Genomic DNA, 55375 nt, shown 5'->3' with positions numbered 1-55375 from the left:
AGCCCGGCCGCCACCAGCGGCGTCTTCTGCGTGCTCTGCGGCACCGCCTCGTCATTGGTCAAAGTCGTCATGACACATGACGATCCCAGCGACGCGGTAATGTGTCAACATGGTTTTCACCCATGACACCGACGTAGGCCTCCAGGCAGCCGCGGCACTGGCGAACACCCTCGCCCTCTCCCCCGGCTCGGTCGACGAGCTGGAGACCGTGGCGGCCCTCGACGAGTTCTTCGTGACGTACGACTACACCGGGCGGCACGACGGCGACCGCGCCGAGCTCGACGAGGTCCGGGCCCTCCGCGTCCGGCTCCGTGAGCTGCTCACCGCGGAGCGCGACGAGGCCGTGCGGCTGACCAACGAGATGCTCGCCGAGCACCGCGCGACTCCTCAGCTGGTCCGCCACACGAACTACGACTGGCACATCCACGCCACCGAGCCCGACGCGCCGCTGGCCACGCGGATCGCCGTCGAGACGGCGATGGCCATGGTCGACGTCATCCGCGCCGGCGAGCTGTCCCGCCTCTCGATCTGCGCCGACGACAACTGTGCCGGCGTGGTCGTCGACCTCTCCCGCAACCGCTCCAAGCGCTACTGCTCACCGACCTGCACCAACCGCAACGCCGTCGCCGCCTATCGGGAGCGTCAGGCGAGCACGAAGTAGCGGAGCGCGACGTAGACCCAGGCGACGGCGAGGGTCACGATGGTGACCACGATGCCGTACCTGGTGAACTTCCAGAAGCTGATGGGGTGGCCGGCCTTGGCGGCGAGGCCGAGCACCACCACGTTGGCGCCGGCGGCGACGGCGGTCGTGTTGCCACCCAGGTCGGCACCGAAGACGAGGGCCCACCACAGCGGGCTGTCGGCGCCCGAGGACGGCGTCGCGGCGACCATCTCCTCCACGATCGGCACCATCGCCGCCGTGTAGGGGATGTTGTCGACGAACCCGCCCACGATCGCCGAGCCGATCATCAGCCCGGTCACCCCGGCGAGCTCGTTGTCGCCCATCAGCTCGGCGGCGTACGTCCCGAGGGATCCGATCACACCGACCTCGACCAGCCCGCCGACCAGCACGAACAGCGCCATGAAGAAGGCCAGGGTCGACCACTCGACCTCCTCCAGGAACGCCTCCGTCTGCGTCTGGGAGACGACGACCATCGCGCCGGCACCGAGCATGGCGACCAGCGAAGGGTCCAGGTGGAGCTCGGTGTGCAGCCCGAAGGCGAGCATCACCAGGGCGAGGACGGCCAGGCAGCGGTAGAGCAGCCCGCGGTCCGGGATCGCGGAGGCGGGCGGCTCGATCAGGCCGTCCAGGTCGACGCGGCCACGGAAGTCACGCCGGAAGAGCACCCGGACCAGGCCGATCAGCACGACCAGCAGGATCAGGCACAGCGGCAGGGAGTGGATCAGGAAGTCGTCGAAGGTCAGGTTGGCCCGGCTGGCCACGATGATGTTGGGCGGGTCGGCGATCAGGGTCGAGGTGCCGCCGACGTTGGCGGCCAGGATGAGCGAGATCAAGTAGGGCATCGGACGCAGGCCCAGCCGCTCGCAGACCGACAGTGTCACCGGCGTGACGAGCAGCACGGTGGTCACGTTGTCGAGGATCGGCGAGAGCGCCGCGGTGACCAGGATCAGCAGCGTCGCCAGGCGCGCCGGGCGACCGCCGGAGTGCTTGACCGCCCACAGCGCGAGGAACTCGAACAGGCCCGTCTGTTTGAGGACGCCGACGATCACCATCATCCCGAAGAGCAGGAAGATGACGTCCCAGTCGACCCCGGTCTCATGGCTGAAGAAGGCCGACTCGGCGTTGATGATCCCGAGCACGACCATCGCGGCGACGCCACCCAGGGCGGCGGCGACGCGGTGGACACGCTCGGTGGCGATGAGGCCGTAGGTGACGATGAAGACGGCCACCGCTGCGTACACGATCATGCGTTGAGCTCCATGCCATCGACCCTCCGTTACCGGAGACTCGATCCGAATGGGTGCTGCCACCCATAAGGCCAGGCCAGCGGACATGTCAGGGTTGAGCCATGAGCCACCTACCCCTCTACTGGCGGGTCTGCCTGACCAACTGGGCCGTGTTCTGCGTCGGCACCCTGGTCCTGGCGCTGTCCCCGGCCCGCGTCTCGGAGCGCGTCCTGGCCTCGGAGGCGGTGGTGCTTGCGGTCGGGCTGGTGGTGATGGCGACCCTCAACGCGCTCCTGCTGCTGCGCAGCCTGGCGCCGATCGACCGGGTGATCCGCACCATGGACTCGGTCGACCACCTCTCCCCCGACCAGCGCCTGCCGACCCTGGGCAAGGGCGCCGGCGCCCGTCTCGTGGCCAGCTACAACGCGATGCTCGAGCGGCTGGAGACCGAGCGGAGCACCAGCAACGCCAAGGCGCTCGCCGCGCAGGAGGCGGAGCGACACCGGATCGCCCAGGAGCTCCACGACGAGGTGGGACAGTCGCTCACCGTCGTACTCCTGGGGCTGAAGGGTCTGGAGCGACAGGTGCCGGAGGAAGTACGCCCCGAGCTCGCCGCCGTCCGCGAGTCCGCGCGCACCGGCATCGACGACGTACGCCGCGTGGCCCGCCAGCTGCGGCCGGGCGTGCTCGAGGATCTCGGCCTGCACGCCGCCCTGGCCTCGCTGGCCACCGACGTCGGCGCCCTGGGTCGCACGACCGTACGCCGCACCATCGGCCGCGGGCTTCCCGAGCTGCCCCAGGACCGCGAGCTGGTGATCTACCGGGTCGCCCAGGAGGCGCTCACCAACGTCGTACGCCACGCCCACGCCGCCACCGCCGAGCTCTCCCTGTGCAAGGTCGGCGACAAGGTCGTCCTCACCGTCTCCGACGACGGCCGCGGCAGCGCCGCCCTCGTGGCCGGCGCCGGGATCAGCGGTATGCGGGAGCGGGCCCTGCTCGTCGGTGCCGACCTGAGCGTGACCAGCACCCCCGGCCGTGGCACCACCGTCCGCCTGGAGGTGCCGCTGTGACTCCCACGCCCGCGAAGATCCGGATCCTGCTGGCCGACGACCACACCCTCGTACGCCGCGGGGTCCGCCTCATCCTCGACGCCGAGCCGGACCTCGAGGTGGTCGCCGAGGCCGCCGACGGAGCCGAGGCCGTCGCGGCGCTGCGCGACGTCGAGGTCGACCTGGTGATCCTCGACGTCGCCATGCCCCGCATGACCGGGCTGCAGGCCGCGCGCACGATCGCCCGGATGCGTACGCCTCCGAAGATGCTGATGCTCTCGATGCACGACAACGAGCAGTACTTCTTCGAGGCGCTCAAGGTCGGCGCCAGCGGGTACGTCCTCAAGTCGGTCGCCGACGAGGACCTGGTCAAGGCCTGCCGCACCGCCATGAGCGGACAGGCCTTCGTCTACCCCGGCGCGATGAGTGCCCTGGTCCGCGACTATCTGGACCGGCTCAACCGTGGCGAGAGCCTGCCGCGCACGGTGCTGACCGAGCGCGAGGACGAGGTGCTCAAGCTCATCGCCGAGGGCCACTCGACCCGGGAGATCGCCCGCGAGCTGACGATCTCCTACAAGACCGTCGAGCGGCACCGCGAGAACATCCTCGCCAAGCTGGGCCTCCGCGATCGCACCCAGGTCACGCGATATGCCATCAGAGCGGGTCTCATCGAGCCCTGAGAAGGCCTACCGTCGAAGGATGGACCCACGGCTCGACGCAGACCTCGCCGGGATGACCGATCTCCTCGGCGCGATCCAGGACTACGCACAAGAGATCATCGCCGGACTCGACGGCAGACCGGTGACCTCTCCGTTCCGGCCACCCTCCGCCGAGCGGCTACCGGCCCGGGGCGCCGGCGGCCAGGCCGCTCTGCGCCACTTCGAGACCCGCTGGGCGCCGGGCCTCTCGGCGAGCGCCGGCCCCCGCTACCTGGGCTTCGTCACCGGCGGGGCGACCCCGGCCGCGGTCGCCGGCGACTGGCTGACCCCGGTCTTCGACCAGAACACCATCACGGTCCAGGACTCCGCCGCCAGCGACCTGGAGCGCGAGACGGTGCGCTGGCTCCTCGACCTGCTGGGCCTTCCTGGCGACTTCAGCGGAGCGTTCGTCACCGGCGCGACCATGTCCAACCTCACCGGGCTGGCACTGGCGCGCGAGTGGCTCGGCGACCGGCTCGGAGTGTCGGTCTCGACCGAGGGCGTCGCGGCGCTCGGTCCGGTCGTCGTGCTGTCGGGCGCCGCCCACTCCACCGTCTCCAAGGCGCTCTCCGTGCTCGGCCTGGGCCGCGGCAGCCTCCAGCCGGTCGCTCTGCTCCCCGACCGCGATGCGGTCGACGTCGACGCGTTGCGGACCGCGCTGCGCGAACAGGACGGCCGGCCCGTGATCGTCGTCGCCAACGCGGGCACCGTGAACACCGGCGACTTCGACGACCTGGACGCCATCGCCGACCTCCGTGACGAGTTCCCGTTCTGGCTGCACGTCGACGGCGCCTTCGGCGCCTTCGCTGCCCTCTCCCCCGCGCACGCCCACCTCGTCGCGGGCCTCTCCCGCGCCGACTCGATCTGCGTCGACCTGCACAAGTGGCTCAACGTCCCCTACGACTCCGCGATCCAGCTCAGCCGCCACCAGGACCTCCAGGCCCGGGTCTTCAGCAACGCCTCGGCCTACATCGGCCTCCCCGGTTCCTCCCCCGACTTCGTACACCTGACCCCGGAGAGCTCCCGGCGCCTGCGGGCCCTGCCCGCCTGGTTCACGCTGTACGCCTACGGCCGCGACGGCCACCGCGAGATCGTCGAGCGCACCATCGCCCTGGCTCACCGCACCGGGCGGCTGCTCGCCGAGATCGACGGCGTCGAGCTGCTCGCCCCGGTCCGGCTCAACATCGTGTGCCTGAAGGTCCCCGGCGACCCGGCCGACCTCGCCCGCCGTGTCGCCGATACCGGCGTCACCTTCGTGACCCCCACGGTCCACCAGGGCATCCCGGCCCTGCGGTTGGCGTTCAGCAACTGGCGTACGTCCGAGGCGGATGCGGATCGGATCGTCGAGGTTTTCCGGCAGCTCCTGTCGGGCAGCTAGCCCACGCTCCGCCCACCGTCCCAGGGGGTCAGGCGCCGAACTCCCGAGCGCGCAGCTTCGCCAGGTGGGCATGCACCAGCGGAAGCACCGACGCACCCTCGCCGCTCGCGGAGGCGACTCGCTTCATCGACCCGGCACGCACGTCGCCGACGGCGAACACACCCGGCACCGTCGTCTCCAGGCTCGCGGGCGGGCTCCCGTCGACCCACGCCTCGCGGGGCACGTCACGGCCGGTCAGGACGAACCCGTGCTCGTCGAGCGCGACCCCGTCCGCCAGCCACAAGCAGTCAGGTTCTGCTCCGAGCAGGCAGAAGAGGCCGTCGGCGGACGTCTTGGTGGCCTCGCCGGTGTCCAGGTTCTCCAGTCGCAGCCACTCCAGCCGACCGTCGCCGCCGCCGTCGCCGACGATTGTGCGCGGCCGGACCTGGATGTTCGACGTCGCGTCGATCTCACGTACGAGATAGGCCGACATGGTCTCCGCGAGGTCGTGTCGCCGGACCAGGATCGTCACCGTGCTCGCGAACTTGGCGAGGTGGATGGCTGCCTGTCCGGCCGAGTTGCCCCCACCGACCACGAAGACGTCCCGGCCCTGCATCTCGCGCGCCATCGACGTCGCGGCGCCGTAGTACACGCCCGCGCCCACCAGGTCGTCCACCGCGGGCACGCCGAGCCGGCGATACGTCACGCCCATCGCGAGCACGACCGTACGAGCGCAGAACTGCGCGCCGCGCACGTGCACGTGCTGGTGCTCGGGCTCGTCGACCGGACCGGGCTCGATCCCGGTCACCGGACGCCCGGTGAAGAATCGCGCGCCGAACCTGCTGGCCTGGATGCGGGATCGCTGGGCGAGGCGCATGCCCGAGATGCCACGTGGGAAGCCGAGGTAGTTGCGGATCATCGAGCTCGACCCTGCCTGGCCGCCGATCGCGTCGCGCTCCACGACGACCGTCGCCAAGCCCTCCGACGCGGCGTAGACCGCCGCCGCGAGGCCCGCCGGCCCGCCACCCACGATGGCGACGTCGGCGATCACTCCCTCGGGGATCTCGTCGAACCCGCCGTAGATGGCCTCGGCGGCCGTCGCCGCCGTCGCGCCGGAGACCACGCGGCCCGTGAAGGTATGGACCAGGGGCAGCTGCGCCCCCGGACCTGCGGCCTCGATGATCTCTTTCGCCTCGTCGTCGCTCGGCTCGAGCGCGCGATGCGGGAACCCCATCCGTTCGAGCAGGTCCCGGATCGCCGCCGCGTCACGGTCGCCCGGCTCGGCGACGACGTCTGTCACGGTCACCAGGGGTCTGCCCACCGACCATCCCCACTCCGAGAGGAGCTCGATCAGCGCGGTGTGGAACTCCTCGTCCCGCGGGCCGCGCGGGATGAGGACGTAGGTGTCCATCTCTCGCTCGAGCGCCGCCGCACGCAGGTCGTCCAGAGCGCCGGAGAAGTCCTCCCACGAGACCAGCGCGACCCGGCGTGCCGTGGCCACGATGCCCGGTACGCGGCGCAGGAAATCGATCGAGGTGCCTTCGTCGAGCACGTGCTCGACGGCGACCATCGCGATCTGCGCACCCTCGGCCACGAGCCCGCGGGTCCGGTCGAGGCCTGCATCGAAGCCCACCACCACCTCGACCCGGTAGTCGCGGTCGTACCGCGCCCGGAACTCCCGCTCGATGACGTCGGCGTGCTCGCCGCCGACCAGCACGATGACGGGTCTGTCACGCTCCATGCCGCACAGCGTAGACGCCGCGGTGGCTCAGTCGCCCAAGAACTGACGCAGGGCCGCGAGGAAAGTCTCCGGCTTCTCTGAGTGCACCCAGTGACCGGCCCCCTTGATGGTCACCTTGCGGTAGCGCGGGAACCACTCCTTCATCGCCGGCGCGTACTCGTCGGTGACGTAGTTGGACAGCTCGCCGGCCACCCACATCACCGGCCCGTCGTACGGCTCGTACGCCTTCAGCTCCTCGGCCGGCCAGTCGCCGATGCGGTCCAGGTCGCGGCCGAGGACGGGGAGGTTCATGGACCAGCGCCAGCTGTCGCCGTCGCGGCGGAGGTTCTGCAGCAGGAAGCCGCGGATCGTCGGGTCGGGGACCGCCTCCTGCATCCCGGCGTCGGCCTCCTCGCGACGGGTGATGCGGTCCAGGTCGAGGCTCCGCATGGCGTCGACGTACGTCTTGAAGCCGCCGACGCGGTCGTAGACGACCGGCGACATGTCGGCCACGACGAGCTTCGCGACCAGCTCGGGCCGGGTGATCGCGAGCAGCATCGCCACCTTGCCGCCCATCGAGTGGCCGACCACGGTCGCGGGGTCGTCGGCCGAGAGCAGCTCGGCGACCGCCGCAGTCACCTCGAGGTAGTCGAAGGTCTCAGGCTGCGGGGAACGGCCGTGGTGCGGCAGGTCGACGAGCGTGACCCGATGCTTGTCGGCCAGCTGCTTGCCGAGCGTGTTCCAGTTGCGTCCCTGGCCGAAGAGTCCGTGCAGGAAGACGACACGACTTCCGGCGTCGCCGAGCTCGAGCGTATGAAGTGGTGGCACCGGGGAAGCGTACAAACTCAGAAGTCGAAGCCGTCGAACATGTCGCCGATGCCGTCGCCGATCCCGCCGAACATGTCGCCCATGCCCTCACCGATGCCGCCGATCGCGTCGCCCATGCCCTCGCCGATCTCACCGAAGGCGTCGAAGCCGCCGAAGGCGCTGAACATCAGCCCGGCGAACATCCAGTCCATCGGCGAGAACGCGCCGAAGTAGCCGGCGGCGTAGGGCCGGTAGGCCGGGCCACCCTGCCAGTAGGGAACGCGCTCGTTGCCGACCATCACCTTGCGGGTGTCGGGCTCCGCGCCGACCTTGACGCGCTCGGCGTCGAGTGCGCAGGCGGGTACGTCACGGGTCGTGCCGCCCGGCGGGGCCCAAGCCACGTCCTCGACCGAGAGCCCGTGGCGGGGATCGAAGAAGCACGGCGGGCGACGCTTCGGCAACGGCTCGCCGGCGACCCGCGCCTCGACGCAGGCGATCGCATAGCGGCCGTCCTCGACGATCGTCGTGATCTTCTTGACGTCGTCGGGCTCGGTCATCTTGTCGACGGTGCGCTTGGCCGTCTCGTATTCGTCCAGCGCGCGCTGGTAGTCGGCGTTGGCGCCCTCGTCGAGCTCCTTGCCGGCCATGTCCAGGTCGAGCTTCTGCAGCTCTTCACCGAACGCGGTCACGTCCTCGAAGGCGAGCTGCTTGACCGGCTCGAGGTCAGCGCGCTGCTTTTCCAGCGCTCGCGCCTGCGAACGCTTGCTGGTCACTACCACGGTCCCGATCACCGCGACGACGATGAGAAGTGCGATCAGAAGTCCCACGTCTTTCAGCGTACTGCCACGGTGGTCGGGCCGGGAGGGACCTCTTCTCAGGAGTAGTCGCGGAAGCCCTTGCCGGTCTTGCGGCCGAGGTAACCGGCGGTGACCAGGTGCTCCAGCAGCGGCGCGGGCGCGAAGCCCGGCTCACGGAACTCCAGGTAGAGCTCGCGCTCGATGGCCAGCGAGACGTCGTTGCCGACCACGTCGAGCAGCTCGAACGGCCCCATCGGCAGCGCACAGCCGAGCTTCATCGCGGTGTCGATGTCGTCGGCGGTCGCGTAGTGACCCTCGAGCATCTTGACCGCGTCGTTGAGGTAGGGGAAGAGCAGCGCGTTGACGATGAAGCCGGCCCGGTCCCCGCACGAGACCGGCGACTTGCCGACCTTCGAGCACAGCGCCCGGACGGTCTCGGCGACCTCCTCGGCGGTGGTGACGGTGGAGACGACCTCGACCAGCTTCATCACCGGCGCCGGGTTGAAGAAGTGCATCCCGACGACGTCGGACGGCCGCTTGGTCACCTTCGCCAGCTCGATGACCGGCAGGCTCGAGGTCGTGGTCGCCAGGATCGCGCCCGGCTTGCAGATGTCGTCGAGGTTCTCGAAGAGCGTGGTCTTGATGGCCAGGTCCTCGGCGATCGCCTCCACGACGATGTCGACGTCGGCCAGGTCATCCAGCGAGGTCGTACCGGTGAGCCGGCCGAGGATCTCCGGCTTCGCCGACTCCTCCAGCTTGCCTCGTCCGATCGCCTTGTCGAGGCTCTTGGTGATCCGCGCGGCGACACCGTCGACCTTGTCGGCGCTGCGCCCGACGTACGTCACGTCGTAGCCGCCCTTGGCGAAGACCTCGACGATCCCCGACGCCATCGTGCCGGTGCCGACGACGCCGATCTTCGCGATCGAGCGGCGCAGCTCGTGGGTGGCGTCGGCGCTCGGGGTCAGCGCGTCCGGGACGACGACGGGCGAGTCGGCCGCCTCGTAGGTGTAGAAGCCGCGGCCCGACTTCCGCCCGAGCATCCCGGCGGTGACCATCTGCTTGAGGATCGGCGCGGGGGCGTGCAGCCGGTCGCGACCCTGGCGGTACATCGTGTCGAGGATCTCGTAGGAGGTGTCCAGGCCGATCAGGTCCAGCAGCGCCAGCGGGCCCATCGGGTAGCCGCAGCCCAGCCGCATCGCGGTGTCGATGTCCTCGCGGGTGGCGTAGTGGCCCTCGAACATCGAGACCGCGTGGTTCAGGTAGCCGAAGAGCAGCGCGTTGGCGATGAACCCGGCCCGGTCACCGCAGACCACCGGCGACTTGCCGACCTTGCCGACGACCTCGCGCACATCCTCGAGCACGTCCGGCTCGGTCACCACGGTGCGTACGATCTCGACGAACTTCTGCACCGGAGCGGGGTTGAAGAAGTGCACGCCGACGACCCGGCCCGGGTGGTTGGAGGCGGTCGAGATCTCGGTCACCGACAGCGACGAGGTGTTGGTCGCCAGGATCGTCTCGGGAGCCACGATCTCGTCGAGGGTGGCGAGGATCGACTTCTTCAGCTCCAGCGACTCCACGACCGCCTCGACGACCATGTCGACGTCCTTGAGCGCCGTCGGGTCGGTGGCGAAGGAGATCCGGCCGAGCAGTGCCTCCTGCTCCTCCTCGCTGAGCTTGCCGCGCTTGACCGCGCGGCCCGTCGAGTGCGCCAGGTGGGCCTTGCCACGCTCGAGGCCCTCCTCGTCACGCTCCACCCCGACCACGGTGAACCCGTTGCGGGCGAACACCTCCGCGATCCCGGCACCCATGGTGCCCAGGCCGACGACTCCGACTGTCTCGATCGTGCGCTCACTCATGCCCCGCATCCTGCCACGGTGTGATGCCCGGCACGCCGGGACGCCGCTAGATTCGGGCACTGTGACCGACCAGACCCAGATCACCGAGCGCATCGAGGCCGAGCGCATCGACGCCGAGCGGATCATCCCCGCCTCCCCCACCGACATCTTCGCCGTTCTCATCGACCCCGACGGCCATGTGGCCATCGACGCCGCCGGCATGCTCCAGTCCGCGGAGGGATCGCCGGTGGGCGCGGTCGGCGACCGGTTCGTCGTCCACATGGACCGCGAGGCCCTGGGCGACTACCCGCTCGGCAAGTACGACGTCACCGTGATCATCACCGGGTTCGAACCCGACAGGTGGATCGAATGGACCATCGAAGGCACCATCAAGCCGCCGATCGGCCACCGCTTCGGCTACGAGCTGGAGCAGCTCGCCTCGGGTGACACCCGCGTCACCTCGTACTGCGACTGGTCCACCGCCCTCCCCGAGTGGAAGGCGATCTTCCCGGTGATCGACCAGAAGTCGATCCGGGCCACCCTCGGAATCCTGGAACGAGCCGTACGCCGCGGCTACCCCAAGCCCTGAGCCGAGACGTGATCTGTGGCGGCCGAGTGGTGAGAAATGGCGGCCGAATCTGCAGTTGTGGACGGCGAAACTGTCGATTCGTCGCCCATATCTACAGACTCGGCCGCCACAAGTGCGGATTCGGCTGGGATCAGTAGGTGTGGAAACCCTCGCCGGTCTTGCGGCCGAGCTTGCCTTCCTGGACCTTCTCGACCAGGAGGGCGGCGGGGTCGAAGCCGGGCTCGCCGAACTCGTTGCGGAGCTCGGACTGGATGGCCAGGGAGACGTCGTTGCCGACGACGTCGAGGAGCTCGAAGGGGCCCATCGGGAAGCCGGCGGTCTCCTTGATCGCGGCGTCGATCTCGGCGATGGCGACGCCGGACTCGTGCAGCTTGACCGCGTCGTTGAGGTAAGGGAACAGCAGCGCGTTGACGATGAAGCCGGAGCGGTCGCCGCAGGAGACCGGGACCTTCTTGACCGCGGTGGACAGCGCGCGCACCGTCTCGTCGACCTCGGGCGAGGTGAGGTCGGTGGTGACCACCTCGACGAGCTTCATGACCGGCGCGGGGTTGAAGAAGTGCATCCCGATGACGTCACCGGGGCGCGCGGTGACCTTGGCGAGCTCGGTGATCGGCATCGAGCTGGTCGTCGTGGCCAGGATGGCGCCGGACTTGGCGATCCGGTCGAGGTCCTTGAAGAGCTCGGTCTTGACATCGAGGTCCTCGGCGATGCCCTCGACGATCAGGTCGGCCTCGCCGAGGTCCTCGCGCGAGGTGGTGCCGGTGAGGCGGCCGAGCACGGCGGCCTTGCTCTCCTCGTCCGAGCGGCCCTTCGCGATGGCCTTGTCGAGCGACTTGGTGATGCCGGCGACGACCCCGTCGAGCTTCTCCTGCGAGCGGCCGACGAAGACGACGTCGTACCCGGCCTGGGCGAAGACCTGGACGATGCCCGAGGCCATCGTGCCGGTGCCGACCACGCCGATCTTCTCGATCGTGTGGCGCAGCTCCGGAGCCTTTGCGTGGTCCCCGGCCACCGAGGCGAACGTCCCGGACTCGCCGGCGACCTTGGTGAGCAGGTCGGCGGGCTTGTGCAGGTTGTCGCCGGTCTCCTCGAAGCGGGCGAGCAGAGCGTCGCGTACGGCTGCGGCGCCGATCTCGTCGGCCGTGGCCAGCGGCCCCTGGGGGTAGCCGCAGCCGAAGCACATGGCGTTGTCGATGTCGGTGGCGGTGGCGTAGCCCGACTCGAGCATGCGAATGGCGTGGTTGAGGTAGGGCAGCACGAGCACGTCGTGGATGGAACCCTGGGTCGAAACCGTCATGCGACGGAAGACTGCCAAATTTATTACCCATGAGTAACCCCTGGTGGCGTGACGCTGCTCACATGGAGCCATGCGATACGTTCTCCCGGTGAGACTCGTCGTTGCCACCTGCCAGGTCGACTACGCGGGGCGGCTCACCGCCCACCTCCCGATGGCCACCAGGGTGTTGATGCTCAAGGCCGACGGATCGGTGCTGGTCCACTCCGACGGGGGCTCCTACAAGCCCCTCAACTGGATGTCGCCGCCCTGCACCCTCTCGGAGGGCAAGTCCGACGACGGCCGCATCGAATGGACCGTCACCTCCAAGACCGACGACACCCTGCGGATCCTGATCGACGAGATCCACCACGAGACGTCCCACGACCTGGGAATCGACCCCGGCCTGCAGAAGGACGGCGTCGAGAAGCATCTCCAGGAGCTCCTCGCCGACCACCCGGCGACGCTGGGCGAGGGCCTGACCCTCGTACGCCGCGAGTACCCGACCGCGATCGGGCCGGTCGACCTGATGTGCCGCGACGCCGACGGGAAGTCGGTCGCGGTCGAGATCAAGCGGCGCGGTGAGATCGATGGCGTCGAGCAGCTGACCCGCTATCTCGAGCTGCTCAACCGCGACCCGCTGCTGGCCCCGGTACGCGGCATCTTCGCTGCTCAGGCGATCAAGCCCCAGGCCCGCGTACTGGCCGAAGATCGCGGTATCACCTGCGCAATCGTCGACTACGACGCGCTCCGCGGCCTCGATGATCCGACCGAGAGACTCTTCTGACCAACAGTTGGTGCACGGTCAGGCAAGTTCACGTCGGGGAAACCCCATTCCCTACCTTTGAGTAGGAACTGCGTGACAAGATTCACGCCATGTCCATGAACTACTCGGGGCATGGCGTTGGGGGCCGCCTGTCCGTGAGCGACGTCGAGGCGATCATGATCGATCTACTCACGATGCAGCAGATGCACACGGCGGAGTTCCATGCGATCAAGAACCGGATGGAGCGCACCGACGCTGCGATCGACAGCGTCAACGCGCGCCTGGACAGCGTGGAGCGGCGGCTGGACGACCTGCTGATCTCGATGAGCCAGCTGCTCAACTGGGCCAACCCCCGCTGAGCCTGCCGAGTCGGCTCGTCTTGACGTAAAACCCTGCCGAGTCGGCTCGTCATGACGAGCCGACTCGGCAGGTTTCTCGGTCAGGCCGAGCCGACTCGACGACGCAAGGCGTCAGGACGAGCCGACTCGGCCGCTCAGGAGCTGATGGTGATCGGCTCGCCGCCGGAGACGAGGCGCCAGTCGACCGAGGCGAACGCGGCCGGGTCGATGACCTGGTGGGCGGTGACCCAGTCGATGAGCAGCTGGCGGATCTCGACCTGCTGGTTGTAGACCACGGTGGCGTCGGTGACGTGCGGGAAACCGCCGCCACCGGACTGGCGGTAGTTGTTGACCGCGAGCACGAACTCCTGCGCGTCGGTCACCGCGACGCCGTCGTAGGCGAGGTTGGTGATCCGCGAGCCCACCGCGACCGAGATGTCGATGTCGTAGGTCAGCGCCGCGTCCAGGCCCGCGATGGTGTCGAAGTTGTAGTCGGGCGTGCCGTTCGGCGCGGTGTCGGTCGGCGCGTTGGTCACGGCGTCGATCGGGAACGGGCCGGTGCCGCTGACCTGCTTGAAGTAGCGGGCGCTGAACTCGAGGTAGTCCTTGAGCTGGGCGCCGGTGATGCGCACCGCCATCAGGGTGTTGTCGTAGATGTAGAGGCCGGCCACGTCGCGTACGGTCACCTCGCCCGCGGGGAAGGCCGCGGCACGGCTGAACGGGGCCGCGATCGAGATGACCGGCAGGTCGGCGTCGGAGCCGGTCAACGCCGCCTTGACCGCGTCGGCCTGGACGTAGTTGACGAAGTCGATGATGGGTACGTCCTCGACGACCGCCCGCGCGGCCAGCATCTCCGCCGCCGAGGTGCCGACGACGGAGTTCACGTAGGAGACCACGACGTCGTGCTGCTCCTGCACGGCGGCCGAGACCTCCGGGTCGGGGTCGACGGTGTTGGAGTTGAGCGTCTGCGAGGTCGCCGACTGCAGGACCCAGCGGGGCCGGCCGTGACGCTTCTCGCGGCGTACGACCAGGTCCATCACGGAGACGCGCATCCCCCAGTAGAGCGGCTCGGTCAGCAGCACCTGCTTGCCGGTCTCGGTGTTGGTGACGTAGCGCTGGGTGATCTCCCGGTGGGCGTGGCCGACGAGGATCGCGTCGACGTCCGCCACCTGCTCGGCCACCAGGGTCGAGGCGTTCTCCGGGGGCAGCTCGTCGCCGTAGGAGCTGGAGGTGTCGGCGCCGGAGTGGGCGCTGATGATGACCAGGTCGCAGCCGGCCTTCTTGAGCTCGGGCACGAAGATCTTGGCCTGCTCGACCAGCCCCGGGAACTCCATCTTCCCCTCGACGTTGGCCTTGTCCCAGATCGCGATGCCGGGGTTGGTCAGCCCGAGCACACCGACGCGGAGGCGGCGGCCGCGGCCCAGGTCGTAGTCCTTGATGATGTAGGGCGGGAAGACCGGCAGCTTGGTCGACGGGTCGACCGCGTTGGCGCCGAGCATCGGGAAGTTCACCTGCTCCTCGAACTTCCGGATCGTGTCGATGCCGTAGTTGAACTCGTGGTTCCCGAGCGCGGCAGCGTCGTAGCCGACCAGGTTCATCGCCCGCGCCATCGGGTGGATGGCGCCCTCGGTGATCGGGTCGATCCGGGCGTAGTAGTAGGCCAGCGGGGTGCCCTGGATCGTGTCACCGGCGTCGATGGTGAGGATCGGCTCGCCGCGACGATCCTCGCGGACGGCGTCGATCAAGGTCTTGACCTTGGCGACGCCGATCTCGTTGCCTGCGCTGTTCGAGAACTCGGCGTTCTTGTAGTAGTCCCAGTTGAAGACGTTGCCGTGCAGGTCGGTCGTGCCGAGCACGGTCAGCCGGACCGTGTCGGGCTTGCCCGCGCTGTTCGCACCATGGGCAGGGGCGGCGGTGTAACCAGCAGCGCTCAGCGCCGCAGCGCCCGTGACAGCAGCACCGGACAGGACAGAGCGGCGGGTGGCGTGAGGCATCGGTAACGTCCTTGCGCGAGTAGGTAATCGAATGCAAGGCAATTCCTACCACCTCGGACGCAACTTGGCGGCGCCTTCCGTCAAGCAGCCAGATGCTTCTTCTTGACCGGTTTGCCGTCGAGGGTGACCAGACGGCGCTTCTTGACCGTCATCCCCTCGGGCAGGGTGCCTTCCTTGAGCATCCGGATCGGGCACCGCTTGCAGCGCGACTTCGACACGCAGCACTCCGTCTTGGGAGGCTTCCTCTTCTTGCCCACGCTCGAAGGGTAACAGCAGGGTTAGGCGTGCCTTACTTCCACGAGCGCGGCCACCTCGGAGGCGCAACCCCAGCTCAGCGTCACCCCGGCGCCGCCGTGGCCGTAGCAGTGCACCACCCGCCCCTCGCGTTCCAGCCGGACCGAGGGCCGGGCCGGGCGGAGGCCGACCAGATGGGCCCTGACCTCGGCGTTCGCGATCTCCGGCACGGCTGCGGTGGCGTCGGCGAGGATCCGCTCAGCCGTACGCGGGTCCGGGCTCTGGTCCCAGGCGTGCGGCACCGACGTACCTCCGACCACGGTGTCGCCACCGCGCGGGAAGATGTAGGAGGGGGTGTCGCCCTCGGCCTCCAGCCACTCCTCGGTGGCGCCCGGCCCGAGGACGACGATCTGGCCCTGGACCGGGTAGAGGCTGGCGTCGCCGACCAGTTCCCGCGAGCCGAGTCCGGTCGCATTGACCACGACGTCGGCGTCCAGGCTCGCCAGGTCGTCGACGGTCCCGGTCGTGATGTTCCCGCCCGCGGCGGTGATCCGCCGCTCGAGCCAGGGCAGGTAGACCGGCATCTCGGCGATCGGGACGGTGAACTCGGCGCGGCCCTCGGTCACGGTCAGATCCGTGAGCGGCTCGGCCCACCACAGGTCGGCCACGGGGTTGTGCTGGGTGCCGTGCACCATGCGTACGCCGGCCTCCGGCTCTTCCTCGGCCAGCCGGGCGAGCTCTCGGAAGGTCTCGGCGGCCCAGGCCGTCACCCGGTCGCGCGGCTCGGCGAGGTAGGGGAACCAGAACCCGCCGGCCACCGCCGAGGTGGTCCCGCTCGTCCGCTCCCGGCCGATCACGCTGACCTCGTGACCGGCTTCCAGCAGCCGTACCGCGCACGAGAGCCCGATGACTCCGGCTCCGACCACCGTTACTCGCATGCGCGGCAGGCTACTAGGCCCGATCACTCGGCGAGCCGACGCGCCAGCACCGGGATGACGATGACGGCGGCGACGACGTGCATGAGCATCAGGACGACCGCGCTGGCGGCGTCGAAGCCGAAGGTGACGTCGGGGACGAGCGAGGCGACGGTCAGCACGACGGTGGTGACCACGAACGTACGTCGCGGGTGGCGGGCCACACGGGCCATCACCGCGGCCATCGCGACCCCGATGAGCGAGAAGAGGGCGGTCAGCTGGGCGTAGCCGGCGAGCGGGATCGTCCCGCTGGCGGTCTCGAAGCTCACCCCGGCCGCCGAGGCAGCGACGGCCAGGACGGTGACGACCGCGCTGGCGACGACCGTGGCAGCGAGGCCATGGAGCCAGACGGGCTTGCGCACGGCGGCGCGGGTCGAGCGGGTGGTCTGCTGGGCGGTGGTGATCGTGGACATCTCGTACTCCCGTGAAGTGGCGGGAGGCGCTGTCCGCCTCCCTCTGCCCCTTTCACGAATGGCCACGACACCAGATCGACACGGCTCCCGAACTTTTTCGGAAGCCGTGTCGAACCTCTGCTCAGGAGAGGTCGTTGGCCTTCCGGATGACCTCGACGATGTCGGCCATGATCTCGGTGAGGCTGAAGTCCTTGGGCGTGTAGACCGCCGCGACCCCCGACTCGATCAGCGTCTTGGCGTCGGACTCGGGCACGATGCCACCCACGATGACGGGTACGTCACCGAGACCCGCCGCGCGCAGCCCCTCGACCACCGACGGCACGAGCGACATGTGCGAGCCGGAGAGGATGGAGAGCCCGACGACGTGTACGTCCTCGGCGACCGCCGCGGCGACGATCTGCTCCGGGGTGAGCCGGATGCCCTGGTAGATGACCTCGAAGCCGGCGTCACGGGCTCGGACGGCGACCTGCTCGGCACCGTTGGAGTGACCGTCCAGGCCCGGCTTGCCGACGAGCATGCGCAGCTTGACGCCGAGCTCCTCGCCGGTGGCCTTGACCCGGTCGCGTACGGCCGACAGCTCGGCGCCGGCCTCCGCGGCACCGACGGCGCCGGAGACGCCGGTGGGCGCCCGGAACTCGCCGAAGACCTCGCGCAGGGTGCCGGCCCACTCCCCCGTGGTCGCGCCCGCACGGGCGGCTTCCAACGTCGCCGACATCAGGTTGGCATCGGTCTTCGCGGCGGCAGCCAGCGCGGCCAGCGCCTCGGAGACGGCCGCCTCGTCGCGCTCGGCCTTCCAGGCCTCGAGGGAGGCCTTGGCGGCCTCCTCGGCGCGGGGGTCGGCGACCATGATCGCGGCGTCCAGGTCCGCGGTCAGCGGGCTCGGCTCGGTGGTGGTGAACTTGTTGACGCCGACGATGATCTCCTCGCCGGACTCGATGGCGGCGCGACGGCGCGCGTGCGAGGAGACCAGCTCGGACTTCATGTAGCCGGTGTCGACCGCGGCGATCGCCCCGCCCATGGCCTGGACCCGGTCGATCTCCTCCTTGGCGCCCGCGACCAGCTCGGCCACCTTGGCCTCGACGACCGGGGAGCCGTCGAAGAGGTCGCCGTACTCCAGCAGATCGGACTCGTAGGCGAGCACCTGCTGCAGACGCAGGGACCACTGCTGGTCCCAGGGACGCGGCAGACCGAGCGCCTCGTTCCAGGCCGGCAGCTGCACCGCGCGGGCCCGCGCGTTCTTGGACAGCGTCACCGCGAGCATCTCCAGCACGATCCGCTGGACGTTGTTCTCCGGCTGCGCCTCGGTCAGGCCGAGGGAGTTGACCTGCACGCCGTAGCGGAACCGGCGCATCTTCGGGTCCTCGACGCCGTAGCGCTCACGGGTGATCTCGTCCCAGAGCTCGACGAAGGCGCGCATCTTGCACATCTCCTCGACGAACCGCACGCCCGCGTTGACGAAGAACGAGATCCGGCCGACGACCTTGCCGAAGTCCTCCTCGGACACCTGACCGGAGGCCTTGACCTGGTCGAGCACCGCGATGGCGGTGCACATCGCGTACGCGATCTCCTGCACCGGCGTGGCCCCGGCCTCCTGCAGGTGGTAGCTGCAGATGTTGATCGGGTTCCACTTGGGGATCTGGTGGACCGTGTAGGCGATCATGTCGCTGATCAGCCGCAGGGAGTGCTCCGGCGGGAAGACGTACGTCCCCCGGGAGAGGTACTCCTTGATGATGTCGTTCTGCGTGGTGCCGGCCAGCTTCGCGGCCACCTCGGCAGGGTCCATCCCAGGGTTCTGCTCCTCGGCGGCGACCTGATACATCGCGAGCAGCCACATGGCGGTCGCGTTGATCGTCATCGAGGTGTTCATCTCGGTGAGCGGGATCTGGTCGAAGAGCTTGCGCATCTCCCCCATGTGCATGATCGGCACGCCCACCTTGCCCACCTCGCCGCGGGCGAGGACGCTGTCGGGGTCGTAGCCGGTCTGCGTGGGCAGGTCGAAGGCGACCGAGAGACCGGTCTGGCCCTTGGCGAGGTTGGTGCGGTAGAGCTCGTTGGACGCCTCGGCGGTCGAGTGGCCGGCGTACGTGCGCATCAGCCAGGAGCGATCCTTCGCCGGGCGGCTCTGCTCGGAAGGCGTGGTGTCCGTCATAAGAGGCATGCTAGCCCCTCGGTTACCGCTCAGTAACCGGCTCCGGTGTGGAAGATGTCACTCACCGGGCCGCTCCTTTACTCACCGCGCCTCTAGGCGATGAGCGGTGAGTTCTCCACCTCGAGAACACGATAGAGCCTGGAGAGGTGGAGCATCCGGCGCACCGCGGGGGTGCAGCCCTGCAGAGTGAGGCGGCGACCCTCGGCATGGGCCTGCCGGGTAGCGACGGCGAGCAGCTTCAGCGCCGTCACATCGGCACTGCTCACGCCGGAGACGTCGAGCACGACGTCACCCTCCACCGAGTCGAGATGGTCGTAGATCACGCTGCGTGCCATCCAGGTGCTGCGTACGTCGAAATCTCCGCTCAGCACCAGCGTCGGCCCGTCGATCAAGATCTCCATGCCCTGCCTCCATCCCCCAGGAAGTGGATTGCCCTACACAGAAGCCCTACGCATCACATGACGCTCCCTCTCGCCCACTATGACGCGCGGCCGCTCCGATTGGTTGCACCTCACCAGCCTCATTCGTCACTCTTGTCCCAATTTTCTGTCGATTGACCACGTTCGCCGAAAGTGGGCCCTCCGCATAGGCTCAGCGCATGGTCAACCTGACGCGCATCTACACCCGCACCGGCGACGCCGGTGAGACCCGGCTCGGCGACATGAGCCTGACCGCCAAGACCGATCTGCGGCTGGAGGCGTACGCGACGACCGACGAGGCCGGGGCGGCGATCGGTGTCGCACTGGCTCACGGCGGCATCGACGAGGACGTCGTGAAGGTGCTGACGACCGTCCAGAACGACCTCTTCGACGTGGGCGCCGACCTCTCGACCCCGGTCGTCGACGACCCCGAGTATCCGCCGCTCCGCGTCGAGCAGGCCTACATCGACCGGCTCGAGGCCTGGTGCGACGACTACAACGAGCCGCTGGAGAAGCTGCGCTCGTTCATCCTCTCCGGCGGCACCGTGGCCGCGGCCCACCTGCACGTGGCCCGCACCGTCGTGCGCCGCGCGGAGCGGGCGGCCTGGGCTGCGTACGAGGTCCACGGCGAGACCATGAACAAGCTCGCCCTGACCTACCTCAACCGCCTCAGCGACCTGCTCTTCATCCTCGCCCGGCACGCCAACCGCGAGCAGGGCGACGTCCTGTGGGTGCCCGGCGGCGAACGCTAGAGCCAGCCGCGACGACCCGCCTCGTAGCCGAGCTGGAGGCGGGTGTCGACCTGCGCGCGGTCCATCATCTGGCGCACCCGCCGCTGGACCGTACGCAGCGACAGCCCGAGCTGCGCCCCGATGGAGGCGTCCGTCAGGCCGGCGAGCAGCAGGGAGAGCACCTTGGTGTCCAGGGGCTCGAGGCGATCGGCAGCCGTCTCGACCGTGCCCTCGGGCGTCGCGACGAGCTTGGGGGCCGAGGTCCAGATCAGGTCGAAGAGGGCGATGATCGCGTCGAGGAGTCCGCTGGGGTGGAGCAGCAGGGCGTCTTGGACCGTGTTGTGCTCACCGTTCATGAGCGGGATCAGGGCGATCTCCCGGTCGACGATGAAGGCGCGCAGCGGGACCGTCGGCACGACCCGCAGCTCGATCCCGATCTCGAGGCCGGAGTCGATGGTCTCGTAGATGCCGGGGGTGTCGAAGACGGAGCGCTCCAGGACGATGTCGTGCCGGACGCCACGTTCGATCGCAGCCCGCTCGGCCTCGTCGGCGTCCTCCCGGGTGACGACAGCGGCCTGCGGCTTCTGCAACGCCTGGATGCACTTCTTCGCCGAGTACTGCAGCTGGGCGAACCGCTGGGCGATGGCCTCGGTGCCGTGCACGACGTCGACGACGTCGGCCACGTCCCGGCGAGCGACCGAGCCCCGATAGAGCCCGGCGAGCTCGGTCATCTCGACCTGCGCGCGGCGCAGCTCGTCCTGGCGCTGGACGAGCAGCGCCCCGAGCGCCACCGCCGGCGGGGAGGCGACGTAGCGATCCTGACCGGCCGAGGCGCGGGCGACCAGGCCCTTTCCCTCCAGCGCAGACAGCACCGCCGAGACCGCGTAGGTGTCCAGGTCGGCCGCTTCGGCCAGCTCTTCGAGGTTGGCCGACGGCGCGGCGACCAGCTGGCGGTAGACCGTCTCCTCGAGATTGTCGAGACCGAGCGCATCGAGCATCCGAGATGCCTTTCCGTGGCGGGGGAACGAACGACGGTCATCATGGCAGATATACGACACGTCACATTCCCGCCATGGCGGTTCGACTTGCATTCACCGGCAACTTGGCCGAAAGTATTCATCGCCACCTCGGTCCGGATCCCCCCGCTCGGATCGAGGTGGCTTTCTTTTTGCGCGACAAAGTTGTCGCGATCGGTTCGGATCCGGTTGTCCGCGACGCGATGTCGGGCGTGCGTCTATGCATGCCGATGAATGCACCGCAACCCCGTGGTGACGCACTGCTGGTCTAGACCACTGCCACCGCATCGAACGAGACGCTGCTCACCACGAGCGTCCACGAAGTCGCAGAACCCGCCTCATGCTGGAAGAATAGATCGGGTGCCCTTGCTCGAAGCTCTCACGAACGACCTGCTCCGCGAGACCTTCGACCCCCAGACCATCGAGCGTGGCGAGGCCTACGCAGCGCAGGGCCGGGTCGGCGAGCCCCGGGTCACCGAGATCGGCAGCAGTGCGCTGCGAGCGGCGGCCGAGGTCAGAGGCACCAGCCCGGCTCCCTACCGTGTGACCCTCAACCTGGACTCCAGGAACGGCGTCGTCAGAGCGACCAGCTCGTGCAGCTGCCCCGTGCACAACAACTGCAAGCACGGCGCCGCGCTCGGCCTGGTCCTCGCCGGCTCGCGCGCCGCGGCGGCGCCGATGGGCCCGTCGTGGGAGACGGAGCTGCGTACGCTCCTGGGCCAGCTCGCCGAGGACAACAAGCCCGAGGACGACCTGCCCGCGCTGGCGCTCGAGATCGACGTACACAGCCCACGGTCCGCCGTGGCGGGCTCCCCCACCGTCGAGCTGCGTCCGATGCGCATGGGCAACCGCGAGCGCTGGGCGAAGACCGGTGCCGACTGGGCCAACATCCCCAACGCGGTGCCCGGCAAGGACTTCCCCCGCAGCCAGCTGCTCCCCCTGCAGGAGCTGGCCCGCCAGCTGCGGTCCGACCGGCTGCTCTACGCCCGAGGCTCCTCGCTCAGCCTCGCCGACTTCGGCGAGCACGCGGTCAGCCTGCTCCGCGACGCGATCCGCGGCGGTGTGACCGTGCTGCCCGGTGAGAACGTACGCGGCGTGGTGATCTTCGAGGAGCCGCTCTCGCTCGCCGGCGAGCTGCGCCGCGAGGACGGCGAGGCCGTCCTCCGCTTCGGACTGGCCCACGGTGACCGTGTCTACGCCGGCCCGACGGTGCTCCCGATCGGTCGCCCGACCCGCTCTGTGGGCGTGCTCGATGCCGGGGTGCTCCATCTCGCCGACCTGTCCGGACCGCTCTCGACCCACGCTCAGCGGCTGGTCACCGCCCGGGACCCGCTGACCGTCCCCGAGGCCGAGATCGGCACGCTGAGCGCCCTGCTGGGCCCGTTGGCCCGGCTGGTCCCGCTGCGCTCGGCCGACGACTCCCTCGACATCCCGGAGCCTCCCGCGCCGCGCCTGACCCTGACGGTCACCTGGCGCAGCTCGACGCATGCCACGCTCGGCTGGACCTGGGCCTACGGCGTACGTCACTACCCGGTGGACTCCCGCGAGGACCTCGGCCTGGTCCGCAACCCGGCCGAGGAGGCCGCGCTGCGCGCGAAGGTCTCCACCGAGCTGCTCCGCAAGCAGGAGGTACGCGACGGGGACGCGCTCGCGCTCGCCATCCACGACCTGCCGGCGCTGCGTGAAATCGAGGGCGTCGAGGTCACCGAGGTCGAGCGGCCCGACTTCCGCGAGACCGACGAGGACCCCGAGATCTCCTTCGAGATCACCTCGCCCGACGGTGCCGCCGTGGCCGGGCAGGACTGGCTCGACCTGCAGGTCGTGATCCGGATCGGCGCCGAGGCCGTCCCGCTTCCCGACGTGCTCGGAGCGCTGACCCGCGGCGACGACCACCTGATCCTCCCCAGCGGCACCTACATCACCACCGACCGCCCCGAGCTCGACCGACTGCGCAACGTCGTCGAGGCCGCCGGACAGCTGCACGAGCGCACCGGCGACGGGATCGCCGTCGGCAAGCACGACCTCGGCGTCTGGGCCGAGCTCGCCGAGCTCGGCGTGGTCGACCAGCAGGCCGCCGAATGGGTCCAGCGCGCCCAGGCGCTGCGCGACCTGCGCGAGATCCCCCGGCCGGAGCCGACCGGGCTCGCGACCGAGCTGCGCCACTACCAGCTCGACGGCTTCCACTGGCTGGCGTTCCTGCACGAGCAGGGTCTCGGCGGGATCCTCGCCGACGACATGGGGCTGGGCAAGACGCTCCAGGTGCTGGCCACGATCTCCCACGCCGTGCACACCCAGCCGGAGACGCGCGTCCCCTATCTCGTGGTGGCGCCCACCAGCGTCGTACCTGCCTGGGTGCAGGAGGCCCGCCGCCACACCCCCGGCCTCCGGGTGAGCACCGTGAGCAAGCGCATCGACTCCGTCGCCGAGGCCCGCGAGGGCGCCGACGTCGTCGTCACGACGTACGCCATCCTCCGGCTCGAGCAGGACGCCTTCGCCGGGCGCCCGTGGGCCGGTCTCGTCCTCGACGAGGCCCAGCAGGTCAAGAACCACCAGTCCAAGACGTACGCAGCGGCCCGCCGCATCGATGCCCGCTGGCGTCTCGCGGTGACGGGCACGCCGTTCGAGAACCGGCTGATGGAGCTGTGGGCGCTGCTCTCGATCACGGCGCCGGGGCTCTACCCCAGCCCGCGGCTGTTCCGCGACACGGTGGTCTCTCCCGTCGAGAAGTCGGGTGACGACGCGGCGCTGCGCCGGTTCCGGACCCGGCTGCGTCCGTTCCTGCTGCGGCGTACGAAGGAGCTCGTCGCCGACGACCTGCCGCCCAAGCAGGAGCAGGTGCTCGGCGTGGACCTCAACCCGGCGCACCGCAAGATCTACGACGCCCACCTGGCCAAGGAACGGCAGCGGATCCTGCACCTGCTCGACGACTTCAACGACAACCGGGTCGCGATCCTCAGTGCGCTGACCAGGCTGCGACAGCTCTCCCTCGACCCGGGCCTCGTCGACCCCGATGACGACGACGTCGGCTCCGCCAAGCTCGACACGCTGGTCGACCACATCGAGGAGCTCGCCGCCGAGGGCCACAAGGCGCTGGTCTTCAGCCAGTTCACCTCGTTCCTCGGCCGGGCGCGCACTCGCCTCAAGGAGGCGGGCATCGACGCCGCCTACCTCGACGGCGCCACCCGCGACCGCGGCGCGGTCATCGAGAGCTTCCGCGACGGCGACGCCCCGGTCTTCCTGATCTCCCTGAAGGCCGGCGGCGTCGGTCTGACCCTGACCGAGGCCGACTACGTCTTCGTGCTCGACCCGTGGTGGAACCCCGCCGCCGAGGCCCAGGCCGTCGACCGCGCCCACCGCATCGGCCAGACCCAGCACGTCATGGTCTACCGGCTGGTCTCGACCGACACGATCGAGGAGAAGGTCATGGAGCTCAAGGAGCGCAAGGCCGAGCTCTTCGCGAAGGTCGTCGACGGCGAAGGCGCCATGGGCTCCACCATCGGCGCCGACGACATCCGCGCACTCTTCGAGTAGCCGAGTCGGCGCATCTGCACGCCTTGGAGCGAAGCGAAGCGAGCGAGGCGTGCGGATGCGCCGACTCGGCTCGAAATCACCTACGCCGCCTTGCGACCGTCGCGGCCAACGCCGCCGCAGGAACCATCAGGACGGCAACGACCAGGAGCGCCCTCAGGGTGCCGACCTGATCGCCCACGGCGCCCAGGATGGGCGGGAAGCCGAGGAAGGCCCCGTAGGCCAGCGTGGAGACGACCGAGACGCGAGCAGCGGCCCGGGTCTCGTCGTCGGCGGCGATGCTGATCCCCAGCGGAAAGCCGAGGGCCGCGCCGAAGCCCCACAGGACGATCCCGGCCAGCGCGAGCCCGAAGGAGCCGGCGAACACCGTCAGCACGATCCCGACGCCCGCCAGCGCCGCCGAGGTGATCAGGACCGGCTGCCGGCCGACCCGGTCGATCACCTTCGCGCCGGCGAAGCGGGCGAGGCTCATGCAGAAGACGAACGCCGCGTAGCACGCCACCCCGACCCGGTGGCTCACGTCGTAGCCGTCGATCATCGCCAGCGAGACCCAGTCGTTGGCGCTGCCCTCGGCGGCGGCGAAGGCGAGCACCATGAGCCCCAGCAGCAGCGTCTGGGGTGAGCGCCAGGCGGCGATCAGCTCACGCCGCGGCGAGTGCCCCTCCGGGGGCGCCTCGGCCGGAAGGAACCCCAGCGTCCCCCACCAGCAGACCGCCAGCGCGATCGCCGCGACCCCGGCGATGTGCCACACCGTCGGCAGCGTGCCCACCAGGGCGATGCCCAGCAGTCCGCCGAGGACCGTGCCGACGCTCCACATGGCGTGCAGCTGCGGCATCAGCGTCTTGCCGCCGAGCCGTTCGACCGCGGCCCCTTCGACGTTCATGGCGACGTCCCAGACCCCGTAGCCGACCCCGTACGTCACCAGGAACAGCGCTACCAGCCACGCCTGCTCCAGCCAGCTGCCGGAGATCGCCACCAGGGTCAGGGAGGCGACGCAGAGCAGCGCGCAGCGGCGTACGACCCGGGCAGCGCCCCAACGCATCACCAGTCCCCCGGCGAGCGGCAGCGCGGCGACGGAGCCGATGCCCATCGCCAGCAGCATCAGGCCGACGGCCGAGTTGTTCAGGCCGAGGCTCTCGCGGAGCGCGGGGATGCGGGAGATGAAGGTCGCGGACAGCAGACCGTTGGTAGCGAACGCCACCACCGATCCGGCCTGGGCACGGCGGAGGGGCGTCACAGGTAAAGGCTAGTGCGCCCGGGGCCGCGTCCAGGTGCGGGGCTCAGTCCCGCTTCTTCTCGTACGGCCCGCCGCGGCCGAAGATCGGCAGCACCCACGGCTGGCGCAGCGGGGCGCCGGCGAGCGCGACGACCGCGAAGGCGGCCGCGAGCACCCAGGCGATCCCGTAGAGAGCGCCCCCGAGGCCGAAGGTCACGATCGTGACTGCGAGCAGGGTGAGCTGCAGGTTGAGGGCACCGGCGGCGTGGTGCTTCACGAACTCGGAACGCTTGCCGACGGTGTAGTAGAGGATCGCCGGGCCGACGACGATCGGCACCAGGGTCGTGGCCTGGGCGAGGGCGCCCAGGAGCCGCTCCTCGGTGGTCGGCGGCGGCAGCAGGTCGCGGGCGGGCTTCGCCGCTGCCGGAGCTGGGGCCGGCTGCGCGACCAGGTCGCGGGTGATCGGCTCCAGGGCGGCGTACGTCTTCGACTTCATGGTCAGGTCGAACCGGAGGTCGAACTCGGCCTGGTCGAGGCGGCCGTCGGCGTAGGCGGACTTGAGGACGTCGATCACGCGGTCGCGATCGGCGTCGGTGCAGCGCAGCTCGTCGCCGGGGACCTGAGTCGGCGGGATGGGCGGGGTGGGCGGGGTCGGGATCGGGGCAGTTGAGGACATACCTCTACGATCCGCCGCGAATGCCTTCCGGACAATCAGGGAAGCCCCCGAAAGCAAACCGACCGACCCCGGTGTTGTGCCGGAGACGGTCGGAGGAAGACGTCAGAAGACGGTCCAGGTGGACCGCATCGGGCGAGACTCCAGCCAGGCCTGGAAGCCGATCAGGGTCTGCTGGTCCATGGCCAGATCGATGTGTTCGCCCTTGACGTCGCAGGTCACGATCAGGCTCTCGGGGTAGAGGACGAGCTCCTCGATCCCCTCAGGAGAGCGGCTGGAGACATAGACGATCTCGACCCGGCGCCAGACCCGTTTGGGCTTGGGCGAGAGGGAGAAGATCCGGAACCACTCCAGCTGCGCATCGCCGGAGTAGCGGCCGATGCCGATGACCCAACCGCGCCCGGGACTGGTGTCCCGGACGCGGTGGCTCAGTTCGAAGACGCCGCCGTTGCGAGCGAGCAGACGGCGGCGAACGGCGATCCCGACGCCATAGGCGAGGACAAGCAGAAGCAATGCGGCCACAACGGCCAAGAGCAGCTCCCACCATGCCATCCGGGTATCGCCCCTCTTTCCCTAGGAGGCCTTCTCGACAGCGCGGATGCGTGCCTCGGCACGACGGATGCGCTTCTCGGCGTCGTTGTTGGTGCCGAGCAGGCGACGGGCCTCCTCGAGCTCGACCTCAGCCTGGCTGAGGTCGATCTCGTGGGCCAGCAGCACGTGCTCGGACAGGATCGAGACGCGGTCGTTGGCCACCGAGAGGAAGCCACCGTCGACGGTCGCGATGACCTCGGTACCCTCCTCCGGAGTGATCTCCACGACCGCCTCGGTGAGAGCCGACAGCACCGGCGCGTGACCGCGCAGGACGCCGACATCACCGTCGACCGTTCGGGCGATGACCATGGTGGCCCCGCCGCTCCAGACCACGCGGTCTGCAGCGACGAGCTCCACCTGAAGTGCGTCCGTCATCAGAGGCTCTTCTGGATCTCGGCCCACTTCGCCTCGACGTCGTCGAGGCCACCGCACATGAAGAACGCCTGCTCGGCGACGTGGTCGTACTCACCCTCGGCGATCTTGTTGAACGCCTCGATGGTGTCCTTGACCGGAACCGTCGAACCCTCGATGCCGGTGAACTGCTTGGCGACGTAGGTGTTCTGCGACAGGAACCGCTGGATCCGGCGAGCGCGGGAGACGATGATCTTGTCTTCCTCGGAGAGCTCGTCGACACCCAGGATCGCGATAATGTCCTGCAGCTCCTTGTTGCGCTGGAGGATCTGCTTGACGCGGACTGCGCAGTCGTAGTGGTCCTGACCGATGTACTGCGGGTCCAGGATTCGCGACGTCGAGGTCAGCGGGTCCACGGCCGGGTAGATACCCAGCGACGCGATCTCGCGGGAGAGCTCGGTGGTCGCGTCCAGGTGGGCGAACGTGGTCGCCGGGGCCGGGTCGGTGTAGTCGTCGGCCGGCACGTAGATCGCCTGCATCGAGGTGATCGAGTGACCACGCGTCGAGGTGATCCGCTCCTGGAGCTGACCCATCTCGTCGGCCAGGTTGGGCTGGTAGCCAACGGCCGAAGGCATCCGGCCCAGCAGGGTCGAGACCTCGGAGCCCGCCTGGGTGAAGCGGAAGATGTTGTCGATGAACAGCAGCACGTCCTGGCCCTGGACGTCGCGGAAGTACTCCGCCATCGTCAGCGCCGAGAGAGCCACGCGAAGACGCGTGCCCGGCGGCTCGTCCATCTGGCCGAAGGTCAGGGCGACCTTGTCGTAGACGCCGGCCTCCTGCATCTCGTGGATGAGGTCGTTGCCCTCACGGGTGCGCTCGCCGACACCGGCGAACACGGAGACACCACCGTGGTTCTTGGCGACTCGGGCGATCATCTCCTGGATGAGGACGGTCTTGCCGACGCCCGCACCACCGAAGAGGCCGATCTTTCCACCGGTCACGTAGGGGGTGAGGAGGTCGATGACCTTGATGCCCGTCTCGAACATCTGGGTCTTGGACTCGAGCTGGTCGAAAGCCGGAGCCTTGCGGTGGATGCCCCAGCGCTCGTTGACCTCGACCGTGGACGGGTCGACGTCGAGGATGTCGCCGGTCGCGTTGAACACGTGGCCGAGGGTGACGTCACCCACGGGAACCGTGATCGGGCCACCCGTGTCACGCACCGAGGAGCCGCGTACGACGCCGTCGGTCGGCTTCAGCGAGATCGCGCGGACCATGCCGTCGCCGATGTGCTGGGCAACCTCGAGCGGCAGGGTCGTCGTCTCACCGCTGATGGTGACCTCGACCTCGAGCTTGTTGTAGATGTCCGGCATGGCGTCGACGGGGAACTCCACGTCGACGACCGGGCCGATCACGCGGGCGATGCGGCCCGTCGTGGTCTTCTCGTCAACCTGTGCGGTCATTTTCTAGTCAGTCTTTCTGTGGGTTCTCAGTCGTTCGCAGCCTGGGCGTCGGCGAGCGCGTTCACGCCGCCGACGATCTCGCTGATCTCCTGGGTGATGCCTGCCTGGCGAGCCTGGTTGGCAACCCGGGTGAACTTCTTGATGAGCTCATCGGCATTGTCGGTAGCCGACTTCATCGCCTTCTGACGCTGGGCCAGCTCGGAGGCGGCGGCCTGCAGCAGCGCGAACCAGATCCGGCTCACGACGTACTGCGGGAGCAGCGAGTCGAGCACGGCCTCGGCCGACGGCTCGAACTCGTAGAGCGGCAGGACGTCGCCCTCGGCCGGAGCCTCGGTGCCCTCCACGACCTCCAGAGGCAGGAGACGTACGGCGGTGGGCTTCTGCGTCATCATGGTGATGAACCGCGTGTAGACCACGTGGACCTCGTCGACGCCGGGAGCGGCGGCCTTCTCGGCCTCGGTGCCCTCGACGAAGACCTCGATCAGCTTCTCGCCGATCTCCTTGGCCGCGTCGTACTCCGGACGGTCGGAGAAGCCGGTCCAGGCCTGCGCCACGGAACGACCGCGGAACTTGTAGAAGGCCTCCGCCTTGCGTCCGGTGACGTAGAGGTCAACCTCCTTGCCCTCGGCCTTGAGCTTCTCGACCAGGCCCTCGGCCTCCTTGAGCACGCTCGAGGAGTAGGAGCCGGCCAGACCACGGTCGCTGGTGACCACCAGGACGGCGGCGCGGGTGGGCGCCTCCGGCTCGGTGGTCAACGGGTGGTCCACGTTGGAGTAGGTCGCCACCGCCGAGACGGCGCGGGTGAGCTCACGGGCGTACGGCGCGGCCGCATTGGCCCGCTGCTGCGCCTTGATGATCCGGGACGCAGCGATGAGCTCCATGGCACGCGTGATCTTCTTCATCGACTCCGTCGACTTGATCCGCGCGCGGAGTTCACGCACTGACACGGCCATGGGTCAGCCCCGCTTCTGCTTGACGATCTGCTCCTGCTCGACGTCCTCGTCAGCCAGGGCCTGCTCCTTGGCGGAACCCGGCTTGATCGAGTGGCCCTCCGAGGTCTCGAACTGGTCGAGGAAGGAGTCGTAAGCCTTCTTCAGCTCGGACTCGGTGGAGTCCTCGAACTTCAGCGACTCACGGATGCCGGCGAGGATGCCGTCGTGGGAGCGACGCAGGAAGTCGAGGAACTCCCGCTCGAACTTGAGCACGTCCTCGACCGGGACGATGTCCAGGCCGCCCGAGGTGCCCAGCCACAGCGAGACGGTCATCTCGTCGATCGGGTAGGGCGAGTAGGCCGGCTGCTTGAGCAGCGCCATCAGCCGCTGACCCCGGGCCAGCTGCTGCTTCGAGGCCGCGTCCAGGTCGGAGGCGAACATCGCGAAGGCCTCCATCGCGCGGTACTGCGCGAGCTCGACCTTGAGCGAGCCGGTGACGCCCTTGAGGGCCTTGGTCATCGCGGCGCTACCGACGCGGGAGACCGAGACGCCGACGTCGATCGCCGGGCGCTGGTTGGCGGCGAACAGGTCGGACTGCAGGAAGATCTGACCGTCGGTGATGGAGATGACGTTGGTCGGGATGAACGCCGAGACGTCGTTGGCCTTGGTCTCGATGATCGGCAGACCGGTCATCGAGCCCTTGCCCATCTCGTCGGAGAGCTTCGCGCAGCGCTCCAGCAGCCGGGAGTGCAGGTAGAAGACGTCACCCGGGTAGGCCTCACGGCCCGGCGGGCGGCGCAGCAGCAGCGACACGGCGCGGTAGGCCTCGGCCTGCTTGGTCAGGTCGTCGAAGACGATCAGGACGTGCTTGCCCTCGTACATCCAGTGCTGGCCGATGGCCGAGCCGGTGTAGGGGGCGAGGTACTTGAAGCCGGCGGAGTCGGAGGCCGGAGCCGCGACGATCGTGGTGTACTCCAGCGCGCCGGACTCCTCGAGGGCGCCACGCACGGAGGCGATGGTCGAGCCCTTCTGGCCGATGGCGACGTAGATGCAGCGGACCTGCTTGTCGGGGTCGCCCGACTCCCAGTTCTGCTTCTGGTTGATGATCGTGTCGATCGCGACCGTGGTCTTACCGGTCGAGCGGTCACCGATGATCAGCTGACGCTGGCCACGGCCGATCGGGGTCATCGCGTCGATCGCCTTGATGCCGGTGGCGAGCGGCTCGTGCACCGACTTGCGGGCCATCACGCCGGGAGCCTGGAGCTCCAGGGCGCGGCGGCCGACCGTCTCGATGTCGCCGAGGCCGTCGATCGCGTTGCCGAGCGGGTCTACGACGCGGCCGAGGTAGCCGTCACCGACGGGGACCGAGAGAACCTCGCCCGTACGTCGGACCGACTGGCCCTCCTCGATCTTGTCGAAGTCACCCAGGACGACGACACCGATCTCGCGGGTGTCCAGGTTCAGGGCGAGACCAAGGGTGCCGTCCTCGAACTCGAGGAGCTCGTTGGTCATGGCCGAGGGCAGACCCGACACGCGGGCGATGCCGTCCGCGGTCGAAGCGACGGTGCCGACCTCCTCGGTCTTCGCCGCCTCCGGCTTGTAGTCCGCGACGTACTTTGCCAGTGCGTCCCGGATCTCGTCGGGACGGATGGAGAGCTCCGTCATCTGTGCCTTCTCTCTCAGTTCTTACAAGTCAGTCTGTGTCACACAGGGGTCGTACGGCCAGTTGACGGCCGCGGTGCCGGATCAGCCGGCCAGGGCTCGCTGCGCCCCTTCGAGGCGACTCGAGACGGTGCCGTCGATGACGTCGTCACCGATCGATACCTTGATGCCACCGACGACAGCCGGATCGACGACCACGTTGAGGTGGACCTCACGGCCGTACTTCCTCGCCAGTGCTGCCGCCAGACGGGTGGTCTCGGCCTCCGAGAGCGGGGCCGCAACGCGGATGACCGCGGTGCCCTCGTCTGCGACGGATGCCGCGACCTTCTGGTATTCACCGAGAGCAGCCGATGCGGTGCGGTAGGTGCCCGCCAGCGCCTGCTTCGTCAGGGTCACGGTCGCCGGAAGCGCCTTGCCCCCGAGCAGCGTGTCGACCAGCGCGGCCTTGTCCTCGGTCGTACGGGCCGGGTCGGAGAGCGCGTCGCGCAGCTCCGGCGTCTCCTGCACGGCCTGCTGGACCGCGAACAGCTCGTCGGCGAGGCGCTTGGCCTCGCCGCCGGCGCTGCGGACCGCGGCGATCTCGCTCAGTCGCTCGACCGCATCGCTCAGGTCACCGGCGTGCGTCCAGCGGTGCTTGACCGCCGACTCGAACACGCCGAGTCCCGTTGCGTCGACCTTCCCGCCGAACAGCTCGGCGACGAGGCCGGTCTTGGCCTCCTGCGGCACCGAGGCGTCGGTGACGAAGCGGCGCAGAGCTGCCTCGGCACGGAGGGTCTGGGAGACCTCGAAGAGGGTGTCGGCCGCCTTCGCCGCCGCCTCGGGAGAGGCGGAGACGGCGGTCTTCAGCTCCTCGGTCAGGGCGGCAACGGCGTCGGCCGACGCTCCACGGAAGTCCATCAGTGAACCCCTGCCTCGAGGTCAGCGAGGAACCGCTCGACCACACGGCTGGAACGCTCGTCGTCGTCCAGCGACTCGCCGACGATACGACCGGCGAGACCGGTGGCCAGCGAGCCGACCTCGGTCTTGAGCGACGTAGCAGCCGCCTGGCGCTCGGCCTCGATCTGCGCCTTGCCGGCGGTGATGATGCGCTCGGCCTCGGCCTGCGCCTCGAGGCGCATCTCGGCCTTGATCGCGGCGCCCTCCTCGCGAGCCTGCTCGCGGATGCGGGCAGCCTCGTGGCGGGCGTCGGCCAGCTGGGACTCCAGCTGGGCGAGCTTGGCATCTGCCTCGGCCTGCTTGGCGTTGGCGTTCTCGATGCCACCTTCGATCGCCGCGGTTCGATCGGCGTACGCCTTCTCGAAGTTCGGAACGATGAACTTCGCAACTCCCACGAAGAGGAGGGCGATGACGATGAAACCGAGGATGATCTCCGGGACGTGCGGGACCAACGGGTTGATCTCGGTCTCCGCAGCGGTTACCTGGGTAAGGATCATGTCGGAACCTTCAGTAGTTCCCTACGTCAGCGAAGGACGAAGGCGAGAGCCAGGGAGATGATGAAGAACTGCTCACAGAGCGCGAAGCCGAGAATCGCGATCGCCTGCAGGCGGCTCTGGGCCTCCGGCTGACGGGCAACACCGGCGACGTACGCGGCGAAGATCAGACCGACACCGACACCCGGGCCGATGGCGGAGAGGCCGAGGCCGATGATTCCGAGCTGTCCCGACAGTTCCATGGGATTTCCTTCCGGTTGTGACGCGATCTGCGTCAGTTGTTGTGCGTCGACTTGGGTTGGCTGTTTAGACGAGGCGTCAGTGCTCGTCGGCGACTGCACCGGCGATGTACATCGCCGAGAGCAGGGTGAAGACATAGGCCTGCAGGAACATGATCAGCATGTCCAGGAAGGACACGAAGATGCCGAGCAGGAAGGCGAAGACGCCGGCGGTGATGCCCTGCCACGCAGGGGTGTAGTGCAGGATCAACCAGGCGCCGCCGATGGAGAAGAGCGCCACCAGCAGGTGGCCGGCGAACATGGTCGCGAAGAGACGAATCGCCAGCGTGAACGGGCGGACCACGATGTTGGAGAGGAACTCCAACGGGACCATCATGAGAAGGATCGGGCCGCTCACGCCGCTGGGCACGGTCTGGAGCTTGAGGTAGCCGACGAAACCGTGCTTCGCGATGCCGACGATGTTGTAGATCAGCCAGGTGATGACCGCCAGGGCCGCCGTGTAGCCGATGTGGGACATCGTGGGGAACTGGACGAACGGGATGATCCCGTAGAAGTTGTTGATGATGATGAAGATGAAGACCGTGAAGAGGTACGGCACGAACCTCATGTAGTCCTTCGACCCGATGATGTCGCGGGCGATGGAGTTGCGGACCATCCCGTAGACGTACTCACCGGCGAACTGCAGACGGCTCGGAACCACGGCGGCCTTGCGGGAGGCGGCGTAGAAGAAGCCGAAGCCGATCACGACGGACAGCAGGACCAGGAGACTCACCTTGGTCAGGGCCCAGTCGCCGGACCCGACGATCGGCGGAAGGAAGAAGTCCGCGGGCCCCGGGATATGAGGCCCCGACTCCGACGCCATAACGGTGGCGGCAAGCGACTTCACGCTGTCTCCTGTTTGTTCGAACTTACGATTCTGGGTGGCGAGCATCTGAGGCTCGGGCATCATCCCGGCGGCCGCCCCCGACGGCCCGGACGATATCAGGCGCTACTGACGGGTCACGAGTCTGCCCCGGGCAGGTCGAAGAGCGGGATTCGCTCGCGTCGCACCAGGAACGCGAACGTGGTCGTCCAAGCGATGGTGAGCGCCATGACCGAGAAGGCTGCCGGACGTACGACAGCGTCTCCCCCGGTCTGCGAGACGACCAGCAGGACAACGAAGAGAACCATGCCTGACAGCGTGAAAACACCGACGGCGGCGGGCAACGACAGCGCGGGCGACTTCGCCGCGATCCAGAACATCGCCCAGGAGCCGACCGCCAGCACGACGACGGTGGCGATCGATCCGATCGCAGCGCCGGTCAGACCATCAGTCCCGGCAAGAACAAAGGCCACCGCGAGGGCCGCGAGCACAGCAACTGCGGACACTGCGGCAGAACCTCGCAGCACCTTGGACTTGCTGGTTGCGGTCGTCATCGTCGGCGGCCGTTCTCTCTGGGGGCATTTCACGTGTTCAGGAGCGTATCCCGAACGCTCGTGAAAACTATCACAAGCGTCTTTGGGTGCCCTAATTGATCGATCAAGATCGGCCGATCGACTCGTCCTCCCACTGCCTCCAGACTTGAGCTCCGACCTCGGCCAGGTTGATTCCGCGCTGACGGTGCTCGTCCGCGACCTCGTCGTACCACTGCTGCATTGCTTCGCTGAAACCAGCGTCGCGCATCAGGTCGAACCGACTCGAGGCACCTGCCAGGTACTTCTGGATCTGAGCCACGAGATGGGCGTCCCGGGTGCGCTCAAGGAGTGCTCTGGCAGTCTCCTCGAAAAGTTCCCGTCCCATCACGCCGCCCCGTTCACGTCTGGCGCGGTCCAGCTCGGTACCTCAGGGAACCGGATGTCTTGCTGGAACCGCGCAAGCTGAGCGAATCCGGCACCGAGCTGCTGCGCTGCAGCGAACGCGAAGTCGAACGCCGCCTTGTAGGCCATGACGTTCGAGAGAAGTTTGGTCAGCGCCGCCGGCGTCACCGTATTCAGCGCTGACCTCAGCACGTCCGCCAGGCTCGTCGGCCGGGGGATCGAGTCCACCAACAACTCGAATACGTCGTTCATTGCCTCAACGCGCGCCTTGTAGGCCAGCGACTCCGCGGTGATTCGCTCCTGGTACGCCCGGAACCCGTCGCCGCTCTCATACACGACGTCCCGCACCTTCTTGAAGTACTCGCGCGCGGCGTTGGACGCGTTGCCCTCCCACTTGCCGTCGAGACCCTCGACGATTCCGTCGATATCCCAAACAATGTCTGTCATCGTCTGGGTCGCCATCTCCAGCGCACCCAACGCATCGCCCACCTTGGTCCAGTCGCCGCTCAGCTCGAGCTTCAGCTTCTTGATGGGATCCTGGATACCCAGCTTCTCCAAGGCGCTGCCAACCCATTTGAACTCAAGCATGTAGTTGATGCTCTTGCTGATGCTGACGAACTGGTCGTACTGGTCCAAGCTTCCCGTAGGCCCCTCCTTGAACTTCGAGGCGTACTCATCTTCGTCGATCCCGTGGCTGGCGAATGAGCCAGTCCCGGGCCGGGCGATCTCCTTCATCAGGCCATCAGCCCGGCGGGCGACATTGAGGTCGGTGTTCTCGTAGTCTCGGGCGATCGCACGCAGCGTGTCGACGACTCCCTCCATCATGCGGCGGTATTCGCCTGTCGCCCCGTACGAGTCGAGGAGCGCTTCACGAATCCCCTCGACTTCGGAGGCAATCTCACTCAGCACGGTGGAGTCGTGAGGCACATGCATCCAGTTGGACGCCGCGCGGCGGATGTAGTCCGCCTTGTCCGACAAGCTCTCGAAATCCCTGGCGGCCGCCCGAATGGCAGCTGGCTGTACGACGAACCCATCCACCGTGAACCCCACTCAACCCCGAGAAATCGGTCAACTGACCGAGCGCACCCAGTCTGCAATGGCACCTCGCCCCTGACAAGGGCGACGAGTCCGTTACGAGGTCAGCGGGGCTGGTTCTCCAGCGGGGTGAGGTCCTCGGGGACCTCGAGGAGCTTGTCGGTGCGCTCGCCGCGGATCTTCGGGAGGACGAAGGTGAGGAGCACGATGAGGGCGGTGGCGACGATGACGCCGACGATGACGACGGGGCCGCGGTAGAGGGTCACGAAGACCGATCCGAAGGACATCAGGCCGGCCCAGAGCCACATGATCAGCACGGCCCGGCGCTGGGAGTGGCCGATCTCCAGAAGGCGGTGGTGGAGGTGCTTCTTGTCGGCGGCGAAGGGTGACCGGCCGGCGCGGGTGCGGCGTACGACGGCCAGCACGAGGTCGACCAGAGGGACCACCAGGATCGTCAGGGGTAGCAGCAACGGCAGGAAGGTCACCAGGAGCGCGGTGGAGGCGTCGAAGGCGTTCACGTTCAGCCCGCCGGCGTTGTAGGAGCCCGAGAGGGTGACCGCGCTGGCGGCGAGGATCAGGCCGATCAGCATCGAGCCGCTGTCCCCCATGAACAGCCTGGCGGGATGCCAGTTGTGGATGAGGAAGCCGACGCAGGCTCCGGCGAGGGCGACGGTCAGGAGCGCCGCGGTCGAGGCGCGGCCGATGTCGTTGATCCGGGTGAACTGGTAGCAGAACAGGAAGAGCGCCAGCGCGCCGATGCCGACGACCCCCGCCGCCAGACCGTCGAGTCCGTCGATGAAGTTGACGGCGTTGACCACGGTGATCACGACGAGCCCGGTGAGCAGCGCGCCCTGGGCGGGGTCGATCGAGAACTGGGTGCCGTCGGGGAAGGTGATCAGGCTGTACTGGAGGTTGAAACCCACCAGGATCGCGGTCGCCAGCACCTGGCCGCCCAGCTTGGTGAGGGCGTCGAGCTCGAAGATGTCGTCGACGACGCCGACGATGCAGATCAGCGCGCCGGCGAGGATGACCACGCCGGTGTCCTGGAGCACGAAGTCCGGCGCATCGGCCAGGAACGGCAGCTCGCGGGCGACCAGGTAGGCGGCGACGAGGCCACCCAGCATCGCCACGCCACCCATGTAGGGGATCGGAACGGCGTGTACGTCGCGGTCACGGACCTTCGCGACGGCCCCCGTGCGCATCGCGAACTCGCGGGCGACGACGGTGAGCAGGTAGGTCACCACGGCGGCGACCAGGAAGAGGAGGACGTAGGCGCGCATCAGGCTTCTGTGTCAGCGTCCGTGGCGGGCGAGTCGGTGTCGGTCATGGACGGGTCCGGATCACCCGGTCGGCGGATGGCGACATCGTGCGGGGCGAGGATCTCGTTGATCCGATCGATGCTGATCGCGCCCTCCCGGAGGACCTTCGGCTCGTCACCGGTGGCGGAGATGATCGTGGACGCCTCGCCGACCGGCGACTCGCCCCCGTCGATGATGGCCTTGACCATCTTGCCGAGCATCTCGTCGGCCTGGTCGGCGTTGGTGGCCGCAGGCTTCGTGGTGCGGTTGGCCGAGCTGGTCGCGAGCGGACCGACCCGGTCGATGATGCGACGCAGGATGTCGGAGTCGGGGATGCGTACGGCCACGGTCTGGCGGGCCTCGCCCAGGTCCCACTGCAGCGACGGCTGCTGGTGGAACACGACCGTCAGCGCACCGGGCCACAGCTCCTCGACGAGGCTGCGCGCCCAGTCGGGGATCCGCGTCGCGAGGGCGTCGAGGGTGGCGACGTTGGAGATCAGCACGGGCGGCGGCATCGAGCGGCCTCGGCCCTTGGCGGCGAGCAGACCGGCCACGGCGCCCTTGTCGAACGCGTCGGCAGCGATGCCGTAGACCGTGTCGGTCGGTACGACCACGAGCTCGCCGGCCTGAAGGGCAGCCACAGCAGCATCGATCGCCTCGGTCTGCTCGTCCTCGGTCGCGATCGGGTAGCGCTCAGTCACAGTGCTCATGTTGCCAGTTGTGCGGTCGTGAAGCGCGGACGGCCTGCCAGATCGAGGTGATCGCGTACGTCCTGCCATCTTCCGGTGGCGGCGAAGACCGCCGGGGCTCCACCGTTCTGACCGTCCGGTCCCTGCTCGTCGGCGTGCTCGAAGCCGACCACTCCCCCGGGCTTGAGCAGCTCGGCGGCCCGCCGTTCCAGGACGCGGATCGCGTCCAACCCGTCCTGCCCGGAGAAGAGCGCGAGGTCCGGGTCGTGGTCCCGCGCCTCGGCGGCGACCGACTCCCAGGCTTCGAGGGGGATGTACGGCGGGTTGCAGACGAGCACGTCGACGCTGCCGTCCAGGTCGGTGAACGCCTCGGCCATGTCGCCCTGCCGGAGGTCCACGCCGGTGCCGGTCAGGTTGCGTACGGCCCAGGGGTAGGCATCCTCCGAGAGCTCGACCGCGTGCACCTCGGCGCCTGGGACCTCGTCGGCGATGCTCTTCGCGATCGCTCCCGATCCCGTGCAGAGATCGACGACGACGGGCTGGTCGATGGTCGCCGCCCGGTCGATCGCCCAGCCCGCGAGCAGCTCGGTCTCGGGCCGGGGCACGAAGACGCCGGGACCCACGGCGAGCTCGACGTGCCGGAAGTACGCCACCCCGGTCAGGTGCTGCAACGGCTCGCGCTCCGCGCGGCGGGCGAGCAGGTCCGCGTAGGCCTTCTCGTGGGGCTCTGCCACGTCGTCGACCAGGAAGAGGCGGTTGCGGTCGGTGTCGAGGACATGGGCCAACAAGATGGCCGCATCGGCGTCCGGGCTCGCGACTCCGGCCTCTGCGAGCTGCTTTCGGGCACTTGCCAGAAGTGTGCGCGGGGCGGTCATGGGCAACTGCTCCTGAATGTGTTAGTCATGCTTTACCCGGCTGAGGGTAACGTTCGGGCGCCTCAACGGTTCTTCCGGTCATATCGGGGGACGCGGGACTGGCCGCCACACCTCGTCGGGCGCTGTGCTGCCCCACCATCACACCCGAGATCTCCCCCGGAAGGAAACATCACCCCATGAAGTGGCTCTTGCTGCTTGCACTCATCCTCGTCCTCGCCCTCCTGATCTGGTTCTTCTTCGGACGGCCAGTCCGCAAGGACGCCAAGGTCGCACACCGAGCGGACGACGAGACCTCGGCAGCCGAGGCCACCACTGCGCCCGTCGCCGCTGCCGCCGTCCCCGCCGAGGCCTCCGTGGCTGAGGCTCCCGCAGCCGAGGCTCCCGCAGCCGAGGAGCCCGCGGCCGAAGAGTCCACCGAGGCTCCTGTCGAGGCCGAGGTCGCCGAGACGGCCACGAACGACGTGACCGAAGCGGACACCGCTGCCGTCGTCGCGGAGGCCGAGAGCGTCACCGCGGCTGCCGCCGCGGAGCCCGAGGCAGCCGAGGCTCCGGCTGCGGAGGCTGCCGTGGCCGCCGAGCCGGAGGCGGCCCCGGCCGCCGAGGCGCCCGCCGCGACCAACGGTGCTCCCTACGCCGGCGCCGTGCTGCCGGCTGCTGACGGAAGCAGCTCGGATGCTGCGTACGACATCAAGGGCAGCAGCGGGAAGAAGTACCACACGACGGCGAGCCCCTACTACGGCCGTACGAAGGCAGCCGTCTACTTCGACTCCGAGGAGTCGGCCAAGGCCGCCGGCTTCGTCGTGGGCTTCAAGAAGAAGGCCAACGCCTGACCTGCACAGACAGACGTCGAAGGTCGCAGTCACTCGGTGACTGCGACCTTCGACGTTGTGGACGTCCTCAGGAGTCGAGGGAGGCCAGGCGGGCCGCCAGGTCGGCGTCCACGGCGCTGCCGATCACCGGCTCCAGGTCGCCGTCGAGGACCTGGTCGAGGTTGTAGGACTTGTAGCCGGTGCGGTGGTCGGAGATGCGGTTCTCCGGGAAGTTGTAGGTGCGGATGCGCTCGGAGCGGTCGACGGTGCGCACCTGGGAGCGGCGGGCGTCGGATGCTTCCGCGTCGGCAGCGTCCTGGGCTGCCTGGAGGAGGCGCGAGCGGAGCACGCGCATGGCCTGCTCCTTGTTCTGCAGCTGCGACTTCTCGTTCTGCATCGAGACGACGATGCCGGTGGGGATGTGGGTGATCCGGACCGCCGAGTCGGTGGTGTTGACCGACTGGCCGCCGGGGCCCGAGGAGCGGTAGACGTCGATGCGGAGGTCGTTGTCGTTGATCTCGACATCGATCGGCTCGGCCTCGGGAACCACCAGGACACCGGCGGCAGAGGTGTGCACGCGGCCCTGCGACTCGGTGACCGGCACCCGCTGGACGCGGTGTACGCCGCCCTCGAACTTGAGCAGCGCGTAGGGCGCCCGACCGGGCTCGGGGGTCCCCTTCGCCTTCACCGCAACGGTGACCGACTTGTAGCCGCCGAGATCGGACTCGTTGGCGTCGAGGAACTCGAGCTTCCAGCCCTGGCGCTCGGCGTAGCGCGTGTACATCCGCAGCAGGTCGCCGGCGAACAGCGCCGACTCCTCGCCGCCCTCCCCCGACTTCACCTCGAGGATGGCGTCCTTGTCGTCGGTCGGGTCACGAGGCACGAGCAGGCGGCGCAGCCGCTCCTCGGCCTCCTCGCGCTGGGGAACCAGCGCGTCGGCCTCCTCGGCGAACGCGGGGTCCTCCCCCGCCAGCTCGCGGGCGGCCTCGATGTCGTCACCGAGCTGCTGCCAGGAGTGGTAGGCGTCGATGATCGAGCTCAGCTCGGCGTACCGCTGGTTGAGCTTCTTCGCCAGGCGCGCGTCGGCGTGGGTCTCGGGCTCGGCGAGCCGCTTCTCCAGCCCCTGGTGCTCCTCGATCAGCCCTTCGACTGCTTCAAACTGTGACATCTCCGCCTCGCTTCGTACGCCTGTGAAACCCTCCAAACACGCCAGCGCCGGCCACCCGCAGATGCGGGGGCCGGCGCTGGGAAGCAGCTACTTGTTGCGCTTGCCGAAGCGAGCCTCGAAGCGAGCCACGCGGCCGCCGGTGTCGAGGATCTTCTGCTTGCCCGTGTAGAACGGGTGGCAGTTGGAGCACACGTCGGCGCGGATGGCGCCCTCGGCCACCGTGCTGCGGGTGGTGAACGAGTTGCCGCAGGTGCAGGTGACCTGGGTCTCGACGTAAGTCGGGTGGATGTCGGGCTTCATGAGGTTCCTCTCAAGACATGGGGTTCCGGGTCGCCACCGCAGGTTGCGGGACGTGAACCGGCACCGAGGATTCAGTGTATGTGAACGCCTGGGGCCGCCAATAATTCCCGGCGGCCCCAGGACGCACAGCACTCAGCTCTTGGCGACCTCGTTGAGCAGCACCATGTTGGTGGCGGAGCCGGCGACCTTCTCGACCAGGACCGAGGCGGCCTTGGCACCGTCGAGCGTGGCGAGCGAGGCGCGCAGCTTGCGCACCGCGTCGCCCTCGCCACCGGCGAAGAGCAGGTCGTCGCGGCGGGTGCCGGAGGCGTTGACGTCGACGGCGGGGAAGATCCCGGCCTCGGCGTACTCCTCGCTCAGGCGCAGCTCGGAGTTGGCGGTGTCCTTGAACGCGTCGAAGATGATCTCGTCGGTCTTGGAACCCGTCTCGACCGCGGCCGTGGCCAGGATGGTCAGCGAGCCGCCGTCCTCGACGTTGCGGGCCGCACCGAAGAACCGCTTGGTCGGGTAGAGCGCCGCGGAGTCGACGCCGCCACCGAGGATCCGGCCCGACGCCGGGACGGAGAGGTTGTACGCCTTGCCCAGGCGGGTCAGCCCGTCGAGCAGGACGACCACGTCGTGGCCGAGCTCGACCAGGCGCTTGGCCCGCTCGATGGCCAGCTCGGCGACCACGGTGTGGTCGGCGGGCTGACGGTCGAAGGTGGAGGCGATGACCTCGCCCTTGACGCTGCGCTCGAAGTCGGTGACCTCCTCCGGGCGCTCGTCGACGAGCACCACCATCAGGTGGCACTCGGGGTTGTTGGCGGTGATCGCTCCGGCGATCGCCTGCAGGACGGTCGTCTTGCCCGCCTTCGACGGCGAGGCGATCAGGCCGCGCTGGCCCTTGCCGATCGGCGAGATCAGGTCGATGACCCGCCCGGTGACCGGGTCGGAGCCGCCCTCGAGGCGGAGCCTCTGGTCGGGGTGGACCGGGGCGAGCTTGTCGAACTCGACGCGGTGCCTGGCGACCTCGGGGTCGGCACCGTTGACCGAGTCGATGCGCACCATCGGGTTGTACTTCTCCTTGCGCTCGCCCTCACGGGGCTGGCGCACCTGGCCGACGATCGCGTCGCCACGGCGCAGGCCGAGGCGCTTGACCAGCGACAGGGAGAGATAGACGTCGTCGGGCCCGGGCAGGTAGCCCGAGGTGCGGACGAAGGCGTAGTTGTCGAGTACGTCCAGGATGCCCGCCGCAGGCACGAGCACGTCGTCCTCGAGGACGGTCGTGTCCGGCTCGCCGCGGCCCGGGCGGTTGCGGTCGCGGTCGCGGCCACGGCGGCGGCGGTTGCGGCGGCTGCCACCCTCGCCGTCGTCATCGCCCGCGTCGTCGGCCGAGTCGGCCGGCCGCTCCTTCTGGGCGTCCTCGTTCTTCTTCTCGGCGGCAGGCTGGCCGGCCTTGGCCGGACCCTTGCTCTGGCCACCACCGGCGGGCTGACCGGACTGGCCGGACTGGCCGGACTGGCCGGACTGACCGCCCTGGCCCTGACCGCCCTGGCCGCCGCTCTTGTTCTGGTTCTGGTTGCGCTGGCGACGCGGGCGCTGGGTGCCCTCGTTGCCGGCGTCAGCAGCCTCGGCGGACTTCTCCGCGGGCTTCTCGGCCTTCTCGGCCGGCTTCTCTGCGGTCTTCTCCGCAGGCTTCTCAGCGGCAGGCTTCTCGACAGCAGGCTTCTCGGCGGCGGCGGGCTTCTCGGCCCTCTCCGCCGGCGCCGACTGCGCCCGGCTGCTCTGCGCAGCCTTGATCGCGTCGATCAGCTGGGCCTTCTTCATCGAGTTCGCCCCGGTGATACCCATACCGTTCGCCATCGCCTTGAGGTCGGCGAGGAGCATTCCGCCAAGGCCACCGCGCTTCTTCGGGGCTGCGTTCGGCTCCGGCGCAGTGGATTCCATGGTTTCAGTCACGTGAGTCCTTTCCCACGTATCGCCGATCGGCGTACGACGCCGACGGCTCGTTTGTCAGAACCCCTGACGCGCCGATGCGCGCCAAACGAAGTGGCATGGCGCGAAAGGGGGATAGCACATTCGCAGGCCTGAACGGCCCAACGGATGTATGCCCAGGCTAACACGCATGGCACCCCTCACAGCAGGGGCCTGGAACGCGGGTCAGAGGATGCGTACGCCGTCCATGTCGACGCTCAGCGCATGGCACGTCCACCCCTCGGGGCAGCGGGCGGTGAGCTTGCTCGTCTCGGCGGACTCGACCCCGCTGCTGAACGCCAGGACCGTGGGCCCTGCGCCGGACACGATCGCCGCGACGCCGTCGGCGCGCAGCTCGTCGACCAGGGCGAGCGACTCCGGCATGGCGGGCCGGCGGTACTCCTGGTGCAGGAAGTCGCGGGTGGCGCGGTGCAGGTGCTCGGGCGCATCGCTCAGCGCCGCGACCAGGAGTGCCGTACGTCCGGCATCGGCCGCCGCGTCGGAGTGCGGGACGGTGTCGGGCAGCAGCCCGCGGGCGGCCTTGGTCTCGACGCCGGTCGCGGGGACGAAGACCACGACGCTGACCCTCGGGTCGACGGCGGTGCGCACGGCGAAGAAGCCGTCGTCGTCACCCGCGATCGTGAAGCCGCCGTGGAAGGCGGGAGCCACGTTGTCGGGGTGGCCCTCGATCTCGGCGGCCTTCTGGAAGAGGGTGTCGTCGTCGAGGATCAGCTCTCCCCCGGCGACCAGCGCGCGAGCGAGCACGAGGCCGCCGATGATCGCGGCCGAGGACGAGCCCAGGCCACGCGCGTGCGGGATCCGGTTGCGGCAGTGCAGCCGCAGACCGGCCGGCTGCTTGCCGATGATGTCGAAGGCGGCCCGCATGGAGCGTACGACGAGGTGGGACTCGTCGAGCGGGACCGTGCCCTCGCCCGCGCCCTCGACGGTGACCTCCAGGTCCCCGCCGGGCACGACCTCGCCGGTGAGCTCGTCACGCAGGTCGAGCGCCAGCCCCAGCGAGTCGTAGCCGGGGCCCAGGTTGGCGGAGGTGGCCGGGACGGTGACGGTCACCGGGCCTTCTACGAACGTCATGGGTGTTACGCGAGTCCTGCTGCTGCCGCCGCGGCTTCGAGGTCGGCTTCGATGATGATCTCGGGCAGCTCACCGAAGAACTCCAGCGCGGTGGCGGTGTCCTTGAGCCCGTGGCCGGTGACGGTGATGACCGTGGTCGCTCCGGCGTAGGTCTCCCCCGCCTCGAGGTCGGCGAGGAGCCCGGCGACACCGGCTGCCGAGGCGGGCTCGACGAAGACGCCGTCGTTGCGGGCGAGCAGCGACTGGGCGGTGAGGATCTGCTCGTCGGAGAGCGCGCGGAAGCGGCCACCGGACTTGGCGGCCGCGGCCTCGGCGAGCTGCCACGAGGCCGGGTTGCCGATGCGGATCGCGGTCGCCTTGGTCTCGGGGTGCTCGACGGGGTGGCCGAGCACGAGCGGCGCCGCACCCTCGGCCTGGAAGGCCCGCATGACCGGGGTCTTGGTGGCGTGGCCGGCCGCGGCGTACTGCTCGTAGCCGAGCCAGTAGGCCGACAGGTTGCCGGCGTTGCCGATGGGCATGAGGTGGTAGTCGGGTGCGTCGCCCAGGCGGTCGACGACCTCGAAGGCCGCCGTCTTCTGGCCCTCGAGGCGGACCGGGTTGACCGAGTTGACCAGCGCGACCGGGTAGCTGTCGGCAAGGGCGCGGGAGAGCTTGAGGCAGTCGTCGAAGTTGCCGCGTACCTTGACCACCTCGGCGCCGTGGACCAGCGCCTGGGCCATCTTGGCGGCACTGATCTTGCCGTTGGGGACGAGCACGACCGGGGTGATCCCGGCCTTGGCTGCGTACGCGGCCATCGAGGCCGAGGTGTTGCCGGTCGAGGCGCAGACCACGGCCTTGGCGCCCTCATGGACGGCGACGGAGATGGCCGCGGTCATGCCGCGGTCCTTGAACGAGCCGGTCGGGTTCTGGCCCTCGACCTTCAGCCACACCTCACCCTTGGCGGCGGCGGAGAGCCACTCGGAGTGGACCAGCGGGGTGCCGCCCTCGCCGAGCGTGACCGCCTTGGTGTCCTGGGGAATGTCGAGGAGCGTGCGATATTCCTCGATCACACCGCGCCACTGGCCGTTGGTCATCAGACTGCTCCTTCTACGCGCATCACCGAGGCGACGTCGCGGACGAACTCCATCTCGCGCAGGTGCTGCACGGTCGCCGCGAGCGCGGCATCGGGGGCCTCGTGGGAGACGACGACGAGCTGGGCGTCCTCTCCCCTGCCTTCTTGGCGTACGGCCTTGATCGAGACGCCGTGCTCGGAGAAGGCGGTAGCGACGGCGGCGAGCACGCCGGCCTTGTCGGCCACGTCGAGGCTGACGTGGTAGCGGGTGACGGTCTCGCCCATCGGGCGCACCGCGCGGTCGGCGTAGGCGGACTCGCCGAAGCCACGGGTGCCGAGGACCTTGTTGCGGGCGATCGTGACCAGGTCGCCCAGGACGGCGCTCGCGGTGGGATCGCCGCCCGCGCCCTGGCCGTAGAACATCAGGTCGCCGGCCGAGGCGGACTCGACGAAGACGGCGTTGTAGGCGCCGCGTACGGTCGCCAGCGCGTGGGTGCGCGGGATCATCACCGGGTGGACCCGCACCGAGACGTCGTCGTCCTCGAGCTCGGCGATCGCGAGCAGCTTGACGACACTGCCCATGGCCTTCGCCGAGGCGACGTCACCGGCGGTCACCTCGGTGATGCCCTCGCGGTATACATCGCTGGCGGTCACCCGGGTGTGGAAGGCGAGGCTCGCCAGGATGGCGGCCTTGGCGGCGGCGTCGAAGCCCTCGACGTCGGCGGTCGGGTCGGCCTCCGCGTAGCCCAGCTCCTGGGCCTCGGCGAGGGCCTCCTCGAAGCCGGCACCGTAGGTGTCCATCTTGTCGAGAATGTAGTTGGTGGTGCCGTTGACGATGCCCATCACCTTGGTGACGTGGTCGCCGACGAGCGAGTCGCGCAGGGGGCGCAGGATCGGGATCGCACCCGCGACCGCGGCCTCGTAGTAGAGGTCGGTGCCGGCCTTCTCGGCGGCCTCGTAGAGCGTCGGCCCGTCCTCGGCGAGCAGCGCCTTGTTGGCGGTGACGACGCTGGCGCCGCTCTCGAGCGCCTTCAGGATGAGACCACGGGCCGGCTCGATGCCGCCGATCACCTCGACCACGAGGTCGACGTCGTCGCGGGCGACCAGGCCCTGGGCATCCGTGGTGAGCAGCTCTGCGGGCACCTCGACGTCGCGCGGGGCGTCGAGGCGGCGTACGGCCACGCCCCTGATCTCCAGCGGCGCACCCACTCTGGCGGCGAGATCCGCATCGCCCTCGAGCAGGAGCCGGACCACCTGGGACCCCACCACACCGCAGCCGAGGACGGCGACGCCCAACGGATCGACGGCGTGCGCGGTCGTCTTGTTGCTGCTCACGCGCCCAAGGGTATCCGGGACAGGCTCCAGGGTCCGACTTCCGCTCTAGGCGCGGACACCTCTCACGTCAGGAGCACGACCTTGCCGGTGGTCTCCCGGGCCTCGAGCGCACGATGGGCGGCCGCGGCCTCGGCGAGCGGGAAGGCGGAGCCGACGTACGGCGTGCGGGAGCCGTCAGCGGCGGCCTCGAGCGAGGCCTGCTCGAACTCCTTGATCCGGCCCTGGACCCAGGGGCCGAGGATGTCGATGATCTTCGCGGCGCCCTCGTAGCCGTCCTGGTCGCCGGAGAAGCGGACCATCCTCCCCTCCGGCGCGAGGTGGGCGTAGACCTGCCTGGGTACGTCACCACCGAGCCCGTCGAGAAGGACCGTGACCCGGGGCTCCTCGGCGCGGAGCCGCTCCAGCCAGCCGTCCGTGCGGTAGTCGATCGCCGTCTGCGCGCCGAAGCCACGGGCGATCTCGAGCTTGGCGTCGGAGCCCGCGAGCCCGACCGCGCGGGCGCCCGCGTTGCGGATGCCCTGGAGCAGGATCGCACCCATGCCACCGGCCGCCGAGGTGACCACGACGACGTCGTCGGGACCGATCTGGGCGGCCTCGAGCACCGCGGCCGAGGTGCGTCCGGTGCCGATCGCAGCCACGGCCTCGGCCGACTCCAGCCCGTCGGGACGCCGGTAGAGCTGCGTCTCGTCGGCGACCGCGAGCTCGGCGTACCCGCCGCTGCTTCCCGGGCCGAGATGCGCGACGACCTTCGCGCCCCGCCAGGCCTCGTCGACGCCCTCACCGAGCTCGTCGACCACACCGGCGACCTCGCGGCCGGGAGTCATCGGGAGCTCCGGTCGCGGCATCGTCGGCGGCAGGTCGCCCGCTCGGATCGAGGTGTCGAGACGGTGGATGCCCGCGGCCTCCACCCTGATGCGTACCTGGCCAGGACCTGGTGTCGGTTCGGGTACCTCCTCGAGTCTCAGGACCTCCGGGCCGCCGAACTCGTGCTGTCTGATCGCTCGCATGCGGCAAGTCAACCTGCTCAAGTTGACTTGAGGTCAAGGGCTTTCCCCAAGCCTTGGAGGAACTCAGCCTCAGGCGAGCTCCGGGATCGGCCGGAGCACCGCGGCGACGTCACGCGCCAGACGTACGCGACGGAGGAGCTCCTCCGCGTCCGGCTCCACGTCGGTGGTGACCGTGATGGCGTCGTCGCGGGCCACCACCCACAGCCGCTCGTCGACGACATGGCTGGCGAACCGGGACAGCGAGCGCGCATGCTCCTCGTCGGCGGCGATGACGGCACCGTCGGGGGTGGTCACGTTGGTCTTGGCGCGGAACTCCGGAGGGAAGAAGATCGGCGTCGGCACCCGGCCGGTGCCGGTGTTGCCCGAGCCGGGCGAGAGCCCGATCATCGCGGCCGTCTTGGGCAGGTGGGCGGGGACCCGCACCACCACCCAGCGCACCGGGCGCCAGGGCCCCTTCCCGGGGGACGCCTTGCCGTGCCAGTACTCGACGAGGATCCCGTCGCAGGTGCCGTCGACGACGAGGTCGCAACGTTCGGCGCGTACGTCCGGCCCCAGCACCTCCCACCGCACCGGCCGCTGCGCGGCGGCCTTGCCGGTCACCACCGTCCAGCCGAACGTGTGCGCCGCCGAGGACACGCTGTCCCGCCGCTCCTTCGTCAGCCGGGCGACGGACGCTCGCGGCGCCTGGGACGGCGCCGCGAGCGTCCGTTCTGAATAGACCCCCCGCGGCATGCGCCCCATCGTAGGACCCCGGACCCCAGGATTTCGGGAAGGCGAAACCGAATTTCGTGTGCCACGCGGTTTGATGGGTGCGTGCTGTTCCCCAACGCCGACCTCGAACGCATCCGCACCGGCGAGGTCGACCTCGCCTTCCGCCGCTGGAAACGTCCGATGCATGTCGCCGGCGGCCGCCAGCGCACCCGGATGGGCGTGGTCGAGTTCGTCTCCGTCTCGCCGGTGTCGTGCGACACGCTGACCGACGAGGACGCCCGCCGGGCGGGCACGACCCTGGAAGACCTGCTCGCCTTCCTGTCCCGCAAGGACGGCGAGATCTACCGGATCGAGATGCGCTACGCCGGCGAGGACGAGCGGGTCGCGCTGCGTACCAAGCGCCCGGGGAAGACCGAGACCGCCACGCTGGTCGCGAAGCTGGCCGACATGGACCGGCGCAGCCGCCGCGGCCCGTGGACCCGGGAGCACCTGGAGCTCATCGAGGCTCGGCCCGGGGAGCTGGCCGAGACCATCGCGGCCTCGATCGGGCGGGAGAAGAAGCCGTTCAAGGCCGACATCCGCCGGCTCAAGGAGCTCGGCCTCACCGAGTCCCTCCCTGTCGGCTACCGCCTGTCACCGCGTGGGCGGGCGGTCCTGCGCGCACTCCGATCCAGCTGAGACGTCACTCCCGTCGGCCGAGACGTCACGCCCGCTGGTCGAGTGGGCATCGACGTGCCCACTCGACCGACGTAAGTGACGTCTCGACCTAGCCCAGATCGGTGGCGAAGAGGTCGTCCTCGGTCTCGCGGCGCACGATCACCCGGGACTCACCGTCACGGACGGCGACGACCGGCGGCCGCAGGGCGTGGTTGTAGTTGGAGGCCATCGAGCGCCCGTAGGCACCGGTGCCCGGGACCGCGATCAGATCACCGGGAGCGATGTCGGCGGGCAGGAACTCGTGCTTGACCACGATGTCGCCGGCCTCGCAGTGCTTGCCGACGACGCGGCCGAGCACGGGCCCGGCGGACGAGGACCGGCCGGCGAGGGTGGCGGAGTAGTCGGCGTCGTAGAGAGCCGTACGGATGTTGTCGCTCATCCCGCCGTCGACGCTCACATAGGTGCGGGTGACGCCGCCGTCGAGGGCGACCTCCTTGACCGTGCCGACCGTGTAGACGGTGCACATCGAGGGGCCCACGATGGCGCGGCCCGGCTCGATCGAGAGGTGCGGCACCGCGAGACCGAAGCCTCGGCACTCGTGCTCGACGATCGCGGTGAGCTCCTCGGCCAGGGCCTTGGGCGTCGCGGGGTCGTCCTGGGTGGTGTAGGCGATGCCGAAGCCACCACCGAGGTCCATCTCGGGCAGCTCGGTGCCGAGCTCGTCCCGGATCCGCGCCTGCAGCGCCAGCACCCGCCGGGTGGCGACCTCGAAGCCGGAGGAGTCGAAGATCTGGGACCCGATGTGGGAGTGGAGCCCGCGCATCTCGACGTTCGGGGCCTCCAGCAGGCGGCGTACGGCCTCGAAGGCGTCGCCGGAGGAGATCGAGAAGCCGAACTTCTGGTCCTCGTGGGCGGTGGCGATGTATTCGTGGGTGTGGGCCTCGACGCCGGCGGTCACCCGCACCATCACCCGGGCGGTGATGCCGGTCTCGGCGGCGATCGCGGCGACCCGCTCGACCTCGTGGAAGGAGTCGACGATGATCCGTCCGACGCCCGCGACGATCGCCCGGCGCAGCTCCATCGGGGTCTTGTTGTTGCCGTGGTAGCCGATCTTCGCCGGGTCCACCTCGGCACGCAGCGCGACCGAGAGCTCGCCGTTGGAGCAGACGTCGAGGCAGAGCCCCTCCTGCGCCACCCAGCGCGCCACCTCGGTGCACAGGAACGCCTTGCCGGCGTAGTAGACGTCGTAGCCGGTGAACGCGTCACGGAACGCGCGGGCGCGCTCGCGGAAGTCGGCCTCGTCCAGGACGTACGCAGGGGTGTTGACGTTCGCGACCAGGTCGGGCACCGCGACGCCACCGACGGTGAGGACACCGTCGGTCTTCTCGGCCGTCGCCGACCACAGCGCCGGCACGAGGGCGTTGACGTCGTCGGGGGTCTTCAGCCAGACCGGGGAGGTGCCGGTGAACGAGCCGGGAGAGGTGTGGCCGGCCATCACATGCGCTCCGGCGCGGAGACACCGAGCAGCCCGAGGCCGTTGGCGAAGACGGTGCGGGCGGCGGAGACGAGCGCCAGCCGGGCCAGGTTGACCGGGGCCACCGGCTCGTCGCCCTTGGGCAGCATCCGGCAGTCGTCATCGTCGTACCAGCGGTGGAAGATCCCGGCGGTGTCCTCGAGGTAGCGGGCGACGCGGTGCGGCTCGCGCAGCTCGGCGGCGGTCGCGACCACGCGAGGCAGCTCGGCCAGCGCGCGCAGCAGCTCGCCCTCGCGCTCGTGGGTGAGCAGGGACGGGTCGAAGGTGTCGAGGTCGATCTGCATGCCCAGGTCGGCGGCGTTGGCCATCATCCGGCAGGTGCGCGCGTGGACGTACTGCACGTAGTAGACCGGGTTGGCGCTGTCGGCCTTGGCCCACAGGTCGAGGTCGATGTCGATGTTGGAGTCGCTGGAGTAGCGCGCCAGCGCGTAGCGGGCCGCGTCCACGCCGATCGCCTCGACGATGTCGTCGATGGTGACCACGGTGCCGGCACGCTTCGACATCCGCATCGGCTGGCCGTCCTTGAGGAGGTTGACCATCTGGCCGATCAGGATCTCGAGGTTCTCGTGGGGCGTGTCGCCGAAGGCGGCGCACATCGCCATCATCCGGCCGACGTAGCCGTGGTGGTCGGCGCCCAGCATGATGAAGCACCGGTCGAAGCCGCGCTCGCGCTTGTCGAGGTAGTAGGCGAGGTCGCCGGAGAAGTAGGCCCCGTTGCCGTCGGCCTTGATGACGACGCGGTCCTTGTCGTCACCGAACTTCTCGGTCGCCAGCCAGATCGCGCCGTCCTTCTCGTAGACGTTGCCGAGCTCGCGGAGCTTCTCGATGGCGCGCTCCACGGCTCCGGACTTGTGGAGGTTGTCCTCGTGGAAGTAGACGTCGAAGTCGACGTTGAAGTCGTGCAGGCTCTGCTTGATCTCGGCGAACATCAGCTCCACGCCGATCGACCGGAAGACCTCCTGCGGGTCTTCGCTCTCGAGCGCGTTCGGCTCCTTGGCGAGGACCTGCTTGGCGATCTCCTCGATGTACGCCCCGCCGTAGCCGTCCTCCGGGACCGGCTGGCCCTGGGCCCAGGCCAGGAGCGAGCGCGCGAAGCGGTCGATCTGGCCGCCGTGGTCGTTGAAGTAGTACTCCCGGGTGACCTCGGCGCCGGACGCCTCCAGGACACGACCGAGCGCGTCCCCGACCGCGGCCCAGCGGACACCACCGAGATGCAGCGGACCGGTCGGGTTGGCGGAGACGAACTCCAGGTTGATGTTGTGGCCCGTGAAGGAGTCGTTGTTGCCGTACGCGGCGCCGGCGGCGACGATCTCGCCCGCCAGCTTGCCCTGAGCCCCGGCCTCGACGGAGATGTTCAGGAAGCCCGGACCGGCGATCTCGACGTCCGCGATCCCGTCGGTCGCCTTCAGCTTCTCGGCGACCTGCTCCCCCAGCGCACGCGGGTTCATCCCCGCCTTCTTCGCCAGCTGCAGCGCCACGTTGGTGGCGTAGTCGCCGTGGCCCTTCTGCCGGGGTCGCTCCACCGTGACAGTGCTCGGAACGCCGTCGGCAAGGGTGATCGCACCCTCATCGACGAGCGCGGTGAGGACATCGACGACCGCGGTGGAAAGCTGCTCAGGAGTCACGGGGTCCAGCGTATAAGCGCCAGTCGGTTTCACCGTTATCCGTCCCAGCCTGTAGGGTTCCATCTGCACTGCTCGAGCAGTGCATCGCCTCCGTAGCTCAGGGGATAGAGCGCCGGTTTCCGGTACCGTAGGCCGCAGGTTCGATTCCTGCCGGGGGCACAGACGAAACCGCTGGGTGACCAGCGGTTTCTCTCGTTTTCGCAGATAACCGGCAGCGGGCGAGGTCGGCTGCATGCCACTCTGTAGCCAGCATGAACACGACTGACGTACGCCGCTCCAAGCGGCTCTCACAGGTGCTGAGGCACCGCCCCGAGTCGGTGGGCATCGAGCTGGACCCACACGGCTGGGTCGATCTGCCCTCCCTCCTCGACGCTCTCGCCGCCCACGGCTCCCCGATGACTCGCGATGACATCGATCGAGTCGTACGAGGCAACGACAAACAGCGCTTCGAGGTCGACGCAACACTCGACCGGATCCGGGCGAGGCAAGGACACACCGTCGAGGTGGACCTGGACCTCACTCCCTCCAAACCGCCGGCGGTGCTCTTCCACGGCACGCCACGCGCCAACATCGACTCGATCCTCGCCTACGGCCTCGACAGGCGCCGGCGCCATCACGTCCATCTCTCTCCCGACCGCGAGACCGCAGAGCGCGTCGGTGCCCGCCGCGGCGACTTCGTCGTCTTCCATGTCGACGCGGCCACGATGCATGCCGACGGGCTCACCTTCTGGCGCACCGACAACAACGTCTGGCTGACGGACGCAGTCCCGCCTGAGAGATTGACCCTCGACGGCTGACGCGCCGATCGGCCACGCGATCCGAGGTCCGCTCAGAGACCCTCGGCGAGCGTGTGGGCGACGAGAGCGTTGGCGTGACCGTGGCCGAGGGCGTACTCGGTCTTCAGATGCGTCACGAGCTCCATGTGCTTGGTGATCCCGCTGTCGCGGATGATCTGCTGCCACTCCGAGATCGGGCGGCCGTACTTCTTCTCGATGGACGGGAAGTAGGCGGCGGGGCCCTTCACCTGGTCGGTCATCTCTGGTCTCCTTGAGTAAAACGTGGCGACGATCGCCACACGCCTACGCGTCGAACCGAGCATGACCGCTTCGACACGGACCACAACAGAAATTCGGGAGACCCACGTGACCAGCTATCCCCCAGCCCCTTGGCACATGCACGGATCGATGTGGCTCTCGGTCTACCGGCTCGCCCACGACGTCGACGAGCAGCACCCGAAGGGCATCTACGCCGTCGCACTGGTCGACTACACCGACCCGAGCCCACTGACCTACCACGAGCTCCTCTCCGCCCGGGTGATCACCGCCTCCAACGGGAAGAAGGCGGTGAGCGTCGTCGACATCTGGGTGGACTCCCCCGACTCCGTGGCCGGCGGGCGTACGTTGTGGGCGATCCCGAAGGGGCTGGCCAAGTTCAGCGGAGGCTCGTCCACCAAGGGGCCGCTGGCCACCCACACCTGGGAGGCGAGCTCCGACGACGGTCCGATCGCGACGGCGAAGTTCAACGACGTCACCCAACTCGCCCCGCGCGTGCCGATGCAGGGCAACGTGGAGCAGCCCGGCATCGAGGAGCACCCCGATACCGCCTGGCTCACCATGAAGGGACGCGCCAAGCTCCTGCCCGCGCGCGGCAGCTGGAACTTCGACCCCGACGGCCCGCTCGCCTACCTCCGCGACGCCACCAAGCTCGGCTCCTTCCGCGGCAAGGGCTTCGAGGTCGACTTCGGCTGAGCCTTCGACCGCGCGAGAGTGTCGGTGGTCGCGGGTAGCGTCGAGGGGCATGAATGCACTCCACATCGACTACCTCGAGCTCGCGGTCACCGACCTCCCGAGCTCCCGCACCTTCTACGAGTCCGCCTTCGGCTGGTCCTTCAACGACTACGGCGGGATGTACGCCGGAATCGTCGGGCCCGACGGCAAGGACGAGAACGGCGGGATGTACGCCTCCGAGACCCCCGTCGCCCCGCTTCCGCTGATCCGCACGGCCGATCTGGAGGCCGCGGTCGCGGCCGTCGAGAAGGCCGGCGGCACGATCACCGAGGCGCCCTACGACTACCCCGGCGGGCGTCGGTTCATCTTCACCGACCCGTCCGGAAACCGGCTCGGGGTCTATCAGCCTGCTGGGTAGCCGCTAAACCTAAGGCTCGACCGAATTACCGGGACCACCCTAGACTCCGACCGCATGACCGACGCTACGCCGGCTCTGCTCGCGTATCTGTCCCGGTGGCTCGATGAGTCACAGGGCGATCGCGACGCGGAAGCCGTTCTCTGGGGGAGAGTCGCGAAGGTGAGCGAAGAGGCAGGCGAGGCAATCGCAGCACTCATCGGCGCCACCGGGCAGAATCCCCGCAAGGGCATCACTCACAGCTACGACGATGTCGTCGAAGAGCTCCTCGACGTTGCGATCACCGCGATGACCGCGGTCGAGCACATGACCGGCAACGACGCACGCTCGCTCGGCCTCTTCCACGAGAAGGTCGGCGCCGTCGCCGAGCGCGCCGGCGCCCCGACCTAGGGCTAGGACTTCCGCTTCGCGGCCTTCCGCTGAGCGCGCAGCCTGCGCTCCTCGGCGTACATCGCCTCGGCCTCCTCGAGCGTGGGGGCCGAGCCGCCGTACGCCTTCGGCAGCCACCACGAGCCCGGGGGCTGCTCATCGGCGGGGTGCGCCTTGATCAGCCGGTCGAGCATGGCTTCCATCTGCGCCTTGAGCGCAGCGGTCTCGGCGGCCGGGTCCTCCCCGGTCACCGGCAGCGGCGGGCCGATCTCGATGCCGATGGTCTTGTGACGCGACAGGTCGACCTTCTGACCCTTCGTCATGATCCGCTGGGTGCCCCACAGCACGACAGGGATCAGCGGGACCCCGGCGTCGGCGGCGATGCGTACGGTGCCGGTCTTGAGGTCCTTGATCAGGAACGAGCGGGAGATCGTGGCCTCGGGGAAGATCCCGACGATCTCACCGTTCTGGAGGTACTCGACGGCCTTCTTCATCCCGGCCGCGCCGTAGCTGCGATCAATCGGGATGTGGTGGAACGAGCGCATCACCGGGCCGCCGACGGGGTGGTCGAAGACCTCCTTCTTGGCGATGAAGCGGGTCAGCCGGCCGCGCTCCGCCCCGGGGAAACCGGCCATGATGTAGTCGACGAAGGAGAGGTGGTTGACCGCCAGCAGGGCACCGCCCTTCTCAGGGATGTGCTCCACGCCGGTCATGTTGATCTTGATGTCGCCGAGCTTGAACCAGGTGCGAGCCGCGGCGATCGTGACCGGATAGCTGAT

At 69.0% G+C, this 55375-nt stretch carries 59 protein-coding genes and 1 tRNA gene (2 of these 60 running past the window's edge); 17 read left to right on the top strand and 43 right to left on the bottom strand.

The features are described from left to right. Positions 1 to 71, bottom strand: partial view of an EamA family transporter gene (locus ACW14X_RS21625; RefSeq protein ID WP_350837930.1) — the 5' portion only. 892 nt of this gene lie to the left of the window's left edge; only the first 71 of its 963 coding nucleotides appear in the window; its start codon is at positions 69 to 71; its stop codon lies off the left edge, out of view. A 38-nt stretch (positions 72 to 109) separates the two neighbouring features. Here ACW14X_RS21625 and ACW14X_RS21620 point away from each other — a divergent pair, with 38 nt between their 5' ends. Next, positions 110 to 661, top strand: coding sequence for a CGNR zinc finger domain-containing protein (locus tag ACW14X_RS21620; RefSeq protein WP_457163237.1), 552 nt, complete (start codon positions 110 to 112; stop codon positions 659 to 661). Here ACW14X_RS21620 and ACW14X_RS21615 read toward each other — a convergent pair. Beyond that, a complete protein-coding gene (locus ACW14X_RS21615; RefSeq protein ID WP_160027793.1) occupies positions 643 to 1929 on the bottom strand; it encodes an ArsB/NhaD family transporter in 1287 nt (428 codons plus the stop codon). The two genes, ACW14X_RS21620 and ACW14X_RS21615, sit on opposite strands and share 19 nt — an antisense overlap. Positions 1930 to 2030: 101 nt before the next feature. On the opposite strand from ACW14X_RS21615, the gene ACW14X_RS21610 reads away from it, so the two are divergent. From ACW14X_RS21610 to ACW14X_RS21600, 3 genes are read left to right on the top strand one after another with little or no spacing between them, the layout of a single operon-like run. Continuing rightward, positions 2031 to 2978 carry a HAMP domain-containing sensor histidine kinase gene (locus ACW14X_RS21610; protein WP_457163236.1) on the top strand — a complete coding sequence of 316 codons (948 nt, stop codon included), beginning with the start codon at positions 2031 to 2033 and terminating at the stop codon, positions 2976 to 2978. Continuing rightward, entirely contained in the window at positions 2975 to 3637 is a 663-nt protein-coding gene (locus ACW14X_RS21605; protein WP_091047850.1) for a response regulator, read from the top strand. Before ACW14X_RS21610 ends, ACW14X_RS21605 begins: the two co-directional genes overlap by 4 nt. A gap of 19 nt (positions 3638 to 3656) precedes the next feature. After that, entirely contained in the window at positions 3657 to 5033 is a 1377-nt protein-coding gene (locus ACW14X_RS21600; protein ID WP_457163235.1) for a pyridoxal phosphate-dependent decarboxylase family protein, read from the top strand. 28 nt (positions 5034 to 5061) lie between these two features. Here ACW14X_RS21600 and ACW14X_RS21595 read toward each other — a convergent pair whose 3' ends face one another. The 4 genes from ACW14X_RS21595 to ACW14X_RS21580 are packed head-to-tail and all read right to left on the bottom strand — an operon-like array spanning position 5062 to position 10192. After that, positions 5062 to 6753: an FAD-dependent oxidoreductase gene (locus ACW14X_RS21595; protein WP_457163234.1), complete on the bottom strand. Its 1692-nt coding sequence runs from the start codon at positions 6751 to 6753 to the stop codon at positions 5062 to 5064. A gap of 27 nt (positions 6754 to 6780) precedes the next feature. Further along, on the bottom strand, positions 6781 to 7560 hold the full coding sequence (locus ACW14X_RS21590) for an alpha/beta fold hydrolase (RefSeq protein ID WP_457163233.1): 780 nt from the start codon (positions 7558 to 7560) through the stop codon (positions 6781 to 6783). Between the two features lie 17 nt (positions 7561 to 7577). Next, on the bottom strand, positions 7578 to 8366 hold the full coding sequence (locus ACW14X_RS21585) for a hypothetical protein (RefSeq protein ID WP_201451250.1): 789 nt from the start codon (positions 8364 to 8366) through the stop codon (positions 7578 to 7580). 47 nt (positions 8367 to 8413) lie between these two features. Then, the gene (locus ACW14X_RS21580) at positions 8414 to 10192 is read right to left on the bottom strand and encodes a 3-hydroxybutyryl-CoA dehydrogenase (RefSeq protein ID WP_160027781.1); all 1779 of its coding nucleotides are present in this window, start codon (positions 10190 to 10192) and stop codon (positions 8414 to 8416) included. Positions 10193 to 10253: 61 nt separating this feature from the next. Here ACW14X_RS21580 and ACW14X_RS21575 point away from each other — a divergent pair, with 61 nt between their 5' ends. Next, positions 10254 to 10760 carry a polyketide cyclase gene (locus tag ACW14X_RS21575; protein WP_457163232.1) on the top strand — a complete coding sequence of 169 codons (507 nt, stop codon included), beginning with the start codon at positions 10254 to 10256 and terminating at the stop codon, positions 10758 to 10760. A gap of 130 nt (positions 10761 to 10890) precedes the next feature. Here ACW14X_RS21575 and ACW14X_RS21570 read toward each other — a convergent pair whose 3' ends face one another. Then, on the bottom strand, positions 10891 to 12057 hold the full coding sequence (locus ACW14X_RS21570) for a 3-hydroxyacyl-CoA dehydrogenase NAD-binding domain-containing protein (protein WP_457163231.1): 1167 nt from the start codon (positions 12055 to 12057) through the stop codon (positions 10891 to 10893). 88 nt (positions 12058 to 12145) lie between these two features. On the opposite strand from ACW14X_RS21570, the gene nucS reads away from it, so the two are divergent. Together nucS and ACW14X_RS21560 are read left to right on the top strand one after the other, a co-directional pair. Continuing rightward, positions 12146 to 12820, top strand: a complete 675-nt coding sequence (nucS, locus tag ACW14X_RS21565; RefSeq protein ID WP_201451249.1) for an endonuclease NucS — start codon at positions 12146 to 12148, stop codon at positions 12818 to 12820. Positions 12821 to 12909: 89 nt separating this feature from the next. After that, the gene (locus ACW14X_RS21560) at positions 12910 to 13158 is read left to right on the top strand and encodes a hypothetical protein (protein WP_141795502.1); all 249 of its coding nucleotides are present in this window, start codon (positions 12910 to 12912) and stop codon (positions 13156 to 13158) included. A gap of 134 nt (positions 13159 to 13292) precedes the next feature. Here the strand turns inward: ACW14X_RS21560 and ACW14X_RS21555 are convergent, their stop codons facing one another. The 6 genes from ACW14X_RS21555 to ACW14X_RS21530 form a co-directional block, all read right to left on the bottom strand. Further along, a complete protein-coding gene (locus ACW14X_RS21555) occupies positions 13293 to 15131 on the bottom strand; it encodes a bifunctional metallophosphatase/5'-nucleotidase (RefSeq protein ID WP_457163230.1) in 1839 nt (612 codons plus the stop codon). An 80-nt stretch (positions 15132 to 15211) separates the two neighbouring features. After that, entirely contained in the window at positions 15212 to 15388 is a 177-nt protein-coding gene (locus ACW14X_RS21550; RefSeq protein ID WP_008362162.1) for a hypothetical protein, read from the bottom strand. Between the two features lie 21 nt (positions 15389 to 15409). Beyond that, complete coding sequence (locus ACW14X_RS21545; protein WP_457163229.1) at positions 15410 to 16303, bottom strand: NAD(P)/FAD-dependent oxidoreductase; 894 nt, start codon at positions 16301 to 16303, stop codon at positions 15410 to 15412. Between the two features lie 23 nt (positions 16304 to 16326). Then, positions 16327 to 16752, bottom strand: a complete 426-nt coding sequence (locus tag ACW14X_RS21540; RefSeq protein WP_457163228.1) for a DUF6069 family protein — start codon at positions 16750 to 16752, stop codon at positions 16327 to 16329. A 121-nt stretch (positions 16753 to 16873) separates the two neighbouring features. Next, positions 16874 to 18901 (bottom strand): protein meaA, encoded by a 2028-nt coding sequence (locus ACW14X_RS21535; protein WP_160027769.1) that lies wholly within the window; start codon positions 18899 to 18901, stop codon positions 16874 to 16876. A 92-nt stretch (positions 18902 to 18993) separates the two neighbouring features. Continuing rightward, on the bottom strand, positions 18994 to 19302 hold the full coding sequence (locus tag ACW14X_RS21530; protein ID WP_160027767.1) for an STAS domain-containing protein: 309 nt from the start codon (positions 19300 to 19302) through the stop codon (positions 18994 to 18996). A gap of 197 nt (positions 19303 to 19499) precedes the next feature. Here ACW14X_RS21530 and ACW14X_RS21525 point away from each other — a divergent pair, with 197 nt between their 5' ends. Further along, entirely contained in the window at positions 19500 to 20072 is a 573-nt protein-coding gene (locus ACW14X_RS21525; protein ID WP_160027765.1) for a cob(I)yrinic acid a,c-diamide adenosyltransferase, read from the top strand. Here ACW14X_RS21525 and ACW14X_RS21520 read toward each other — a convergent pair. Beyond that, positions 20069 to 21049 (bottom strand): helix-turn-helix domain-containing protein, encoded by a 981-nt coding sequence (locus tag ACW14X_RS21520; protein WP_160027763.1) that lies wholly within the window; start codon positions 21047 to 21049, stop codon positions 20069 to 20071. The genes ACW14X_RS21525 and ACW14X_RS21520 overlap by 4 nt on opposite strands. Before the next feature lie 74 nt (positions 21050 to 21123). Between ACW14X_RS21520 and ACW14X_RS21515 the strand changes: the two genes are divergently transcribed. Beyond that, positions 21124 to 21339, top strand: a complete 216-nt coding sequence (locus ACW14X_RS21515; RefSeq protein ID WP_160027762.1) for a hypothetical protein — start codon at positions 21124 to 21126, stop codon at positions 21337 to 21339. 88 nt (positions 21340 to 21427) lie between these two features. Beyond that, positions 21428 to 24598, top strand: a complete 3171-nt coding sequence (locus ACW14X_RS21510; protein WP_457163227.1) for a DEAD/DEAH box helicase — start codon at positions 21428 to 21430, stop codon at positions 24596 to 24598. Between the two features lie 76 nt (positions 24599 to 24674). Here the strand turns inward: ACW14X_RS21510 and ACW14X_RS21505 are convergent, their stop codons facing one another. The 17 genes from ACW14X_RS21505 to prmC form a co-directional block, all read right to left on the bottom strand. Then, positions 24675 to 25832, bottom strand: coding sequence for an MFS transporter (locus ACW14X_RS21505; protein WP_457163226.1), 1158 nt, complete (start codon positions 25830 to 25832; stop codon positions 24675 to 24677). 43 nt (positions 25833 to 25875) lie between these two features. Next, the gene (locus ACW14X_RS21500) at positions 25876 to 26487 is read right to left on the bottom strand and encodes a DUF1707 domain-containing protein (RefSeq protein WP_457163225.1); all 612 of its coding nucleotides are present in this window, start codon (positions 26485 to 26487) and stop codon (positions 25876 to 25878) included. A gap of 102 nt (positions 26488 to 26589) precedes the next feature. After that, a complete protein-coding gene (locus ACW14X_RS21495) occupies positions 26590 to 27006 on the bottom strand; it encodes a DUF2550 domain-containing protein (RefSeq protein WP_350713203.1) in 417 nt (138 codons plus the stop codon). 51 nt (positions 27007 to 27057) lie between these two features. Further along, the gene (locus tag ACW14X_RS21490) at positions 27058 to 27450 is read right to left on the bottom strand and encodes a F0F1 ATP synthase subunit epsilon (RefSeq protein WP_045547377.1); all 393 of its coding nucleotides are present in this window, start codon (positions 27448 to 27450) and stop codon (positions 27058 to 27060) included. Beyond that, a complete protein-coding gene (atpD, locus tag ACW14X_RS21485; protein WP_160027752.1) occupies positions 27450 to 28886 on the bottom strand; it encodes a F0F1 ATP synthase subunit beta in 1437 nt (478 codons plus the stop codon). The genes ACW14X_RS21490 and atpD overlap by 1 nt, the downstream gene beginning before the upstream one ends. 26 nt (positions 28887 to 28912) lie before the next feature. Continuing rightward, positions 28913 to 29839: a F0F1 ATP synthase subunit gamma gene (locus tag ACW14X_RS21480; protein WP_160027750.1), complete on the bottom strand. Its 927-nt coding sequence runs from the start codon at positions 29837 to 29839 to the stop codon at positions 28913 to 28915. Between the two features lie 3 nt (positions 29840 to 29842). Then, entirely contained in the window at positions 29843 to 31483 is a 1641-nt protein-coding gene (gene atpA / locus ACW14X_RS21475; RefSeq protein WP_160027748.1) for a F0F1 ATP synthase subunit alpha, read from the bottom strand. A gap of 81 nt (positions 31484 to 31564) precedes the next feature. Beyond that, positions 31565 to 32377 carry a F0F1 ATP synthase subunit delta gene (locus ACW14X_RS21470; RefSeq protein WP_160027746.1) on the bottom strand — a complete coding sequence of 271 codons (813 nt, stop codon included), beginning with the start codon at positions 32375 to 32377 and terminating at the stop codon, positions 31565 to 31567. Then, a complete protein-coding gene (locus ACW14X_RS21465) occupies positions 32377 to 32913 on the bottom strand; it encodes a F0F1 ATP synthase subunit B (protein ID WP_457163224.1) in 537 nt (178 codons plus the stop codon). Before ACW14X_RS21465 ends, ACW14X_RS21470 begins: the two co-directional genes overlap by 1 nt. A gap of 26 nt (positions 32914 to 32939) precedes the next feature. Continuing rightward, positions 32940 to 33152, bottom strand: a complete 213-nt coding sequence (locus tag ACW14X_RS21460) for an ATP synthase F0 subunit C (protein WP_141795487.1) — start codon at positions 33150 to 33152, stop codon at positions 32940 to 32942. Positions 33153 to 33228: 76 nt separating this feature from the next. Beyond that, the gene (atpB, locus tag ACW14X_RS21455) at positions 33229 to 34035 is read right to left on the bottom strand and encodes a F0F1 ATP synthase subunit A (RefSeq protein ID WP_457163223.1); all 807 of its coding nucleotides are present in this window, start codon (positions 34033 to 34035) and stop codon (positions 33229 to 33231) included. A gap of 113 nt (positions 34036 to 34148) precedes the next feature. Beyond that, entirely contained in the window at positions 34149 to 34517 is a 369-nt protein-coding gene (locus ACW14X_RS21450; protein WP_350713171.1) for a hypothetical protein, read from the bottom strand. 151 nt (positions 34518 to 34668) lie between these two features. Beyond that, positions 34669 to 34863, bottom strand: a complete 195-nt coding sequence (locus ACW14X_RS21445; protein ID WP_457163222.1) for a hypothetical protein — start codon at positions 34861 to 34863, stop codon at positions 34669 to 34671. A 65-nt stretch (positions 34864 to 34928) separates the two neighbouring features. Continuing rightward, positions 34929 to 35996 carry a hypothetical protein gene (locus ACW14X_RS21440; RefSeq protein ID WP_457163221.1) on the bottom strand — a complete coding sequence of 356 codons (1068 nt, stop codon included), beginning with the start codon at positions 35994 to 35996 and terminating at the stop codon, positions 34929 to 34931. 89 nt (positions 35997 to 36085) lie between these two features. Beyond that, positions 36086 to 37261 (bottom strand): glycosyltransferase family 4 protein, encoded by a 1176-nt coding sequence (locus ACW14X_RS21435; RefSeq protein WP_457163220.1) that lies wholly within the window; start codon positions 37259 to 37261, stop codon positions 36086 to 36088. After that, a complete protein-coding gene (locus tag ACW14X_RS21430; RefSeq protein WP_457163219.1) occupies positions 37261 to 37989 on the bottom strand; it encodes an L-threonylcarbamoyladenylate synthase in 729 nt (242 codons plus the stop codon). Before ACW14X_RS21430 ends, ACW14X_RS21435 begins: the two co-directional genes overlap by 1 nt. Beyond that, positions 37986 to 38843, bottom strand: coding sequence for a peptide chain release factor N(5)-glutamine methyltransferase (gene prmC, locus ACW14X_RS21425; RefSeq protein ID WP_457163218.1), 858 nt, complete (start codon positions 38841 to 38843; stop codon positions 37986 to 37988). Before prmC ends, ACW14X_RS21430 begins: the two co-directional genes overlap by 4 nt. A 176-nt stretch (positions 38844 to 39019) precedes the next feature. Here prmC and ACW14X_RS21420 point away from each other — a divergent pair, with 176 nt between their 5' ends. Then, positions 39020 to 39673: a sunset domain-containing protein gene (locus ACW14X_RS21420; protein ID WP_457163217.1), complete on the top strand. Its 654-nt coding sequence runs from the start codon at positions 39020 to 39022 to the stop codon at positions 39671 to 39673. 67 nt (positions 39674 to 39740) lie between these two features. Here ACW14X_RS21420 and prfA read toward each other — a convergent pair whose 3' ends face one another. From prfA to ACW14X_RS21380, 8 genes are all read right to left on the bottom strand, one after another. Next, entirely contained in the window at positions 39741 to 40820 is a 1080-nt protein-coding gene (gene prfA / locus ACW14X_RS21415) for a peptide chain release factor 1 (RefSeq protein ID WP_160027735.1), read from the bottom strand. An 87-nt stretch (positions 40821 to 40907) separates the two neighbouring features. Next, positions 40908 to 41120 carry a 50S ribosomal protein L31 gene (gene rpmE / locus ACW14X_RS21410; protein WP_160027733.1) on the bottom strand — a complete coding sequence of 71 codons (213 nt, stop codon included), beginning with the start codon at positions 41118 to 41120 and terminating at the stop codon, positions 40908 to 40910. Between the two features lie 132 nt (positions 41121 to 41252). After that, the gene (rho, locus tag ACW14X_RS21405) at positions 41253 to 43046 is read right to left on the bottom strand and encodes a transcription termination factor Rho (RefSeq protein WP_457163216.1); all 1794 of its coding nucleotides are present in this window, start codon (positions 43044 to 43046) and stop codon (positions 41253 to 41255) included. 213 nt (positions 43047 to 43259) lie between these two features. Continuing rightward, the gene (thrB, locus tag ACW14X_RS21400) at positions 43260 to 44165 is read right to left on the bottom strand and encodes a homoserine kinase (RefSeq protein WP_350837892.1); all 906 of its coding nucleotides are present in this window, start codon (positions 44163 to 44165) and stop codon (positions 43260 to 43262) included. A gap of 5 nt (positions 44166 to 44170) precedes the next feature. After that, positions 44171 to 45238: a threonine synthase gene (thrC, locus tag ACW14X_RS21395; protein WP_457163215.1), complete on the bottom strand. Its 1068-nt coding sequence runs from the start codon at positions 45236 to 45238 to the stop codon at positions 44171 to 44173. Further along, positions 45238 to 46551 (bottom strand): homoserine dehydrogenase, encoded by a 1314-nt coding sequence (locus ACW14X_RS21390; protein WP_457163214.1) that lies wholly within the window; start codon positions 46549 to 46551, stop codon positions 45238 to 45240. Before ACW14X_RS21390 ends, thrC begins: the two co-directional genes overlap by 1 nt. 62 nt (positions 46552 to 46613) lie before the next feature. After that, complete coding sequence (locus ACW14X_RS21385; RefSeq protein WP_457163213.1) at positions 46614 to 47558, bottom strand: alcohol dehydrogenase catalytic domain-containing protein; 945 nt, start codon at positions 47556 to 47558, stop codon at positions 46614 to 46616. A 69-nt stretch (positions 47559 to 47627) separates the two neighbouring features. Further along, on the bottom strand, positions 47628 to 48290 hold the full coding sequence (locus ACW14X_RS21380) for a hypothetical protein (RefSeq protein WP_457163212.1): 663 nt from the start codon (positions 48288 to 48290) through the stop codon (positions 47628 to 47630). Between the two features lie 81 nt (positions 48291 to 48371). On the opposite strand from ACW14X_RS21380, the gene ACW14X_RS21375 reads away from it, so the two are divergent. Beyond that, the gene (locus ACW14X_RS21375; RefSeq protein WP_160027719.1) at positions 48372 to 48947 is read left to right on the top strand and encodes an ASCH domain-containing protein; all 576 of its coding nucleotides are present in this window, start codon (positions 48372 to 48374) and stop codon (positions 48945 to 48947) included. 88 nt (positions 48948 to 49035) lie between these two features. Here the strand turns inward: ACW14X_RS21375 and lysA are convergent, their stop codons facing one another. Next, positions 49036 to 50421: a diaminopimelate decarboxylase gene (lysA, locus tag ACW14X_RS21370; protein ID WP_160027717.1), complete on the bottom strand. Its 1386-nt coding sequence runs from the start codon at positions 50419 to 50421 to the stop codon at positions 49036 to 49038. Further along, complete coding sequence (argS, locus tag ACW14X_RS21365; protein ID WP_457163211.1) at positions 50421 to 52085, bottom strand: arginine--tRNA ligase; 1665 nt, start codon at positions 52083 to 52085, stop codon at positions 50421 to 50423. Before argS ends, lysA begins: the two co-directional genes overlap by 1 nt. A gap of 86 nt (positions 52086 to 52171) precedes the next feature. On the opposite strand from argS, the gene ACW14X_RS21360 reads away from it, so the two are divergent. Next, positions 52172 to 52244, top strand: a tRNA-Arg gene (locus ACW14X_RS21360). 92 nt (positions 52245 to 52336) lie between these two features. Further along, on the top strand, positions 52337 to 52882 hold the full coding sequence (locus ACW14X_RS21355) for an RNA 2'-phosphotransferase (protein ID WP_457163210.1): 546 nt from the start codon (positions 52337 to 52339) through the stop codon (positions 52880 to 52882). 32 nt (positions 52883 to 52914) lie between these two features. Here the strand turns inward: ACW14X_RS21355 and ACW14X_RS21350 are convergent, their stop codons facing one another. Continuing rightward, positions 52915 to 53121, bottom strand: coding sequence for a DUF4287 domain-containing protein (locus ACW14X_RS21350; RefSeq protein ID WP_160027711.1), 207 nt, complete (start codon positions 53119 to 53121; stop codon positions 52915 to 52917). A 106-nt stretch (positions 53122 to 53227) separates the two neighbouring features. On the opposite strand from ACW14X_RS21350, the gene ACW14X_RS21345 reads away from it, so the two are divergent. From ACW14X_RS21345 to ACW14X_RS21335, 3 genes are read left to right on the top strand one after another with little or no spacing between them, the layout of a single operon-like run. Next, positions 53228 to 53833, top strand: coding sequence for an acetoacetate decarboxylase family protein (locus ACW14X_RS21345; protein ID WP_457163209.1), 606 nt, complete (start codon positions 53228 to 53230; stop codon positions 53831 to 53833). Positions 53834 to 53882: 49 nt separating this feature from the next. Beyond that, positions 53883 to 54230, top strand: coding sequence for a VOC family protein (locus ACW14X_RS21340; protein WP_457163208.1), 348 nt, complete (start codon positions 53883 to 53885; stop codon positions 54228 to 54230). A gap of 54 nt (positions 54231 to 54284) precedes the next feature. Further along, positions 54285 to 54617: a MazG-like family protein gene (locus ACW14X_RS21335; RefSeq protein ID WP_160027705.1), complete on the top strand. Its 333-nt coding sequence runs from the start codon at positions 54285 to 54287 to the stop codon at positions 54615 to 54617. A gap of 2 nt (positions 54618 to 54619) precedes the next feature. Here the strand turns inward: ACW14X_RS21335 and ACW14X_RS21330 are convergent, their stop codons facing one another. After that, positions 54620 to 55375, bottom strand: the 3' portion of a protein-coding gene (locus ACW14X_RS21330; RefSeq protein WP_160027703.1) for a lysophospholipid acyltransferase family protein. It continues 6 nt past the right edge of the window; only the last 756 of its 762 coding nucleotides appear in the window; its start codon lies beyond the right edge, outside the window — the gene reads right to left on this strand; its stop codon occupies positions 54620 to 54622.

The organism is Nocardioides sp. YJ-D4, assembly GCF_054031495.1.
This window is presented reverse-complemented; position numbering and strand designations above follow the sequence as displayed.

Excerpts from the sequence above, each read along its gene's own strand:
- ACW14X_RS21620 (WP_457163237.1), top strand. The coding sequence starts at position 110 with ATGGTTTTCACCCATGACACCGACGTAGGCCTCCAGGCAGCCGCGGCA.
- ACW14X_RS21615 (WP_160027793.1), bottom strand. The coding sequence starts at position 1,929 with ATGATCGTGTACGCAGCGGTGGCCGTCTTCATCGTCACCTACGGCCTC.
- ACW14X_RS21610 (WP_457163236.1), top strand. The coding sequence starts at position 2,031 with ATGAGCCACCTACCCCTCTACTGGCGGGTCTGCCTGACCAACTGGGCC.
- ACW14X_RS21600 (WP_457163235.1), top strand. The coding sequence starts at position 3,657 with ATGGACCCACGGCTCGACGCAGACCTCGCCGGGATGACCGATCTCCTC.
- ACW14X_RS21595 (WP_457163234.1), bottom strand. The coding sequence starts at position 6,753 with ATGGAGCGTGACAGACCCGTCATCGTGCTGGTCGGCGGCGAGCACGCC.
- ACW14X_RS21580 (WP_160027781.1), bottom strand. The coding sequence starts at position 10,192 with ATGAGTGAGCGCACGATCGAGACAGTCGGAGTCGTCGGCCTGGGCACC.
- ACW14X_RS21570 (WP_457163231.1), bottom strand. The coding sequence starts at position 12,057 with ATGACGGTTTCGACCCAGGGTTCCATCCACGACGTGCTCGTGCTGCCC.
- ACW14X_RS21560 (WP_141795502.1), top strand. The coding sequence starts at position 12,910 with ATGTCCATGAACTACTCGGGGCATGGCGTTGGGGGCCGCCTGTCCGTG.
- ACW14X_RS21555 (WP_457163230.1), bottom strand. The coding sequence starts at position 15,131 with ATGCCTCACGCCACCCGCCGCTCTGTCCTGTCCGGTGCTGCTGTCACG.
- ACW14X_RS21545 (WP_457163229.1), bottom strand. The coding sequence starts at position 16,303 with ATGCGAGTAACGGTGGTCGGAGCCGGAGTCATCGGGCTCTCGTGCGCG.
- ACW14X_RS21540 (WP_457163228.1), bottom strand. The coding sequence starts at position 16,752 with ATGTCCACGATCACCACCGCCCAGCAGACCACCCGCTCGACCCGCGCC.
- ACW14X_RS21535 (WP_160027769.1), bottom strand. The coding sequence starts at position 18,901 with ATGACGGACACCACGCCTTCCGAGCAGAGCCGCCCGGCGAAGGATCGC.
- ACW14X_RS21530 (WP_160027767.1), bottom strand. The coding sequence starts at position 19,302 with ATGGAGATCTTGATCGACGGGCCGACGCTGGTGCTGAGCGGAGATTTC.
- ACW14X_RS21525 (WP_160027765.1), top strand. The coding sequence starts at position 19,500 with ATGGTCAACCTGACGCGCATCTACACCCGCACCGGCGACGCCGGTGAG.
- ACW14X_RS21520 (WP_160027763.1), bottom strand. The coding sequence starts at position 21,049 with ATGCTCGATGCGCTCGGTCTCGACAATCTCGAGGAGACGGTCTACCGC.
- ACW14X_RS21515 (WP_160027762.1), top strand. The coding sequence starts at position 21,124 with ATGGCGGTTCGACTTGCATTCACCGGCAACTTGGCCGAAAGTATTCAT.
- ACW14X_RS21500 (WP_457163225.1), bottom strand. The coding sequence starts at position 26,487 with ATGTCCTCAACTGCCCCGATCCCGACCCCGCCCACCCCGCCCATCCCG.
- ACW14X_RS21490 (WP_045547377.1), bottom strand. The coding sequence starts at position 27,450 with ATGACGGACGCACTTCAGGTGGAGCTCGTCGCTGCAGACCGCGTGGTC.
- atpD (WP_160027752.1), bottom strand. The coding sequence starts at position 28,886 with ATGACCGCACAGGTTGACGAGAAGACCACGACGGGCCGCATCGCCCGC.
- ACW14X_RS21480 (WP_160027750.1), bottom strand. The coding sequence starts at position 29,839 with ATGGCCGTGTCAGTGCGTGAACTCCGCGCGCGGATCAAGTCGACGGAG.
- atpA (WP_160027748.1), bottom strand. The coding sequence starts at position 31,483 with ATGACGGAGCTCTCCATCCGTCCCGACGAGATCCGGGACGCACTGGCA.
- ACW14X_RS21470 (WP_160027746.1), bottom strand. The coding sequence starts at position 32,377 with ATGGACTTCCGTGGAGCGTCGGCCGACGCCGTTGCCGCCCTGACCGAG.
- ACW14X_RS21465 (WP_457163224.1), bottom strand. The coding sequence starts at position 32,913 with ATGATCCTTACCCAGGTAACCGCTGCGGAGACCGAGATCAACCCGTTG.
- ACW14X_RS21460 (WP_141795487.1), bottom strand. The coding sequence starts at position 33,152 with ATGGAACTGTCGGGACAGCTCGGAATCATCGGCCTCGGCCTCTCCGCC.
- ACW14X_RS21435 (WP_457163220.1), bottom strand. The coding sequence starts at position 37,261 with ATGCGCGCCTACGTCCTCCTCTTCCTGGTCGCCGCCGTGGTGACCTAC.
- ACW14X_RS21430 (WP_457163219.1), bottom strand. The coding sequence starts at position 37,989 with ATGAGCACTGTGACTGAGCGCTACCCGATCGCGACCGAGGACGAGCAG.
- prmC (WP_457163218.1), bottom strand. The coding sequence starts at position 38,843 with ATGACCGCCCCGCGCACACTTCTGGCAAGTGCCCGAAAGCAGCTCGCA.
- ACW14X_RS21420 (WP_457163217.1), top strand. The coding sequence starts at position 39,020 with ATGAAGTGGCTCTTGCTGCTTGCACTCATCCTCGTCCTCGCCCTCCTG.
- prfA (WP_160027735.1), bottom strand. The coding sequence starts at position 40,820 with ATGTCACAGTTTGAAGCAGTCGAAGGGCTGATCGAGGAGCACCAGGGG.
- rpmE (WP_160027733.1), bottom strand. The coding sequence starts at position 41,120 with ATGAAGCCCGACATCCACCCGACTTACGTCGAGACCCAGGTCACCTGC.
- rho (WP_457163216.1), bottom strand. The coding sequence starts at position 43,046 with ATGGAATCCACTGCGCCGGAGCCGAACGCAGCCCCGAAGAAGCGCGGT.
- thrB (WP_350837892.1), bottom strand. The coding sequence starts at position 44,165 with ATGACGTTCGTAGAAGGCCCGGTGACCGTCACCGTCCCGGCCACCTCC.
- thrC (WP_457163215.1), bottom strand. The coding sequence starts at position 45,238 with ATGACCAACGGCCAGTGGCGCGGTGTGATCGAGGAATATCGCACGCTC.
- ACW14X_RS21385 (WP_457163213.1), bottom strand. The coding sequence starts at position 47,558 with ATGCGAGCGATCAGACAGCACGAGTTCGGCGGCCCGGAGGTCCTGAGA.
- ACW14X_RS21380 (WP_457163212.1), bottom strand. The coding sequence starts at position 48,290 with ATGCCGCGGGGGGTCTATTCAGAACGGACGCTCGCGGCGCCGTCCCAG.
- lysA (WP_160027717.1), bottom strand. The coding sequence starts at position 50,421 with ATGGCCGGCCACACCTCTCCCGGCTCGTTCACCGGCACCTCCCCGGTC.
- ACW14X_RS21355 (WP_457163210.1), top strand. The coding sequence starts at position 52,337 with ATGAACACGACTGACGTACGCCGCTCCAAGCGGCTCTCACAGGTGCTG.
- ACW14X_RS21350 (WP_160027711.1), bottom strand. The coding sequence starts at position 53,121 with ATGACCGACCAGGTGAAGGGCCCCGCCGCCTACTTCCCGTCCATCGAG.
- ACW14X_RS21340 (WP_457163208.1), top strand. The coding sequence starts at position 53,883 with ATGAATGCACTCCACATCGACTACCTCGAGCTCGCGGTCACCGACCTC.
- ACW14X_RS21335 (WP_160027705.1), top strand. The coding sequence starts at position 54,285 with ATGACCGACGCTACGCCGGCTCTGCTCGCGTATCTGTCCCGGTGGCTC.